40 protein-coding genes, 1 tRNA gene and 1 pseudogene are annotated in these 42,804 nt (G+C 70.2%); 12 read left to right on the top strand and 30 right to left on the bottom strand.

Annotated features, from left to right (window positions below):
- The 21 genes and pseudogenes from ABF401_RS14940 to ABF401_RS14840 all read right to left on the bottom strand — a co-directional run.
- Window positions 1–110: pseudogene (locus ABF401_RS14940) on the bottom strand (F0F1 ATP synthase subunit gamma); the annotation flags it as partial.
- Between the two features lie 6 nt (window positions 111–116).
- Window positions 117–1,670: a F0F1 ATP synthase subunit alpha gene (gene atpA / locus ABF401_RS14935; RefSeq protein ID WP_353510361.1), complete on the bottom strand. Its 1,554-nt coding sequence runs from the start codon at window positions 1,668–1,670 to the stop codon at window positions 117–119.
- A gap of 91 nt (window positions 1,671–1,761) precedes the next feature.
- Window positions 1,762–2,574: a F0F1 ATP synthase subunit delta gene (locus tag ABF401_RS14930; RefSeq protein WP_353510360.1), complete on the bottom strand. Its 813-nt coding sequence runs from the start codon at window positions 2,572–2,574 to the stop codon at window positions 1,762–1,764.
- Window positions 2,574–3,140 (bottom strand): F0F1 ATP synthase subunit B, encoded by a 567-nt coding sequence (locus ABF401_RS14925; protein ID WP_353510364.1) that lies wholly within the window; start codon window positions 3,138–3,140, stop codon window positions 2,574–2,576. The genes ABF401_RS14930 and ABF401_RS14925 overlap by 1 nt, the downstream gene beginning before the upstream one ends.
- A gap of 86 nt (window positions 3,141–3,226) precedes the next feature.
- A complete protein-coding gene (locus ABF401_RS14920; RefSeq protein ID WP_331930701.1) occupies window positions 3,227–3,427 on the bottom strand; it encodes an ATP synthase subunit C-like protein in 201 nt (66 codons plus the stop codon).
- A 106-nt stretch (window positions 3,428–3,533) separates the two neighbouring features.
- A complete protein-coding gene (atpB, locus tag ABF401_RS14915) occupies window positions 3,534–4,346 on the bottom strand; it encodes a F0F1 ATP synthase subunit A (RefSeq protein ID WP_353510359.1) in 813 nt (270 codons plus the stop codon).
- A gap of 151 nt (window positions 4,347–4,497) precedes the next feature.
- On the bottom strand, window positions 4,498–4,758 hold the full coding sequence (locus ABF401_RS14910) for an AtpZ/AtpI family protein (RefSeq protein WP_353510358.1): 261 nt from the start codon (window positions 4,756–4,758) through the stop codon (window positions 4,498–4,500).
- 24 nt (window positions 4,759–4,782) lie between these two features.
- Window positions 4,783–5,226 (bottom strand): Cg1360 family ATP-synthase-associated protein, encoded by a 444-nt coding sequence (locus tag ABF401_RS14905; protein WP_353510357.1) that lies wholly within the window; start codon window positions 5,224–5,226, stop codon window positions 4,783–4,785.
- Window positions 5,227–5,323: 97 nt separating this feature from the next.
- The gene (locus ABF401_RS14900) at window positions 5,324–6,421 is read right to left on the bottom strand and encodes a glycosyltransferase family 4 protein (RefSeq protein ID WP_353510356.1); all 1,098 of its coding nucleotides are present in this window, start codon (window positions 6,419–6,421) and stop codon (window positions 5,324–5,326) included.
- Between the two features lie 77 nt (window positions 6,422–6,498).
- Window positions 6,499–7,779 carry a serine hydroxymethyltransferase gene (gene glyA / locus ABF401_RS14895; protein ID WP_353510355.1) on the bottom strand — a complete coding sequence of 427 codons (1,281 nt, stop codon included), beginning with the start codon at window positions 7,777–7,779 and terminating at the stop codon, window positions 6,499–6,501.
- Between the two features lie 66 nt (window positions 7,780–7,845).
- Entirely contained in the window at window positions 7,846–8,523 is a 678-nt protein-coding gene (locus tag ABF401_RS14890) for an L-threonylcarbamoyladenylate synthase (RefSeq protein ID WP_353510354.1), read from the bottom strand.
- A gap of 49 nt (window positions 8,524–8,572) precedes the next feature.
- Window positions 8,573–9,448, bottom strand: coding sequence for a peptide chain release factor N(5)-glutamine methyltransferase (gene prmC, locus ABF401_RS14885; RefSeq protein ID WP_353510353.1), 876 nt, complete (start codon window positions 9,446–9,448; stop codon window positions 8,573–8,575).
- Window positions 9,445–10,524, bottom strand: coding sequence for a peptide chain release factor 1 (gene prfA, locus ABF401_RS14880; RefSeq protein WP_353510352.1), 1,080 nt, complete (start codon window positions 10,522–10,524; stop codon window positions 9,445–9,447). The genes prmC and prfA overlap by 4 nt, the downstream gene beginning before the upstream one ends.
- 84 nt (window positions 10,525–10,608) lie before the next feature.
- Window positions 10,609–10,824 (bottom strand): 50S ribosomal protein L31, encoded by a 216-nt coding sequence (gene rpmE, locus ABF401_RS14875; protein WP_353510351.1) that lies wholly within the window; start codon window positions 10,822–10,824, stop codon window positions 10,609–10,611.
- 191 nt (window positions 10,825–11,015) lie between these two features.
- Window positions 11,016–11,972, bottom strand: a complete 957-nt coding sequence (locus ABF401_RS14870; RefSeq protein ID WP_353510350.1) for a putative endonuclease domain-containing protein — start codon at window positions 11,970–11,972, stop codon at window positions 11,016–11,018.
- Between the two features lie 115 nt (window positions 11,973–12,087).
- Complete coding sequence (gene rho, locus ABF401_RS14865; RefSeq protein ID WP_502908256.1) at window positions 12,088–14,199, bottom strand: transcription termination factor Rho; 2,112 nt, start codon at window positions 14,197–14,199, stop codon at window positions 12,088–12,090.
- Between the two features lie 261 nt (window positions 14,200–14,460).
- Window positions 14,461–15,414 carry a homoserine kinase gene (gene thrB / locus ABF401_RS14860; protein WP_353510348.1) on the bottom strand — a complete coding sequence of 318 codons (954 nt, stop codon included), beginning with the start codon at window positions 15,412–15,414 and terminating at the stop codon, window positions 14,461–14,463.
- A gap of 2 nt (window positions 15,415–15,416) precedes the next feature.
- On the bottom strand, window positions 15,417–16,511 hold the full coding sequence (gene thrC / locus ABF401_RS14855; protein ID WP_353510347.1) for a threonine synthase: 1,095 nt from the start codon (window positions 16,509–16,511) through the stop codon (window positions 15,417–15,419).
- Window positions 16,511–17,902, bottom strand: a complete 1,392-nt coding sequence (locus ABF401_RS14850) for a homoserine dehydrogenase (RefSeq protein ID WP_353510346.1) — start codon at window positions 17,900–17,902, stop codon at window positions 16,511–16,513. The genes thrC and ABF401_RS14850 overlap by 1 nt, the downstream gene beginning before the upstream one ends.
- A 38-nt stretch (window positions 17,903–17,940) precedes the next feature.
- Window positions 17,941–19,359, bottom strand: a complete 1,419-nt coding sequence (gene lysA, locus ABF401_RS14845) for a diaminopimelate decarboxylase (RefSeq protein WP_353510345.1) — start codon at window positions 19,357–19,359, stop codon at window positions 17,941–17,943.
- A 2-nt stretch (window positions 19,360–19,361) separates the two neighbouring features.
- On the bottom strand, window positions 19,362–20,174 hold the full coding sequence (locus ABF401_RS14840; protein ID WP_353510344.1) for a DALR anticodon-binding domain-containing protein: 813 nt from the start codon (window positions 20,172–20,174) through the stop codon (window positions 19,362–19,364).
- Window positions 20,175–20,413: 239 nt separating this feature from the next.
- On the opposite strand from ABF401_RS14840, the gene ABF401_RS14835 reads away from it, so the two are divergent.
- Window positions 20,414–20,485, top strand: a tRNA-Arg gene (locus ABF401_RS14835).
- Window positions 20,486–20,504: 19 nt separating this feature from the next.
- Here ABF401_RS14835 and ABF401_RS14830 read toward each other — a convergent pair.
- A complete protein-coding gene (locus ABF401_RS14830; protein WP_353510343.1) occupies window positions 20,505–22,211 on the bottom strand; it encodes a SulP family inorganic anion transporter in 1,707 nt (568 codons plus the stop codon).
- Between the two features lie 185 nt (window positions 22,212–22,396).
- Here ABF401_RS14830 and ABF401_RS14825 point away from each other — a divergent pair, with 185 nt between their 5' ends.
- Together ABF401_RS14825 and ABF401_RS14820 are read left to right on the top strand one after the other, a co-directional pair.
- On the top strand, window positions 22,397–22,708 hold the full coding sequence (locus ABF401_RS14825; RefSeq protein WP_353510342.1) for an antibiotic biosynthesis monooxygenase family protein: 312 nt from the start codon (window positions 22,397–22,399) through the stop codon (window positions 22,706–22,708).
- 126 nt (window positions 22,709–22,834) lie between these two features.
- On the top strand, window positions 22,835–23,251 hold the full coding sequence (locus ABF401_RS14820) for an Hsp20/alpha crystallin family protein (protein ID WP_353510341.1): 417 nt from the start codon (window positions 22,835–22,837) through the stop codon (window positions 23,249–23,251).
- Window positions 23,252–23,331: 80 nt separating this feature from the next.
- Here ABF401_RS14820 and ABF401_RS14815 read toward each other — a convergent pair whose 3' ends face one another.
- Window positions 23,332–23,724, bottom strand: a complete 393-nt coding sequence (locus tag ABF401_RS14815) for a hypothetical protein (RefSeq protein ID WP_353510340.1) — start codon at window positions 23,722–23,724, stop codon at window positions 23,332–23,334.
- A gap of 104 nt (window positions 23,725–23,828) precedes the next feature.
- Here ABF401_RS14815 and ABF401_RS14810 point away from each other — a divergent pair, with 104 nt between their 5' ends.
- The 3 genes from ABF401_RS14810 to nhaA are packed head-to-tail and all read left to right on the top strand — an operon-like array spanning window position 23,829 to window position 26,350.
- Window positions 23,829–24,476, top strand: a complete 648-nt coding sequence (locus ABF401_RS14810; protein ID WP_353510339.1) for a hypothetical protein — start codon at window positions 23,829–23,831, stop codon at window positions 24,474–24,476.
- Window positions 24,477–24,497: 21 nt separating this feature from the next.
- Window positions 24,498–25,109 (top strand): ASCH domain-containing protein, encoded by a 612-nt coding sequence (locus ABF401_RS14805; RefSeq protein WP_353510338.1) that lies wholly within the window; start codon window positions 24,498–24,500, stop codon window positions 25,107–25,109.
- Window positions 25,109–26,350, top strand: a complete 1,242-nt coding sequence (gene nhaA / locus ABF401_RS14800; RefSeq protein ID WP_353510337.1) for a Na+/H+ antiporter NhaA — start codon at window positions 25,109–25,111, stop codon at window positions 26,348–26,350. Before ABF401_RS14805 ends, nhaA begins: the two co-directional genes overlap by 1 nt.
- 66 nt (window positions 26,351–26,416) lie before the next feature.
- On the opposite strand, the gene ABF401_RS14795 is transcribed toward nhaA, so the two are convergent.
- Window positions 26,417–27,859 carry a mannitol dehydrogenase family protein gene (locus ABF401_RS14795; RefSeq protein ID WP_353510336.1) on the bottom strand — a complete coding sequence of 481 codons (1,443 nt, stop codon included), beginning with the start codon at window positions 27,857–27,859 and terminating at the stop codon, window positions 26,417–26,419.
- A gap of 109 nt (window positions 27,860–27,968) precedes the next feature.
- On the opposite strand from ABF401_RS14795, the gene ABF401_RS14790 reads away from it, so the two are divergent.
- Window positions 27,969–29,273: a lactate racemase domain-containing protein gene (locus ABF401_RS14790; protein ID WP_353510335.1), complete on the top strand. Its 1,305-nt coding sequence runs from the start codon at window positions 27,969–27,971 to the stop codon at window positions 29,271–29,273.
- On the opposite strand, the gene ABF401_RS14785 is transcribed toward ABF401_RS14790, so the two are convergent.
- Window positions 29,174–30,247 (bottom strand): LacI family DNA-binding transcriptional regulator, encoded by a 1,074-nt coding sequence (locus ABF401_RS14785; RefSeq protein ID WP_353510334.1) that lies wholly within the window; start codon window positions 30,245–30,247, stop codon window positions 29,174–29,176. The genes ABF401_RS14790 and ABF401_RS14785 overlap by 100 nt on opposite strands.
- 145 nt (window positions 30,248–30,392) lie before the next feature.
- A complete protein-coding gene (locus ABF401_RS14780) occupies window positions 30,393–32,783 on the bottom strand; it encodes a glycoside hydrolase family 3 protein (RefSeq protein WP_353510333.1) in 2,391 nt (796 codons plus the stop codon).
- Window positions 32,784–33,060: 277 nt separating this feature from the next.
- Between ABF401_RS14780 and gnd the strand changes: the two genes are divergently transcribed.
- From gnd to larB, 3 genes are read left to right on the top strand one after another with little or no spacing between them, the layout of a single operon-like run.
- The gene (gene gnd, locus ABF401_RS14775; protein ID WP_353510332.1) at window positions 33,061–34,506 is read left to right on the top strand and encodes an NADP-dependent phosphogluconate dehydrogenase; all 1,446 of its coding nucleotides are present in this window, start codon (window positions 33,061–33,063) and stop codon (window positions 34,504–34,506) included.
- Window positions 34,473–35,384, top strand: coding sequence for an ATP-dependent sacrificial sulfur transferase LarE (larE, locus tag ABF401_RS14770; RefSeq protein WP_502908255.1), 912 nt, complete (start codon window positions 34,473–34,475; stop codon window positions 35,382–35,384). Before gnd ends, larE begins: the two co-directional genes overlap by 34 nt.
- Window positions 35,377–36,081 carry a nickel pincer cofactor biosynthesis protein LarB gene (gene larB, locus ABF401_RS14765; RefSeq protein ID WP_353510331.1) on the top strand — a complete coding sequence of 235 codons (705 nt, stop codon included), beginning with the start codon at window positions 35,377–35,379 and terminating at the stop codon, window positions 36,079–36,081. Before larE ends, larB begins: the two co-directional genes overlap by 8 nt.
- A gap of 18 nt (window positions 36,082–36,099) precedes the next feature.
- On the opposite strand, the gene ABF401_RS14760 is transcribed toward larB, so the two are convergent.
- From ABF401_RS14760 to ABF401_RS14745, 4 genes are all read right to left on the bottom strand, one after another.
- Complete coding sequence (locus ABF401_RS14760) at window positions 36,100–36,654, bottom strand: DUF1697 domain-containing protein (RefSeq protein ID WP_353510330.1); 555 nt, start codon at window positions 36,652–36,654, stop codon at window positions 36,100–36,102.
- 2 nt (window positions 36,655–36,656) lie between these two features.
- Entirely contained in the window at window positions 36,657–37,964 is a 1,308-nt protein-coding gene (larC, locus tag ABF401_RS14755; protein ID WP_353510329.1) for a nickel pincer cofactor biosynthesis protein LarC, read from the bottom strand.
- Between the two features lie 112 nt (window positions 37,965–38,076).
- Window positions 38,077–39,114 (bottom strand): hemolysin family protein, encoded by a 1,038-nt coding sequence (locus ABF401_RS14750; protein ID WP_353510328.1) that lies wholly within the window; start codon window positions 39,112–39,114, stop codon window positions 38,077–38,079.
- A complete protein-coding gene (locus ABF401_RS14745; RefSeq protein ID WP_353510327.1) occupies window positions 39,111–40,493 on the bottom strand; it encodes a hemolysin family protein in 1,383 nt (460 codons plus the stop codon). Before ABF401_RS14745 ends, ABF401_RS14750 begins: the two co-directional genes overlap by 4 nt.
- A gap of 139 nt (window positions 40,494–40,632) precedes the next feature.
- Here ABF401_RS14745 and ABF401_RS14740 point away from each other — a divergent pair, with 139 nt between their 5' ends.
- Window positions 40,633–41,742, top strand: a complete 1,110-nt coding sequence (locus ABF401_RS14740) for an ABC transporter ATP-binding protein (protein WP_353510326.1) — start codon at window positions 40,633–40,635, stop codon at window positions 41,740–41,742.
- Entirely contained in the window at window positions 41,739–42,542 is an 804-nt protein-coding gene (locus ABF401_RS14735; protein ID WP_353510325.1) for an ABC transporter permease, read from the top strand. Before ABF401_RS14740 ends, ABF401_RS14735 begins: the two co-directional genes overlap by 4 nt.
- Window positions 42,543–42,804 lie beyond the last annotated feature (262 nt).

Below are 42,804 nucleotides of genomic sequence, written 5' to 3'. Positions count from 1 at the left end.
GCCTTGACGATGCGCGAGGCTGCGATGAGCTCCATCGCCTTCGTGATCTTCTTCGTCGACTCGACGGTCTTGATCCGCCGACGAAGTACGCGCTCCTGACCTCCAGCCATGAAGGACTACTCCCCTTCGTCCTCGGCGACGATTTCGACAGCTTCCGTGGGCTGGAACTGTTCTTTGAACGCGTTCACGGCGTCGGCGAGCTCGTCGCCTTCGGGCAGCGCACCGGAGTCGCGGATGCTGTCGAGGATGACCGGATGCCGCGTACGGACGTATTCGTGCAGCTCGGCTTCGAACCGCTTCACGTCGGCAACCGGGATGTCGTCGAGGTAGCCGCCCGTCCCGGCGAAGATCGAGACGACCTGCTCCTCGACCGGCATCGGCGAGTTGAGGTTCTGCTTCAGCAGCTCGGTGAGGCGATACCCGCGCTCGAGCTGCGCGGCCGAGACCTTGTCGAGCTCGGAACCGAACGTGGCGAACGCCTCGAGCTCCCGGAACTGCGCCAAGTCGAGCTTGAGCGTCCCGGACACGGACTTCATTGCTTTGATCTGCGCGTTGCCACCCACTCGTGACACCGAGATGCCCACGTCGACCGCGGGTCGCACACCGGACTTGAACAAGTCGTCGATCAGGTACACCTGGCCGTCGGTGATCGAGATCACGTTGGTGGGGATGTAGGCGGAGACGTCGCCCGCCTTCGTCTCGATGATCGGCAGCGCGGTCAGCGATCCGGCACCGCGCTCGTCGTTCAGCTTCGCGGCCCGCTCGAGCAAACGGCTGTGCAAATAGAACACGTCGCCCGGATATGCCTCACGACCCGGCGGACGGCGCAGCAGCAGCGACATCTGGCGGTACGCCTCGGCCTGCTTCGACAGGTCGTCGTACACGATCAGCGCGTGCTCGCCGTTCTCCATCCAATGCTGACCCATGGCGCAGCCGGCGTAGGGAGCGAGGTACTTGAACGGCGCGGAATCCGAAGCGGGCGCCGACACGACGACCGTGTAGTCGAGCGCGCCGTGCTCGGCGAGGATGCTGACGGTGTTGGCGACCGTCGAGCCCTTCTGGCCGATGGCGACGTAGATGCACTTCACGCCCTGACCCTTCTGGTTCAGGATCGTGTCGACGCACACCGTGGTCTTGCCGGTCTTGCGGTCGCCGATGACCAGTTCGCGCTGACCGCGACCGATCGGCGTCATCGAGTCGATGGCCTTGATGCCGGTCTGGAGCGGCTCGTGGACCGACTTGCGCTGGACCACCGTCGGCGCCTGCAGCTCGAGGGCTCGGCGCTCCTCCGACCTGATCTCGCCGAGGCCGTCGATCGGGTTGCCGAGCGGGTCGACGACGCGGCCCAGGAAGTCGTCCCCGACCGGCACGGAGAGGACCTCGCCCGTGCGCTTGACCGTCTGGCCCTCCTCGATGCCGGCGAAGTCGCCGAGGATGACGACACCGATCTCGTGGACGTCGAGGTTGAGCGCGAGGCCGAGGGTGCCGTCCTCGAACTGGAGCAGCTCGTTGGTCATGGCCGAGGGCAGACCCTCGACGTGAGCGATACCGTCACCGGCGTCGGTGACGCGGCCGACCTCTTCGCGGGAGGCCGCGCCGGGCTCGTAGGACTGGACGAAAGAGTCCAGCGCGTCCCGGATCTCCTCCGGACGGATCGAAAGCTCCGTCATGTCAGATCTTCTCCTCGTTTCGACCCGCGCTCCGCGAGTCGGTGGTGTTCAACAAAGCTGGTGTGTGTCTCGGTTGGGACGGTTTGGGCCGCTAGGCGCCCATGGCCCGGCGTGCGCCGTCGAGCTTGCGCATGATCGTTCCGTCGATGACCTCGTCGCCGATCTCGACCTTGACGCCGCCGAGGACCCGAGGGTCCACGACGGTGTTGATGTGCACCCTGCCACCGTAGATCGACGACAGTCCCGCAGCCAGACGCTCGCGGTCGTCGGCCGTGAGGGGCACCGCGGACGTGACCGTTGCCGTCTGCTGTTCGCGTCGGGCCGACGCCGTCTCGAGATAGCTGCTCACGGTGCGGTCGAAGCGACGACCGCGAGGGGCGGTCACCGCCTGGCGTGCCAGCGCGAGCGTCTCGTCCGCCACCTTGCCGGAAAGCAGGGAGTCGACGAGGGCGGCGCGCTTGTCCGCCGGGACCGTCTGGTCGCCCAGCGCACCCCTGAGGGGCTCGTTGGCCGCGACGATGCGCTCGAAGTGGAAGAGCTCGTCCTCGACGCGGTCCTCCCGGCCGGTGGTCTCGGCCGAGGCGATGATCGTCTCGACGCCGTAGGCCTCGAGGGTGTCGGACAGGTCGCGCTCCGTGCTCCAACGCTGCCCGACGACACCCCTCAGGACGACGAGCGTCTCGGCGCTCACCTTGCCCGCGAACAGCCGCTCCGCCAGCGCTGCCTTGTCCGCTCCCTCACGCGACGGGTCGGCGAGGGCGCGGCGCAGGGTGGCATTGCCGTCGATGACGCCGACGACACCGAAGAGCTCCTGGGCCAGCTCCGAACGACTACCCGTGGCCGCGAGGGCCCCGGTGAACGCATCGCGGCTCCCGGCCGCTGCTGCCCGTGAGGATCCACGCATCAGACGTCCTCGGTCTTGCTGCCGACCTTCTCCCGGACGACGTCGCCCGACTCGAGCTCAGCAAGGAAGCGCTCGACGATGCCCTTCTGTCGGGTCTCGTCGTGGAGCGACTCACCGACGATGCGGCTCGCGAGGTCGGTCGACATCCGTCCCACGTCGGCGCGCAGGGAGACGACCGCCTGCTGGCGCTCGGCCTCGATCTGCTTGTGCGCGATGCCGGTGAGGCGGGCCGCCTCCGACGCAGCCTGCTCCCGCATCTCGGCAATGATCTGTGCGCCCTGCGCCTTGGCGTCCTCACGGATCCGCGACGCCTCGGCCCGGGCCTCGGTGAGCTGGGCCTGGTACTGCTCGAGCGCGGCCTGCGCCTGGGCCTGGGCCTCCTCGGCCTTGTGGATGCCGCCCTGGATGGCCTCGGTGCGCTCGGCGTAGGCCTTCTCGAGGTTGGGCACGACCTTCGCCTTGACCACCCAGTAGATGATGCCGAAGGCGATGAGGCCGAAGACCAGCTCCGGCAGGTACGGGAGGATCGGCAGGGTCGCCGACGGCTCCTCGGTCTGCCCCGGCATCAGGGCCGGGGCGATGGCGTTGAGTTGCACGGAAACTCCTAGTGCCTAGTGCTGCTATCGGTGCGTGACGAGCCGACGTCGGGCGGTCAGAGGAAGAAGAGCACCAGACCGAAGATGGCGAGCGCCTCGGCGAGGGCGAAGCCGAGGATGGCGATCGGCTGGAGGAGCCTGCCGGACTCCGGCTGGCGGGCCACACCGTTGATGTACGCGGCGAAGATCAGGCCGATGGCAATGGCCGGGCCGATGGTCGCGAGGCCGTAGCCGACGAGCGAGAGGTTGCCTTCCACGATGATTCCTCTTTCGTGTGTTTTTGTGTGATCTGCCGGCACCGTGCCGTTCAGATGTTCTTGGGTTTCTTTCCGTCCCGAGCCGGTCCCGGGACGCTGCCGACGGTCAGTGGTCGTCGACGAGCGCGCCACCGATGTACGAGGCGGCGAGCAGGGTGAAGACGTAGGCCTGCAGGAACTGCACCAGCGCCTCGAAGAGGGTGAAGGCGAAGGCCAGCGCCCAGGACGGGAACGCGGTCAGCTTGAGCAGGAAGTTCTCTGCGTTGAACAGCTGCCAGCCACCGACGATGAAGACGACGAGCAGCATGTGTCCCGCGAACATGTTGCCGAAGAGTCGGAGGGCCAGCGTGAGCGGGCGCGTGATGAAGAAGGTGATGAACTCGAGCACGAAGATGAACGGCTTGATCCACCCGGGCAGCCCACCGGGAATGAGGAACTTGAAGTAGCCGGCGAGCCCGTGCTTCTGGATGCCGATCGTGTGGTAGACGACATAGACGATGAGCGTCAGGGCGATCGGGTAGCCGATGCGGGAAAACGACGGCATCTGGATCGGCGGGATGATGCCGAACAGGTTGTTGAACAGGATGAAGACGAACAGCCCGAAGAGCAGCGGGACGAACCGCAGGAACTCCTTGCTGCCGATCATGTCCTTGGCGACGCCGTTGCGGATGAAGCCGTAGACGCCCTCGGTGAGGAACTGGCCCTTGGACGGGACGACAGCCGCCCGCTTCGAGGTCGCGATGAGCCACCAGGCGATGAGGGCTACCGAGATGGCGACAGCGACCATCGAACGGGTGATGGAGACCGGCCCGATGGAGAACAGCGGCTGCCAGAAGATTTCCGGGGAGGGCGGGAAGTGGCCCTCGCCCCCCTGAGTGGCCACGGTGCCCAGCGTGGACGCCAGCACGTTCAAGCTCACAAGCTCTCCTTGGTCATGAATGTCGAACACCTACGGGCTGAACTGCTGGGCGCGGGACGTCCGGGTGGAGCGACGCAGGCGCGGGGCTCGCGCGCCGCTGCCACGGCACGACCTCCCGACGCGCCGGTCACGATGCGTTCAGCCAAGAACGCTACGGCGTACCGTACCGGAGCCAGATCACGTACAACGACAGGGCCATCCCACCGAGCAGGCCGAGGACGACGAGGAAGCCCGTGCCGAGCCACCGGTCCAGCAGCAGCCCGAGCCCGCCGAACACGGCCGGCCCGGTGATGAGATAGGCGACGATGCTCGCCGAGGTCTGGTCGGAGGCGAACCTGCCAGCCGAGAGCACGGGGTTCTCCGGCTTCGGCTCCTCGGGCGAGTGATCCGGGAGCTGCGATGGATCGGTCATGGCGATCTCCGAATGAGAGGGACATCACGAGTGCCCCGAGGGCAGCGCGACGTCCGGGTAGATCTCGTGGCGGGCGCGACGGAAGCCGACGACCTGCCCCACCTGCCAGACGATGGTCTGGATGATGGCAGCCGCGCCGAAGGCTCGTCCGTCCACCCAGCCGGCTCGGCGCAGCACGAGGAACACCGCAACCAGGGCGATGACCTGGCCGAGGTAGACGACGAAGGCGCCGGCGATGGACAGCCCCGGTTCCCCCGCCACGACGGCGCGAACCGCGAGATGGCCCAGGGCGAAGAAGCCGACGACGACGACGGCCCCGACGAGAGCCGACGAGAGGCCGGCTTGGCCACGCCACAGGAGTGCCACCAGCCCGATGACCGGCACGCTGGCCGCGGAGATGGCGAGGGAGGTCCGGAGCATCGAGCGGGCCGGCGACGGGGCACCGGAACGGCTCTGGCTGGTCCTCACGACTGAGCTACCTCGGTGATGTGGGGATGGGGTGGGGATCGGGTTTGGGCTGGTGGCAAGCGGTTTCGAGACCGCCTCCGGTTGCTTGTGAAAGGTATCACAAGCGCTTGTGCGGGCTCCACTTGGGCAGCCACACCGTGAGGACGACGCCGAGCACGACGGCGACTCCAAGGACCCCGAGCGGCCGCCACCCCTCCCACACGACGAACGACACGGATCCCAGGGCCACGATGGCGGCCCAGAGGTACATGATGAGCACCGCTCGCCGATGGCTGTGGCCGATCCGGAGCATCCGGTGGTGCAGGTGCATGGCATCCGGATGCCAGGGTCGCCTGCCCGCCCGCGTCCGCCGGATCACGGCGAGCACCATGTCGAGCAACGGCAGCAGGAGGACGGCGATCGGCACGACGAGGGGCAGGAAGACGGCGGTGACCTGGTTGGCCGTCACCTCGCTCGGGTCGACGTTGCCCGTCAGGGTGATGGTGGCCGCCGAGAGGAGCAGCCCGAGGGTGAGCGCCCCGGAGTCCCCCATGAAGAGCCGCGCTGGGTGGAAGTTGTGTGGGAGGAACCCGGCGCAGCAGCCGACGAGCGCGGCGCAGATCAGCGTGGCGACGGAGAAGACGTTGGCGGGTACGAAGGCCCGCGAGACGAGATAGCTGTAGATGAAGAAGGCGAACGCAGCGATTCCGACGACCCCGGCGGCCAGGCCGTCGAGCCCGTCGATGAAGTTCACGGCGTTCGTCGACGCGATGACGACCACGATCGTGAAGAGCACGAGGACGGGGGTCGGCAGGATCGTCGTCCCCGAGATCGGCAGGGACAGCAGCTGCACGCCGGCGTAGGCCATCAGGCCGGCGGCGAGGATCTGGCCGGCCAGCTTGGTCAGCCAGTCGAGCTCGCGGATGTCGTCGAAGGCCCCGACGAGGCACACGATGCCGCCTGCCGCCAGCACCCCGAGGATCTGGCGGTCCGCGAAGAGCGTGCCGAGGTAGGGCAGGTTCCGCGCGACGAGCGCCGCGGCGACGAAGCCGATGTAGATCCCCACTCCCCCGAGCCGCGGGATCGGGGTCGAGTGGACGTCGCGCTCGCGGACGGCCGTGAAGGCACCGGTCGCCACGGCGAGGCTACGGACGAACGGCGTCGCGATGTACGTGACCGCGGCCGCGACGAGGAGGATGAGGACGTACTCGTGCACTCAGCCGCCCCGTGACGGGGAGGTATGCCGCTGAGCTGGCTCAGCGGCATACGCCGGGCTGGTCTGTGGCACGGCTCTCAGCGCGGATACGCGGGGAAGCGGGTCACGAGCTCCGTGACCTCCGCCCGAACCTCCCGGCTGACCGCACCCTCCGGATCGCCGTCCCCCTTCGTCACCGCCAGGTGGATGAGTCGGGCGATCGTCTTCATCTCGTCGATGCCCATCCCCTGCGTCGTGACCGATGGCGTCCCGACGCGGATGCCGGAGGCGATGTTCGGCTTCTGCGGGTCGAAGGGAATCGCGTTCTTGTTGAGGACGATTCCCGCTGCGTCGGCTCGCGCCTCGGCGTCCTTGCCCGTGACGCCGATGTCCTGGAGGTCGAGCAGCGAGAGATGCGTGTCGGTGCCGCCGGTCACCGGGCGAATGCCGAGGTCCTTGAGGCTCTCCGCGAGCTGCCTGCTGTTGCCGATGACGTCGGTGGCGTACTGCGCGTACTCGGGCGTGGCGGCTTCCTTGAAGTTGACCGCCTTGGCCGCGATGGTGTGCATCTGGGGGCCGCCCTGCATCATCGGGAAGATCGCCTTGTCGAGCGCCGCAGCGTGCTCGGCCTTGCAGACCAACGCACCGGAGCGAGGGCCCCGCAGCACCTTGTGGGTGGTGAAGGTGACGACGTCGGCGTAGGGCACGGGCGAGGGGATCGCCTTGCCGGCCACGAGGCCGATGAAGTGCGCTGCGTCGACCCAGAAGATCGCGCCGACCTCGTCAGCGATGGCGCGGAACCGCTCGAAGTCGATGAGGCGCGGGATGGCGGAGCCACCGGCGCAGATGACCTTGGGCTGGTGCTCGCGGGCGAGCGCCTCGACCTGGTCGTAGTCGATGTCCTCGGTCTCCTTGTCGACGCCGTAGCCCACGGCGTTGAACCACTTGCCCGAGAAGGACACCTTGGAGCCGTGGGTCAGGTGCCCGCCCATGGGCAGGCTCATCGCGAGGAAGGTGTCACCGGGCTGCATGAAGGCGCCGTACACGGCCTGGTTGGCCGAGGCTCCGGAGTGTGCCTGGACGTTCGCGTGGTCGGCGCCGAAGAGCGTCTTGGCGCGCTCGATGGCGACCTCCTCGGCCTTGTCGACCTCGGAGCAGCCGCCGTAGTAGCGGCGGCCCGGGTAGCCCTCGGCATACTTGTTCGACAGGGTCGACCCGAGCGCCGTGAGCACGGCAGGTGAGCTGATGTTCTCGCTCGCGATCAGCTGCAGCCCGCCGCGGATGCGTTCGAGCTCCGACACCAGCACTCCTGCGATCTCCGGGTCGAAGGCCTGGAGGGCCCCGAAATCGGAGCCGTAGAACGTCGTGTCGTCAGCCATGGGAGGTCTCCGTACGTGGTGGGGCGAGCGGGTCGCCTGAGTCGGGGTCGCGGGTGCAGCTCAACTCTAGGACGTCGACCCGGGATGGTGTTCAGGGCTTTGCGGCTCGCGGCCGGCGGCGAGCGCAGCGTCGATGTCGTCCTGGGACAGGGCGCCGAGCCGAAGGGTGACCGGGAACTCGCCGGTGCAGTCGACGATGGTCGACGGCGCGCTGTCCATGCTCGGCCCCCCGTCGAGGTACACGGCGACGGACTCGCCCAGCATCTGGTGTGCCTCGTCGAGGCTGCGTGCCGCGGGATCGCCAGTGGTGTTCGCGCTTGTCACGGCCATCGGACCGATGTCGCCCAGGAGCTCGAGCGCGATCGGGTTGTCAGGCACGCGGAGCGCCACGGTGCCGTTCGTGTCGCCGAGGTCCCAATGCAGGGAGGACTGCGCCTCGAGAATCACCGTCAGCGGTCCGGGCCAGAACCGCTCCATGAGGGTTTCGGCGTAGCCGGGGACCTGCGCAGCGAGGCCATGGGCGGTCCTGGCCGTCGGGAGAAGCACCGGCGGCGGCATGTCTCGGCCGCGGCCCTTGGCCGCGAGCACCGCTGCAACGGCGTTTGCGTCGAAGGCGTCGCACCCAACGCCATAGACGGTGTCGGTCGGCAGGACGACGATCTCGCCGCGACGCACCGCGGCGCCCGCGGCGGCCAAGCCGTCCGCCCGGCCAGTGGGGTCGGTGCAGTCGTAGCGCTCACTCACTCAGCAGAGACTACTGGGCAGGTCGGGCCTCGCCAGCACGGCTGCCGGGTCAGCCGCGACGGGCTGACGTCACGCGCGGCCGACCCGTCAGATCCGGGTGGTCCTCGATGTCCACCCACGGACCCACCCGCCCCAGCGCCGCAGGCAGGGACTGCCCCTGGGAGTCCGCGTGCTCCATGAGCAGCAGGCCGCCAGACCGGAGCAGACCCGCGGCCGTCCGCGCGACCGCCACGGGGGTCGCCAGCCCGTCCGCACTGCCGCCGTAGAGCGCCAGCTCGGGATCGTGCTCCCGGACCTCGGGGTCCAGCGGTACCGCGCCGACGGGGATGTAGGGCGGGTTGACGGTGACGATGTCGACCCTCCCCTCCCAGTCGGGGAAGGCCGGCTCGGTCGCATCCCCCTGCACGACCTCGACATCGAGGCCGAGCCGCTCGCGGTTGGCGGCCGCCCACGCGACGGCCTGCTCCGACAGCTCCAGCGACCGCACGGACACGTGAGGCCGCTCCTGTTTGACCGCGAAGGCGATCGCCCCCGACCCACTACACAGGTCAACGAGCCGTATGCCGCTGAGCCCGGTTCCAGAGACCCGGTCGACTTCCGCGAGGGCGAGGTCCACGAGCACCTCGGTCTCCGGGCGTGGCACGAAGACTCCGGGCCCGACGTCGAGGGCCAACGTACGGAAGTGGGCCCGTCCGGTGAGGTGCTGCAGCGGGACGCGGCGGACGCGCTCGGCGAGCACAGCGGCATACGCCTGCTCGAAGGTGGCGGGAAGGGCACCCCCGACGATCATGAGCCGACGGACGTCGGCGGCCTGCGTGCCGAGCACGTGCGCCGCGAGCTCCACCGCATCGACATCGGGGGACGCAATACCTGCCTCGCGAAGGCGCGCCGTCCCGTTGCGGACTGCCGCGCGCAGGTCGGTCACGCCCCCGCCAGCGCGGCGAGCTTGGCCGCCTCGTCGGCGTCGAGCGCGGACTGGACGACCGGGTCGAGGTCGCCGTCGAGGACCGCGTCGAGGTTGTAGGCCTTGAAGCCCGTGCGGTGGTCCGAGATCCGGTTCTCCGGGAAGTTGTAGGTGCGAATGCGTTCGCTGCGGTCCACCGTGCGCACCTGGCTGCGCCGGGCGGCGGATGCCTCGGCATCGGCCTCGTCCTTGGCGATCTGGTGCAGGCGGGCCCGGAGGACCCGAAGGGCCGCCTCCTTGTTCTGCAGCTGCGACTTCTCGTTCTGGCAGGAGACGACGAGACCCGTCGGCACGTGGGTGATGCGCACGGCGGAGTCGGTCGTGTTGACGCTCTGGCCGCCGGGACCGGAGCTGCGGTAGACGTCGATCCGCAGGTCGTTCTGATTGAGGTCGACCTCCGCGGTGTCCCCGACGTCCGGCATGACGAGCACGCCCGCCGCGCTCGTGTGGATGCGGCCCTGGCTCTCCGTGACGGGGACCCGTTGGACGCGGTGGACGCCCCCCTCGTACTTCAGTCGCGCCCAGGGGCCCTCGTCCTGGCCGAGCCGGCCGCGAGCCTTGATGGACACGCGGACATCCTTGTAGCCGCCGAGGTCGGACTCGGTCGCATCCTCGATCTGGGTGCGCCAGCCGCGGCGCTCGGCGTAGCGGAGGTACATGCGGAGCAGGTCGCCGGCGAAGAGAGCCGACTCGTCGCCGCCCTCGCCCGCCTTGACCTCGAGGAGAACATCGCGGTCGTCGTCCGGGTCGCGCGGGATGAGCTGGCGGCGCAGGTGCTCCTCCGCGTCGGCCATGGCCTGCTCGAGGGAGGGAATCTCCTCCGCGAAGGCGGGGTCCTCGGCTGCGAGCTCGCGAGCGGCCCCCAGGTCGTCATGGGCCGCCTGCCAGGCCCGGACGGCCGCCACGCTCGGGCCGAGTGCGGCGTAGCGCTTGTTCAGCGTCCGGACGAGCTCCTGGTCTGCATGGATGTCCGGGCTGGCGAGGCGTGCCTCGAGGTCGGAGTACTCGTCGAGGATCCCCTGGACTGACTCATGCACGGTGCCTCACCTTCGTCCCGGACGTTGCCACCAAAAACGCCGGCCCCCGACGACCGAGGTCGTGGGAGCCGGCGAGCGGGAGACCTACTTGGCGGCCTTCTTGCCGTAACGGGCCTCGAAACGGGCGACGCGGCCACCGGTGTCGAGAATCTTCTGCTTGCCCGTGTAGAACGGGTGGCACTGCGAGCAGACGTCGGCGTGGATGACGCCGCTCTTCGCGGTGCTGCGAGTCGTGAACGTGTTGCCACAGCTGCAGGTCACCTGGGTCTCCACGTACGTGGGGTGAAGGTCCTTCTTCAACGTGATCTCCTCGAGATGAGTGGCCGGGTCGGCTGCAGACGTGCAGTCGTGCCAGTGATGCCGTGAACCGGTCCAAAGGAAGAGTGTGCCAGAGGTGGCGCACGAGTCCCAAAACGCACGGATGGCACCCCGCATTCCCGCGCCCGTGGGGCCCTGCGTGCCAAGCGCGCGAAGTGTCGCGCCTTTGGCACTCAGGCTGCGGCTGACTGCGCCCGCCGGTGTGCCCGAACGACTTGGTCCATGAAGGCCCGGGGCATCAGGCGGAGTCCGAGAACCGGGATCCGCAGCACCCGATCGCCAGAGAGAACGACGTCGTTCTGCCGCAAGGCGTCGTCGACCGGGTTCAGTGCCAAGGCATGGTGCCCGCCGTCGATCTCGACGACGAGGGCGATGTCATCCCAGCCAGTGTCCAGATAGACCCGACCGCTGGGAAGGCGACGGACCTCCTGCCGGCTCGGCTCGGGCAGGCCTCGCTCCCGACACAGAGCAGCGAAGTCGAGCTCGCCCAGGGAATGCGCTCCGTCGCACACGTCACGCACGAGGACATCGAGCAGGGCGTCTTTGGGGCCGTGCGACGTGGCGCTCCAGACCTGGAGAACTCGCTCCGGTAACACCAGACGCTGCTGGACCGGGAGGCAGAGGAGCAGGGCGGCCTGCCGGTCCGACAGCGCCCACTGCGCCGCATCGATGGTCGCCCACTCCGGCCTGACCCGCGGGATGCCCACGCCAAGCGCAGGCGGCATCGTCGAGCGGAGATGACGCACGACGCCGGGGACGGAGTGCCTGCGGTTGTTGCGAGGCAGCGAGACGTCGATCCGCGTCGGCGTGAAGCCGGTGAGCCCCGACGCGACGAGCGCCGCGGCCCCGTCCAGCACGGCCCCCGAGCCGCTCTCCCAGACGGCCTGCCAGTGAAGCGCCGCTGCAGTGAGCGGGCCGGACCCGATCAGCACCGTGTGCTTCCCCGCCGCCAGCCACCGACCGGCACCAATCTCGGTCCGCACGTCTGCCCTCGTCACCCCGACCGAACGGAGGTCGGCTCGATGGGCCACGCCGTCGTGCAGCTCAGCGATGGCGAGCGCCGCACGAGTGCGCTCGGCCCGCGACAGTCGCCGACGTTGCTTCCTGCGGCGCAGGGGTTGGGGCTCCACGCCATGATCCTGGGGAACTCACCGGTTGGCCGAGGACGCCCTGTGGACAGCTCTGGCCCTGCGTGCCAGGAGCGCGAGATGTCGCGCTCCTGGCACGCAGCTCAGACGTCAGTCCTCAGTCGTCGTCGAGCCGGGCGCTGCTCGTCTGCTTGACCTTGGTGAGGAACTCGTAGTTCGTCTTGGTCTTCCGGAGCCGGTCGAGGAGCAGCTCGATGGCCTGCGGGGTGTCGAGCCCGCCGAGGACGCGACGCAGCTTCCAGACGATCTTCAGCTCCTCGCTGGCGAGCAGGAGCTCCTCCCGCCGCGTGCCGGACGCGTTGATGTCCACGGACGGGAAGATGCGCCGGTTCGCGAGCTGGCGGTCGAGCTTGAGCTCCATGTTGCCGGTGCCCTTGAACTCCTCGAAGATCACCTCGTCCATCTTCGAGCCGGTCTCGACGAGCGCCGTCGCGAGGATCGTGAGCGAGCCGCCGTTCTCGATGTTGCGCGCCGCCCCGAAGAACTTCTTCGGCGGGTAGAGCGCCGCCGAGTCGACACCACCGGAGAGAATCCGGCCACTCGCAGGCGCCGACAGGTTGTAGGCGCGCCCGAGCTTGGTGATCGAGTCGAGGAGGACGACGACGTCGTGGCCGAGCTCGACAAGGCGCTTGGCCCGCTCGATCGCGAGCTCGGCGACGGTGGTGTGGTCGTCTGCCGGCCGGTCGAAGGTCGAGGCGATGACCTCACCCTTGACCGCGCGCTGCATGTCGGTGACCTCTTCGGGCCGCTCGTCGACGAGCACGACCATGAGGTGGCACTCGGGGTTGTTCGTCGTGATGGCGTTGGCGAGGGCCTGCATCACCATGGTCTTGCCGGCCTTGGCCGGGGCAACGATGAGTCCGCGCTGGCCCTTGCCGATCGGCGCCACGAGGTCGATGACGCGCGTCGTCAGCTGACCCGCCTCGGTCTCGAGGCGCAGGCGCTGCTGCGGATAGAGGGGCGTCAGCTTGCCGAACTCCACCCGCTTGAGGGCGTCGTCCGGCCCCTGCCCGTTGACGCTGTCGAGTCGGACGAGGGCGTTGTACTTCTGCCGCCCGACGTTGCCGGTGGGCTGCTCCCCCTCGCGTAGTGCTTTGACGGCCCCGGTGACGGCGTCGCCCTTGCGCAGGCCGTGCTTCTTGACCATGCCGAGCGGGACGTACACGTCGCTCGGGCCGGGCAGGTAGCCGGACGTCCGGACGAACGCGTAGTTCTCCAGCACGTCGAGGATGCCGGCCACGGGGACGAGGATGTCGTCGTCGCCGATCTGCGGCTCCGCGTCGCTCCAGTCCTGCGCAGACCCGCTGCGGCCACGTTTGCGGTCCCGGCTGCGCTGGCGGTTGCGACTCCGACGGTTGCCGCGATCGTCGTCGTCGTAACGGGCACCCTGCTGGCCGTCACGGTTGTCCCGGCTGTCGCGGTGGTCCTCACGATCCTGGTGACCGTCGCGGTCCTGCCAGTCCTGCCGGTCGTGCCGCTCCTGCGGCCGCTCCTGCTGGGCGTCGCGCTCCTGCCGGTCCTGCTGTCGGTCCTGCTGTCGGTCCTGTTGTCGGTCCTGCTGTCGGCCCTGCTGCCGGTCCTGCTGGCGGCCCTGCTGGCGGCCCTGTTGCCCATCGGGCTGCCGCTCCTGGTGGCGGCCCTGTTGCCCGTCGGGCTGCCGCTCCTGGTGGTCCTGCTGACGATCGCGACGGTCGCGACGCTCTCGCTGCCGACGGCCGCCCTCCCGGTCCGGCCCCTCCCGGTCCGGCCCCTCCCGGTCCGGGACCGGGGCCTCGGCGCGCTCCGGCTCGGGCCGGTCCTGCGGACGCGCCACGCCGCTCTTCTCGTCACGGTCGACCGACTCGTCTCCAGGGCGCTCCTCGCGCCGACCCGAGACTCGGTCCTGGGCCGAGGCCTGCGACGACACGGCCGCAACCGCGGCGGCTGCCCGCTCGGCACGGTTGGCGTCGGGGCGGGCGACCGGAGCCGCTGCCTCGGCCGGGCTCGGTTCAGGGGCGGCAGCGGCTTCCGCGGCGCCGGCAGCACGCACGGCCCGGCGGGGAGCGCGTGTGGGGGCGGAAGGAGCCGACGGGCCGCTTTCGGCTGCCGGCGCTGCGCCGGAGCCCGACTGCCGAGCCTTGATGGCCTCGACGAGATCGCTCTTGCGCATCCTCGCCGTGCCCTTGATGCCCATCGAGGTTGCCACGGTCTTGAGCTCGTCCAGCTTCATTGCGGACAGACCCGACACCGGACGGGTGGTTGTTTCTGACACGAAGGATCCTTCCCCCTCGTTTGCGGCCCGGGAGATTCCCAAAAGGCCGGACTGGGCCAGAGATACTGGCTGATCAAGATCCACGTCGGCGCGCAGCGCCCAGAGGCGAGCGCCTCAATGTGGGGGTGGTACACCGACCTGCGTTCGACGCGGCCGTGGTGCGCCATCACTCTAGCATCGTGACGAACCCCTGCTCGCCCGACCCCGCAACCGCGCGAGTCAGGCGACGACCACGGCGCTGACGCCCGTGGCCGCGATGCCAGGTGTCAGCCGGTCCCAGTGGCTCAACGCCGAGGGCGAGACGACGTCCGCGAGCCGAGCCGTGGTCGTCAGGACGAGGACGGTGGGGCCTGCACCGGAGACGACCGCAGCATGTCCCTCGGCCCGGAGTGCGTCGACGAGGCGCATCGACTCGGGATACGCCTTCCGGCGTGCCTCCTGGTGCAGCCAGTCCCGGGTCGCTGCGTGCAGATGCGCCGGCTCCGAGGTCAGGGCGTGGACCAGGAGCGCCGCCCGACCGCTGTTGGCGGCGGCGTCCTTGAGCGGCACTGCTTCCGGGAGGACGGCCCTCGCGTGCCGGGTCGCCAGCTGCTGGTCCGGGACAAAGACGACGACCTCGACGTCGGGGTGGAGCACCGGTCGCGCGGTCACCGTGACGTCACCGAGGTCAGCGCCCGACCCGTCCGGCATCCAGCTCACGGTCAGGCCGCCGTGGACGCTCGCGGACGCGTTGTCCGGATGGCCCTCCAGGACGCTGGCGATATGAGTGGCCACCCCGAGGTCAACGGGCACGGTCGCGCCGGGAGCCAGCTCAGCGGCATACGACAATGATTGTGCCGCAACGACGCCCGCGACGATGGCGGTGGCGGAGGATCCCAACCCACGCCCGTGGGGCACGCCGTTGCACGCGTGCAGCCGCAGGCCGACTGGGGCGACCGCCCCCAGTGTGTCCCACGTGTGCCGCATGGTCCGCACGACGAGGTGTGACTCGTCCATGGGCACCTCCGCCGCGCTCTCCCCCGTCACGGACACCTCGAGTCCCGGGGTGTCGAGGGCGGTCGCGACATACTCGTCCCAGAGGCCGAGCGCGAGGCCGATCGAGTCGAAGCCGGGGCCGAGGTTGGCGGTGCTCGCGGGGACGCGGATCCGCACTGAGCGTCCGGCGGGGGGCATGATCAACCCTCGAGCCCGAGCGCCTGCGCCGCGGTGTAGGCGTCGACGGGCACCCGGATCGGGGTCACCTCGGAGCCGTCGGCGGTGCGCAGGGCCCACTGGGGGTCCTTCAGGCCGTGGCCCGTGACGGTGCACACGATGCGCGCCCCCGAGGGCACGAGGCCCATCGCGTGGCTCGCGAGCAGGCCGGCAACGGAGGCGGCCGAGCCGGGCTCGACGAAGACGCCCTCCTCGGCGGACAGGAACCGGTGTGCCTCGAGAATCTGTTCGTCCGTGACCGCCTCGATTCGGCCGCGGGACTCGTCCCGCGCGGCGATGGCCTGCTCCCACGAGGCCGGGTTGCCGATGCGGATCGCCGTCGCAACCGTCTCCGGGTTGTCGACCGGATGCCCGAGCACGAGCGGCGCGGCGCCTGCTGCCTGGAAGCCCCACATCATCGGCAGCTTCGTGGCAGGCCCGGGATGGTCGCTGACGGCGGGATCGGCGCAGTACTCCCGATAGCCCTTCCAGTACGCCGTGATGTTGCCGGCGTTGCCGACCGGCAGGCAGTGGATGTCCGGAGCGTCGCCGAGCGCGTCGACGATCTCGAACGCAGCGGTCTTCTGGCCTTCGATCCGAGCCGGGTTGACCGAGTTGACGAGCTCCACGGGATACGCCTCGGCGAGCTTGCGCGCGAGGGTGAGGCAGTCGTCGAAGTTGCCGTCGACCTGGAGCAGGGTGGCACCGTGGGCGATCGCCTGGCTCAGCTTGCCCATCGCGATCTTGCCATCGGGGACGAGGACACCACAGGTCATCCCCGCCTTGGTGGCGTAGGCGGCGGCCGAGGCGCTCGTGTTGCCCGTGCTCGCGCAGATCACCGCTCGAGCGCCGTGCTTGGCGGCCACCGAGATCGCCGTGGTCATGCCCCGATCCTTGAACGAGCCGGTCGGGTTGAGCCCCTCGTACTTGAGGTACACCTCCGCACCCACCCGGTCGGAGAGCGTGGCGGCGGGGATGAGCGGCGTCCCGCCCTCCTGGAGGGTCACGACGGGGGCGCCCTCGAGGAGGGGCAACCGGTCGGCGTACTCGCGAATCACTCCGCGCCACTGGTGAGCCATCAGGAGCCTTCCACCCGCATGACCGAGTTGACCCCACGGACCACATCCAGAGTGCGGAGGCTCTCGACGGTGGCGGACAGCGCGGCATCCGGGGCTGCATGCGTGACGATGACGAGGTTGGCACGGGCGTTGGAGTTGCCCGTCGCCTCGCCGACGTCGTGCCGATCACCGTCGCGCTCATCGGGAACCATCCGCTGGCGGACGGTCTCGATGGACACGTTGTGCTCGGCGAAGGCCGCCGCGACCTTGGCGAGCACACCGGAGCGGTCCGCGACGTCGAGGCTGACGTAGTAGCGGGTCTGCGCATCGCCCATGGGCAGGATCGGCAGGTCCGCATAGCTCGACTCACCGGGACCGAGGCCACCACCGACCCGGTGACGAGCGACGGCGACGAGGTCGCCGAGCACGGCGGAGGCAGTCGGTTCGCCACCGGCGCCCCGGCCGTAGAACATGAGCTGCCCGGCAGCGTCCGCCTCGACGAACACCGCGTTGAAGGCGTCCCGCACCCCGGCCAGGGGATGCGACCTCGGGATCATCGCCGGGTGGACGCGCACGGACACGCCGGCATCCGTCCGCTCGCAGATCGACAGCAGCTTGACGACGCAGTCCATCTCACGAGCCGCGGCAACATCTGCCGGCGTGACATCAGTGATGCCCTCTCGATGGACGTCGCTGCCGGAGACCCGGGTGTGGAACGCGAGCGAGGCGAGGATCGCCGCCTTGGCGGCCGCGTCGAATCCCTCGACATCCGCGGTCGGGTCCGCTTCCGCGTAACCCAGCGCCTGGGCCTGCTCGACCGCGTCCTCGAAGCCCGCGCCACTGGTGTCCATCTTGTCGAGGACGTAGTTGGTGGTGCCGTTGACGATCCCGAGCACCTTGCGCACCTCGTCACCGGCGAGCGACTCGCGCAACGGTCGCAGCAGGGGGATCGCACCGGCGACCGCGGCCTCGTAGTAGAGGTCGACCCGGTGCTCTGCAGCCGCCGCATAGAGGCGCGGGCCGTCCTCGGCCAGGAGCGCCTTGTTCGCCGTCACGACCGACGCGCCGTGCTCCATGGCGCGTAGGATGAGCGAGCGCGCCGGCTCGATGCCCCCGATGACCTCGACGACGAGGTCGGCCCGGGTCACGAGCTGCTCGGCGTCGGTGGTGACGAGGGACGGGTCGACGCCGAGGTCGGAGCGGTCCCGTCCCGGCCTGCGCACCGCGATTCCGACGAGCGCGAGCGGGGCGCCGACGCGGGCCGCCATGTCGTCGGCACGCTCGGTCAGGTGACGCGCCACCGCGCCACCGACGACACCGGCTCCGAGGAGGGCGACGCGCAGAGGCGTGCTGGCGCTCACATCACTGTCCACGTGCGAATCCTCCCGTTCCGGCCCGGGCTGGACGTCCATCGTTTCGCGATCCGGACATGCTGGCGCAGGTCTTCCGATCAGACATCGAGTGCCAGCAGGTCGTCGATCGTCTCCCGGCGGACGATGACCCGGCCCACGCCGTCCCGCACGGCGATGACGGGGGGCCGTGGGGTGTGGTTGTACTGGCTGGACAAGGACCGGCAGTAGGCGCCGGTGCCCGGCACGGCGATGAGGTCCCCCGGACCGACGTCATCGGGGAGGAACTCGTCCATGACGACGATGTCACCGCTCTCGCAGTGCTTGCCGACGACGCGAGCCAGGACGGGGGCAGCGTCGGACCGGCGGTTGGCCAGGGTGCACGAGTAGTCCGCGTCGTAGAGCGCGGTGCGGACGTTGTCGCTCATCCCGCCGTCGACCGAGACATAGAGCCGGCTTGCCCCACCACCGAGCTCGACCGGCTTGACCGTGCCCACCTCGTAGAGGGTGAAGGTGCTCGGCCCCGCGATCGCCCGCCCGGGCTCGATCGAGATGCGCGGGACGGCCACGCCGTCGGCCCGGCACTCGCGCTCGACGATCTCGGCCATGCCGGCCGCGAGGGCCTTCGGGGACTGCGGGTCGTGTTCGGTGGTGTAGGCGATCCCGAACCCGCCACCGAGGTCGAGCTCGGGCAGCTCGACGCCGAACTCGCGCGCCACCTCCAGGTGCAGGCCGAGCACCCGACGGGCCGAGACCTCGAACCCGGACGTGTCGAAGATCTGCGACCCGATGTGGCTGTGCAGCCCGAGCAGATGCAGGGTCTGCGGACGGGCGAGGATCTCTCGGACCGCCTCGAGCGCACGCCCCCCGGCGAGGGAGAACCCGAACTTCTGGTCCTCGTGGGCCGTCGCGATGAACTCGTGCGTGTGCGCCTCGACGCCGACGGTGACGCGGACGAGCACCGGCGCGACGACCCCGAGCTCCCCGGCGACGGCGGAGACGCGCTCGATCTCCGCGAAGGAGTCGACGATGATGCGCGAGATGCCGTATTCGAGCGCGGTGCGGATCTCGCTGACGCTCTTGTTGTTGCCGTGCATCCCGATGCTCGAGCCCGGGACCCCGGCGCGCATGGCGACGGCGAGCTCGCCACCGGTGCACACGTCGAGGAACAGGCCTTCGTCACGGATCCACCGCGCGACCTGGGTGCAGAGGAAGGCCTTGCCGGCGTAGAACACGTCCGCCCCGCCGCACAGCTCGTCGAAGACGTCCGCATAGGTCTGCTTGAACTCGCGCGCACGGGAACGGAAGTCGCCTTCGTCGAGCACGTAGGCGGGCGTGCCGAACTCGCGCGCCAGGTCGACGACGCTCACCCCTGCGACGGTCAGCGCCCCATCCTCGCCCCGACCGACGGATGAGGCCCAGAGGGACGGCACGAGCGCGTTGACGTCGCCGGGCGTCTCGAGCCAGACCGGCCCGCGGTAGCCCTCGGCATGGAGGGCGCCCGCCTCATGTGCGCGCATGCCTACATCCTCTCGGGGGCTGGGGCGCCGAGCCGCCCGAGTCCATTGCGCAAGACGATGGCGGCCGCGACGGCGAGCGCCAGTCGTGCACCGTGGATGCCCCTCACGCGCTCGTCGATGGTCATCGGCCGGATGGGCTGGTTCCAGGCATCGGCCCGGGCTGCGAGGTCGATGACGGCCCGGACCTGCTGGGCGCTGTCCCCCTCGTGCCGGTCCATCCGCTGGGGGAAGTCCGCCAGCGCGACGAGCAGGAGCCGCTCGGCGACGTGACCCAGGTCCTCGCGGCGGTCGGAGGGGCGGATCTCGACGCCGACGGCTCGGGCGTTGCGGACGAGGCGGAGGAGCCGCGCGTGGGCCTGCTGGGCGGTTCGCACGGCCGGATCGCTCCCCAGCCAGGCCGGCAGGTCGGAGCGCTGACCGTTGGCGTCGACCACGGGGACACGCTGACCGGGTGGCAGCCCGTAGGTCGCCTCGTGCTCGAGCACCACGTCGATGATGGCGCAGCGATCGGAGTCGGCGAGCGTGAGGGACAGCAACCCTGACGGGGCCACCTCTACCGCGTCGATGGAGTGGTGGTCGATGAGGCGCTGGGCGAGCACCCGCCCGAGCTCGAGCGGCTCGAGGTCCAGCTCAGGCGCCCAGCGTTGGGCAACCGGCGTCACCCAGTCCGCCACGACCCCCGCCGAGCGTCCGTCGACCGGCTCGAAGATCGGCCCCGCGGGGGGCCCGGCCTCCGCCTCGTCGGGCAGCTCCCCGACTCGCGCGGCGGTGGCGGCGACCTGCTCCAGCAGCCGGCGCAGCGCCTCGGGAGTCATCCCGCGAGTCTAAAGACACCATGCCGTATGCCGCTGAGCTCCTCCCCGGTCATGCGCGGTTCCGCTCCTCCCGCCCCCCAAAACAGCAACACACCGAGCAGCAGTCAGCCCAGCACGGAAATAACCGCCTGCGGTTGACTGCTGCTCGGGGTGTTGCGGCGGGTCGTGGTTGAGGGGCCGAATTCCGCGATCCGGCCCCGGTGCTGCTAACCTCACGTGGCGCACGACAGTGCACGGCCGCCCCCGTAGCTCAGGGGATAGAGCACCGCCCTCCGGAGGCGGGAGCGCAGGTTCGAATCCTGCCGGGGGCACCGTAGTGATCTCAGCAGCTCAGCCGTTGAGATGTGCCTCGACCGCACGGTGCACGTTGCCATGGACGTGGTCGTCACCGAGACGCTCGGTGACCCCTTCCCGTTCCAGCACCCCGCGGACCCCGGGCTTGACTCGGGCGAGCCGGAGGGTGACGTCCGCCTGGCGGCAGAGCGCGAGGAGGTCGTCAATCGTCGCGGAGCCCTGCGAGTCGAGGAAGTTGATGCCTTCACAGTCGAGCACCACGCAGCGGGGACCCTCGGACTGGATCACGGTGCGGATCCGGTCCTCCAGGGCATCCGCGGTTGCGAAGAAGAGGCCGCCGTCGAGGCGGACGACGGCCACGCCCGGGATCTGCTCGTCGTCCGGGTTCTCGATGACGTCCCGGAACACCTGGGTACCGGGCTCCCGTCCGAGAGTCGGCATCTGCGGGTGCGTGGCCACGGCGATGAGCCACAACAGCGACAGGCCGATCCCCAAGATGACGCCCGCGAGCACACCGAAGGCCAACGTGCCGAGAATCGCAACGATCGCGACCCAGAAGTCGAACCGCTGCACCCGGTAGATCCGGCGCATCTCGGGGACGTTCATCATGCCCATGACGACTGCCTCGATGATCAGCGCCCCGAGGACGGGCTTGGGCAGCTGGGAGAAGAGCGGCGCCAGGAACAGCAAGGTCAGCAGGACGGTGACACCGCTGGTGATGGACGCGAGCCCGGTCTTGGCCCCGGAGTGGTCGTTGAGGGAGCTGGCGGACAGACTCGTCGAGACGGGCATGCCGTGGAACACCCCCGAACCGATGTTGGCCGCGGCCTGAGCGACCGACTCCTGGTCCACGTCGATCTGGTAGCGGTGCTTGGCCGCAAAGGCGCGCGCGTCGCCGGCGGTCTGGGAGAAGCCGATCAGCATCAGCGCGACAGCAGCGACAATCGCGGTCCCGCCGTGGTCGAGGAGCAGCGACGGGCTGGGGACGTCGAAAGACGGAAGGCCGCTCGGGACGTCGCCGACGAGAGCGACGCCCTTGTCGCCGAAGTCGAAGAGGTACGACGCGATGAGGCCTCCGACGACGAGGACAAGCGCTCCCGGGACGCGCGGAGCCACGTGTCGGATGCCGAAGACCACGGCGAGTGACACGACCCCGACGGCGAGCGTCAGCAGGTGCGTCTCGCCGAGAGAACCCAGCCAGGAGCGGAATTCCTGGAGCGAGTTCGTGCCGGAGGTCTCGGTGCCGGTGAGCTTCGCGAGTTCCCCGATGACAACATCGATCGCCGCGCCGAACAGGAACCCGGTGACCACGGCCCGGGACAGGAACTGGGAGATCCAGCCCATCCGCAGGAGGGCGAGCAGGAGGAAGAGGAGCCCGGAGATCAGGGTGATCCCCGCCACGAACGTCGCGACGTCGCCCGGCGCCGTGAGGCCCGCGGTCGCCACCGCGCTGGCCGCCACCGCGGCCAGGCCGGAGCTCGGACCCATCGAGATCTGTCGACAGGTGCCGAAGATGGCGTAGAGGACTGCGCCGGCAGCGGCGGCGTAGAGGCCGTTCTGGAGCGGGATGCCGGCGATACCCGCATACCCAAGGTTCTTAGGCACGATGAGCGCCGCCACGGTCACTCCGGCGATCACGTCACCCCGAAGCCAGCTCCGGTCATAGTCGCGAAGCCAGCCGACGATGGGCAGGAATCGGGCGATCCCGGGGACGTCTGGCGGAGTGGACTCGACGGTGCTCATCGGAGCACCCGCACGACCAGGCCCATGTCCAGTCCTCCTTACTCGATGTCATCAGACGCTGGGACGAGGGGTGATTCCGGATCACCGGCCGCGAGGTCCCTCGACGATGGTCGCGCGATCCGGGTCAGGAGGGGCCAGATTCACCAGCAGGACCCGGCTTGGGTCCAGCGGCATACGGTTGGCTCATGTCCATCGTGAAGATCAACGCCATCTCCGTGCCCACGGCGGCCGCAGCCGAGCTCGAGCGCCGGTTCTCGCAACGGGCCGGGGTCGTCGACCGGTCGCCGGGCTTCCTCGGGTTCCAGCTGCTGCGGCCGGTCCAGGGCGACGAGCGCTACTTCGTGGTCACCCAGTGGGAGGACGAGGAGTCCTATGCGGCCTGGCGTGATGGTGACGCACGGGCCGCTCACACGGGCGAGCACGGCGCGCCCGTCGCGACGGCGGCGGAGCTGCTCGAGTTCGAGGTCGTCCTCGACGTGCGCAACACGAACGGCTGAGGAGAGGTCGGCACTGGGCCCGATGATCCGGGACCTTCGTCCCTTGGCCCGCTGAGAGGCCCGCGTGACGATGACCGTACGTGACCATGCCTTCGCCTACCCACAGCGAGAAGAGAGTGATGAGTGATGGCGAACATCGCGAAGCGGCCTTCGCACACCCTGGCAGACCTGTTCGACTGGTTCGACACCGGCCTGAACACCCGAGGCATGGGCCTGGCTCCCTACCTCCACGTGGAGGACTACCTGGAGGGTGACACGTACATCGTCCGCGCGGACCTGCCCGGGATCGACCCGGACGAGGACGTCACCGTGTCCATCGAGGGCGACGTCCTCACCATCAGCGGAGAGCGGCGCGAGGAGATCAAGGAGAAGAACCGGAGCGAGATGCACTACGGCTCCTTCACCCGCAGCATTGGCCTTCCCCGCGACGTGACGGCCGACGACGTCAAGGCGACCTACACCGACGGCGTCCTGGAGATCCGCGTCCCCATCGGCTCGCCAGAGCGTGTCGCGACGACGATCCCGGTCAAGCGCGAGGAGTAGCGGACCGCACGAGTGTGGCTCGCCGGGCAGCAGGCACCCGGCGAGCCCTTCGTTGTGCCGACCGCTGACTCAGGGCCGGCTCAGACGAAGCTGAGCAGGGCGAGAGCGTAGGCGTCCTCGGCATCCTCGGCCGAGAACAGCCGGTCGCCATCGGCGGTCGCGATCGTGACGCACCAGCCACCCTCGATGGGGTTCAGTGCGAGGAAGCGATAACCGAGCAGGTCACGCAGCTGGTCCTCACGCGGTAGCCAGATCGCCTTGTCGAGGGTCACCGAGTCCAGCGCCCACTCCGTCGTGCCGTTGAAGCCGAGGATCGGCTGCCCCTGGTAGGTGTGCACGTCGATGGTCAGCTCGCTGATCCAGAACACCTCGTCGAGCAGCGTGGGCTGGTCGATCATGAAGCGATCGCCCGGCTGGGGCTCCCAGAGCACCCCCTCCGACAGGAGCCGGCGGGCCAGGTCGACGCTGATCATCTGCCCACCGTACGTGCCGAGGCGACCCCGCGCGCCTCACACCGCGGAGGCGCCCCACGAGTTCCAGCGTTGACCCCAGAGCCCCCGGACGCGACGCTGATGCCATGGTGCCCCCGCCCCTCCGGGACCCGGCTCTCGTCGACGCGGTCCGCGTCAAGGTCACGCTCGAGGCGCCCGACGGCCCGGACGAGGTCTTCCTCCTCGATCTCGAGCTCGCCGAACCGGCACCGCCCCACGACGACACGACCTACCTGTCCGCCCTGTCGCCAGTCGTCGAGCTGATGGACACCCCGGAGGGCTGCACCGTCCGTATCGGCCGCGAGCACCGCCTCGGCGCCGACTCGGCCAGCGCCCTCGACGTGGACGTCTCGCTGCCGCGGCCGACCGTCCGGGCCGACGAGACGGATCCCACCGAGCGGAACGTCCAGCACGAGGCCATGGAGGCCGCCGTTGCCGCGGCCTTCCGCTCCGTCATCGACGCCTTCCCGGCGGCACGGATGACGGAGCTCGGTCATGACGAGGCGCTCGCCCTTGCTCGACGGCGGATCGAGGAGGCAGCTCCGGACGCCGCGACTGCGGGCCTCTCGGTCACCGCCGAGGAGCACGCGAACGCGCAGTGGGCCGTGCGTCTCGACGACGGGACAGCCACGGGCTACGAGGTGCGCGTCGGCTTCGCGGACGGCCATCCCGGCACCACGCACGTGCGACGGATCCGGACGCCTGAGGTGGTCGACTCGGTGGGCGCCGATTAGGCGCTCTGGCACCATGACCGTGTGCTGATCTCCAAGCCGATCGCCGAAGCCATCAGAGACGGTCGCGTGAGGACGCTGTACCGCCGCTGGGACGCCCCACGGGTCAAGGTCGGCGGCACGCAGCTCACCTCGGCAGGCGTGGTCACGTTCACGCGGGTCGTGCGGGTCAAGGACGTGGACGGGATCTCGGACCGTGCCGCGCGGGCAGCGGGGATGCAGGACGCCGCGGCCCTGCGGACGGCGCTCGCTCCGAGGGACCTCAAGCCGAGCGCCCGGGGCAGCAGAGGGGGCGAGAACGTCTACCGGATCCACGTGAGCTGGGCCGGGGAGGACCCCCGAACAGCCCTGCGCGAGCGGCTCCCCGAGGCCGCTGAGCTGGCGGAGATCGAGCGCCGCCTCGCTCGGCTCGACGCCCGGCCGACCGGCCCGTGGACTCGCCAGATCCTGGCGTGGATCCGCGACAACCCGCGCGTCGTCTCGAAGGAGCTCGCGGCCCTCCGAGGGGTGGAGCTGCTGCCGATGAAGGCCGACATCCGCAAGCTGAAGTCGCTTGGTCTCACGATCAGCCACGACGTGGGCTACGAGCTGTCGCCACGGGGGGCCGCCTACCTGGACCACATAGGAGGAGGGTGATGGCGGGCCGGAGCGACGGCACCGGTCGGACCCTTTTCGGGCCGCTGACCAAGGGCGGGGAGCGCAACTTCCTCGACACGCTCCGGGCCGAGAACGTCGGCGCCCTGCTCCTGCTCTTCTCCAGTGTCATCGCGCTGGTCTGGGCCAGCTCGCCCTGGGCCTCGGTGTATCGCACGATCTCGGACACCGTCGTCGGCCCGGCCCGGCTCGGCCTGGACCTCACCATCGCGACCTGGGCGACGGACGGGCTGCTCGCCGTCTTCTTCTTCGTCGTCGGTCTCGAGCTCAAGCGTGAGTTCTCCGTCGGCGAGCTGAGCAGCCCGCGGCGGGCGACCCTGCCCGTCATCGCCGCCCTCGGCGGGATGGCTGCGCCGGCGGCCATCTACCTGCTCGTCAACACCGTGGCCAACGGCGATCCGGCGGGTTGGGCAGTGCCCACTGCGACCGACATCGCGTTCGCCGTGGCCGTCATGTCTGCCTTCGGCCGCCGGCTGCCGACCTCGCTGCGCGCGTTCCTGCTCACGCTCGCGGTCGCCGACGACTTCGGCGGGATCATCATCATCGCCACGGTCTTCGCACACGGGCTCAACCTGCTCTGGCTGCTCGCCGGCGTGGCGGGCATCGCCGCCTTCGGCTGGCTCGTGCGGCGCCGGACGAGTCCCGCACTCCTGTTCATCGTGGGCGTGCTGTCCTGGTGGGCGGTCCACTCGTCGGGGATCCACGCGACGATCACCGGGGCCGCCCTGGCCTTCACCGTGCCGGCGGTGCCTCGCGACGCGGAGAGCGAGTCACTCGCCGAGCGGTACGAGCACGTCTGGCGGCCCTTCAGCGCTGGGTTCGCCGTGCCCGTCTTCGCCTTCTTCGCGGTCGGCATGCCGGTGACGCCGGGCATGCTCGGCGACGCCTTTGCCAGCCCGATCGCACTCGGCATCATCCTTGGACTGGTCCTCGGCAAGCCGATCGGCATCGTCGCGGCGACCCTGCTGGGCGCCCGCCTCCTGAGGCTGCACCCCGACGCACGTGGAGCGTGGAACGACCTGCTCGCCGTGTCGTGCACCGCTGGCATCGGCTTCACCGTCTCGCTGCTCATCAACTCGCTGACCTTCGACGGCAGGGCCGAGGAGATCGGCAAGGCTGGGATCCTCATCGCCTCGCTGCTCTCGGCAGGACTCGCAGCGGTGCTGCTGGCCTGGCGGTCCCGGGTGCACGAGCGACGCGGCGAGGCGTTGCCTCGCGGCTGAGGAAAGCCAGTGCCGTATGCCGCTGGGCTCGCTCCGCGTCGTCAGCGCGGTCGCGACTCGGTGACCTCAGCGTCGTCGACGTGCCTCGAGACCCGCGACGAGACCCGTCACCTCGGTGACCACCCGGTCATGGAGTTCGCCGCCGTCGATCGCGAGCCACTCAAGGGTGCGACGGGTCGCCTCCTCGACGCTGCCGGCTCCGAGGGGCACGACCTGGTCCGCGTGGGCGTCGGTGACCGGCGCCCCGGCGCCGCGCAGATGGGCGATCCAGGCGGCGACGAGGCGCAGGGCGCCGCGGCTCACGCGGCCGGCTGCCAGCTCTGCCTGCACGACCGGGACCGCGCGGATCGGGATCTTCTGCGAGCCGTCGGCGGCGATCTGGGCCAGCAGGTGGCGGATCGAGGCATTGGAGTAGCGGTCGAGCAGCGCCTGCCGGTACCTGTCGACGTCGTCGGCGGGGAGGCTGAGGTGGGCTGCGGCGGCGTCCCACCACTGCTCGACCCAGGACCGGACCTCGGGATCGGCGATGGCGTCGGCGACGGTCTCGTGCCCCACTGTCGAGGCCCCGTAGGCCATGAGCGAGTGCGACCCGTTGAGCAGCCACAGCTTGCGCTGCTCGAACGGGCGGACGTCATCGACGAGCGCCGCGCCCGCGCTGTCCCAGTCCGGTCGTCCGTTGGGGAAATCTCCGGCCAGTACCCACTCCGTGAAGGGCTCGGTCGGCACGACCGCCGGGTCCTCGACGCCGAGCTGCCGCGCCACCTCGGCCCGGTCGTCGTCGGTCGTGCGCGGAGTGATCCGGTCGACCATCGTCGTGACGAACGAGACGTTGGCCGCCAGCCAGGCCTCGAGCACCGGGTCGACGGCCCGGGCGAGGTCACCCACGACCCGCGCGGCCATCTCGCCGTTCTCGGGCACGTTGTCGTTGGGCACGATCGCGATTCGCCCGGCCATGGCGGCGCGGCGCGCGAGCAGCCCTGCGGTGAGCCGGCCCGGCGTTGTCGTGACGACACCGCCGGCCGGGTCCTCCCGGAGCGCCGCGATGTCGGCGGCCACGTCCTTCGCCGCGACGTCGAGCCCCCCGTCCGCTGCCCGTCGATACCCCGCCTCCGTCACGGTGATCGTCACGACGGCCACAACGGGGTCCGCGAAGTAGCCGCGAAGGGCGTCGAGGTCGTCCCCGGCGTGGACGGCGCTCAGGCTGGAGATGACCTCCGGGCGAGCACCATCGGGCCCTCGGACGAGGAGCGTGTAGAGCCCGTCCTGGCCCGCGAGGGTCTCCGCGATGGCTGGTGACCGGCCGGTGAAGGCGGCGTAGCCCCAGTCAGCCGCGTCCGTGGCGTGCTCCGTGTACCAGGCGGCGTGGGCCCGGAAGAAGTTGCCGACTCCCAGGTGCACCAGGCGCACGGGGGCCGCCGGGCGCCCGTCCGTCTGACGGCTCAGCCCGCGGGTGTGCGGGCGTGTGCTGGGAGCCGGCTCAGCGGCATACGACTCGTCCTGGCTGGTCACAGCAGAAACGCCTTTCGTGGGGCGACGCAGGCCCTGTCGAGTCTACGAGGGTTGCCACCAGTTGCCTCGGGGGCTTGTCACGGCCCAGGTGCCCGGCAACAGTGGGGGCGTGACGACAGCAGTACCCACCTCAGAGGAGTTGCCCGAGCTCGCGGCTCGCCGAGCCGCCCGACTCGGTGGGACGGAGGGAGTCCTCGAGCCGGACGCGGTGACGCGCTTCATCGCGGAGCAGCTCCACGCCGCCGACCTCGACGGCAAGAGCGTGTGCATCATCGTTCCCGACGCCACGCGGAGCTGCCCGATGCCGCTGCTGCTCAAGGCGGTCCACGGCGCGTTGCACGGCCGGGCCTCCCGCATGACGACGCTCGTCGCGCTGGGCACCCACCAGCCGATGAGCGAGAGGGCCCTCGCCCGCCATCTCGGCTTCACGGCGGGACGGCTCGCGGAGACCTATCCGGGCATGGCGGTGGTCAACCACCAGTGGTGGGACGCAGGGACGTTCGCCAACCTCGGCACCATCCCGGCAGCACGCCTCGAGGAGCTCTCCGAGGGCCGGCTGTCCATGGACGTCCCGGTGCTGCTCAACCGAGCGGTCGTGGACCACGACGTGGCACTCGTCGTGGGACCGGTCCTCCCGCACGAGGTCGTCGGCATCTCCGGCGGCAACAAGTACTTCTTCCCCGGCGTCGCCGGCCAGGCGATCATCGACGTCTCGCACTGGCTCGGCGCCCTCATCACCTCGGCGGAGATCATCGGCACGACCGAGATCACGCCCGTCCGTGCGCTCATCAACGAGGGGGCCGCTCTCGTCCCGGCGCAGAAGCTCGCCATCTGCGTCGTCGGCGTGAGTGGATCGCTCGACCTGCACTCGGTCTCCTTCGGCGACACCGTGGCGGCCTGGGCCAACGCAGCCCAGGTGTGCGCGGCCACCCACGTCACCTACCTCGACGAGCCGGTCAGACGCGTCATCTCGATCATTCCGCAGATGTACGCGGACATCTGGACCGGCGCGAAGGGCTTCTACAAGCTCGAGCCGGCCGTCGCGGACGGTGGCGAGGTGATCCTCTACGCGCCGCACATCACCGAGATCTCGACGAGCCACCCCGAGATCAACGACATCGGTTACCACTGCCGCGACTACTTCGTGAAGCAGTGGGACCGCTTCAAGCACCTCCACTGGGGGACGCTCGCCCACTCGACGCACCTGCGCGGTGCCGGCACCTATGACGCCGAGACGGGAGAGGAGCGCCTCCGGGTCAAGGTCACCCTGGCCACCCGGATCCCCGAGGAGGTCTGCCACGCGGCCAACCTCGGCTACCTCGACCCGGACTCGATCGACCTCGCCGCGGCCGAGGCCGACGGGGAGACCCTCGTCGTGCCGAACGCGGGAGAGGTCCTCTTCCGGCTGCGCTGAGCCGTCGACCGACGCACCACCAGGCGGGCCGGCATGACGATGGGCTCGCGACTCGGTACAGCGCCCCCGATCATGGCCACGAGGGTGCGAACCGCCGTGGCGCCCATGGCGTGCAAGGGCGCCGCGACCGTCGTCAGCTCCGGTTCGATGATGTCGGCGAGCAGCGTGTTGTCGAAGCCGACCACGCTCACCTCGTCGGGCACCGGAACGCCGAGGCGGGTCAGGCCCTTGACGACGCCGATGGCCACGGCGTCGTTGTAGCCGACGACAGCGCTGGAGGACGCTTCGACGACCTCACGCGCCCGGCCGAAACCGGCCCGGACGGTCGGGGTGTTGCACGGGCCGATCCGCCGCACCTGGACGTCGAGCTCGACGGCGGACTCACGGAGGGCCAGCCACCGCCTGCCGTCGGTCCAGCTGGCCTCGGGACCGGCGACGTAGGTCACTGTGTCGTGACCCAGCTCGGTGAGGTGCTCGAGGGCTCGTCGCATTCCGCGGGCGTTGTCCACGAAGATGCACGGCACCTCCGGGAGCCGGCGGTTGAGGACGACGACCGGCTTCTGCTTCGCCATCATCCGGATGGCGCTGTCGGACATGCGGGAACTCGCGAGAAGGACGCCTTCGACAGCCGAGAGCTCTCGCTCCGTCCACTCCCGCTCGAGCCGTGCGTCCTCCTGGGTGTGCGAGAGCAGCACGGTGTAGCCCAGCTCGTGCGCTGCCTCGTGCGCCCCGCGGATGATGTCTGCGTAGAACGGGTTGGTGATGTCGGTGACGACGAGCGCCAACGTGGCGGTCCTGGCCGATGCGAGCCCGGGCAGCACCGTCGAGCGGTAGCCCAGCAGCTCCGCCGCCTCGAAGATCCTGGTGGCGGTCTCGGCCTTGACCCGTCCCGGACGCGCGAACGCTCGCGACACGGTCGAGGCGGCGACGCCCGCGGCCCGGGCCACGTCGTAGATCGTCGGTCGGCGATCCATGCGGCCAACCTAGAGGCGCGGGCGCGAGACGGACAGTCAGTGTCGGACCCCGGACCGGGGCGTGCCGGTGACTGCGAGCACCGGTACGACAGAGAGGTCCCGCGAGCGCGGGACCCCTCTGGTCAGCACCAGAGGCGCCGGGCCGTCACCCCCGGGCCTCGTAGGTGAGGCCGAACCCGAAGGGGAACAGCTCCCCGTCGTCGGTCTCGCGGTAGCCGGGCAGGTCGCTCTTCTGCTGCTCGATGGCAGCCCGCGTCCCCGCCAGCGCGAACGGCAGGCGTCCCTGCGGCGCGAACTCGCCGGAGAGGACGTCCATGAGGGCGGTGTCACTCATCCCGAAGCCGGCCACGATCGCGCCTGCGTCCCGCAGCCCGCTCGCATCGTCGAGGACGAACGGCTGGCGGAAGTAGACGTGGAGGATCACCTTGTTCGGGTCACCGACCTCGTTCATCACCTGCTGGATCGTGCTGAGCGACGGGACGACCTGCCAGGACTGCGACGTCTCCATCCCGCTGAAGTCGAGGATGCTCGACTCCCACGGGTAGGAACCCCCGAAGCGCAGACCGCTGTCCGTGCACGCCGTGGCTCCGTAGGACACGCAGGCATCGGACTCGCCATACGGGCTCTGGCCGTCGAGGCCGGCGGTGTTCGGCATGACGATCGGGTTGAGGTGTGCCGGGTTCAGGCCGGTCGCCGGGTCGTCGCTGCGGTAGGCAGCGGTGTTCTTGTTCCTGGCGGTCATCGAGATGATGACGTAGTCGGCCCCCTCGGCGCTGGGACGCGGCGTGCCCGCTGGCACGTTGCCGTTGATGACCTGGTAGCCGTGACCCGCGACGGTCTCCTCGTTGAAGTCGCCGAGGATGTAGACCTTGGCGCCCGGTTCGAGCGGCAGGACCTTGCCACCGTCCGGGGCGTCGTGGTTCTGCAGGAGGACGGCCGACTTGCGCTGGAGGTCGAGGCCGACGGCGCGGTTGGCATCGTTGCCCACCGTGGCAGTGGCGTGCGCCTCCTCGACGTAGGGGTCCTCGAAGAGGCCCATCCGGAACATCGGGTCGAGCAGCCGGGTGGCAGCGAGATCGACGCGCTCCTCGGAGACCAGGCCGTCGGTCACGAGGGAGGTGATGGTCTGGACGTCATGGAAGCCGGACAGCGTGTCGGTGCCGCCATTGATCGCCGCGGCCACCCGCTCCGGAACGGTGGCCGTCTCGAGCCCCCAGGCCCGGTCGGTGATGACCCCGGTGTCGGAGTTGACGTAGCCCTTGAAGCCCAGCTTGTCCCGGAGCAGGTCGTTGACTATCTGTCCGGAGAAGGCCATGCCGATCTGGTCGAACGTGACGCCGTCGTAGGTGACCTCCATCGGTACCCCGTAGTAGGGCATGATCGCCGCGACACCGGCGTCGATCGCGGCCTGGAACGGCTTGAGGTGGTACCCGAAGCCGTCAGCCGGGTAGACCTGCGTCTTGCCGAAGGCGTAGTGCGGGTCGAGGCCGAGCTCCTGCGGACCGCCCCCCGGGAAGTGCTTGAGCGTCAGGGCGACATCCGTCTCTGGGCTGAGGGCGGTGCCGTCCTTGCCGACCGGACCCTGGAGGGTGGTGACGAGGGTACGCATGATGTTGGCACCGAGGTCGGCGTCCTCCGTGAAGGTCTCGTGGGTCCGGTACCAACGCGGCTCGGTCGACAGGTCGGCCATGTAGCCGTACATGCCGCGCAGGCCGATCGACGCCCACTCCTGCCCCATGACCTCGGCGAAGTCCTCCACGACGGACATGTCGCCGGCCGTGGGGGCCGCTCCCGTCCGGAGCGCTTCCTCACCAAGGGCCGCCGCCGCGATACCGGCTTCCTTGGGGAAGGCTGAGAAGGCGCCGGCCGACTCGTTGATCCCGGCTCGGGCATCGGGGTCGATGTGGTTGCGGGCGTTGGACTTGAACAGGGCGGGGATGCCGAGACGGGTGGCCTCGCTCAGCTGCTGGACGCTGTTGGTGAACTTCGCGGCCTCGGCCGGTGTCACCGAGATGCGGGTGCCGAAGCCGCCGCCCTCCTCGGTGCACAGGGCCTGGTCCGGACTGGTCACGGTGTTGCGAAAGACGAACCGGTGCATCTGCTGGTTGTCGATGTAGTCCGCCGCGAGCGCCGGCACCGTGCCGCGCTCCCCCGTCTCGACGATGCAGGAGGCGTTGAGGGTGTCGATGAGCATGAGGCCGGCCTTCTCCTCGAGCGTCATCCGCTGGACCAGGTCGGCGACCCGTTCCTTGACCGGCTTGCGCCAGTCCTCATACGTGTCAAGTCCGCCGTTGGCATTGAGATCCTTGAACGTCCGTCCCTTCACCCTGATCAGGGCCTTGGCCCGGGCCTCGAGAACGGGGGGTCGACCGTGGTTGCCTTCGTCACCGATCGCGGTGTGGGCGACGTCAGGCGTCGGGGCGAGGTCGGCACGTGGCGAAGCAGTGGCGCCGACTCCGAGGGCGAACGTGAGGGGCAGCGCAGCAGTCACGCCGAGCAGTCCGCGACGTCGTCGCGAGCGGAGGGGTGTCTTCATCAGATCCATGGCTCCTCTTCGAACTGGATGGGGATGATCGGCACACGTTCGCGCCCCGGCGCGGCAGGCCCCAATGAGTTGCCATGAGTTGCCCCCACGTTGCCGCCCCACGGGACTGGCAACTCGTGACAAACGCCTTCCATGCGAGGGTGGGATCTGACTCAATGGGAGGAGGGCTCGTGCTGCGGCCCCTCGCCCACCAGGCCCAGCGGCATACGGCATCCTCCTGTTGAGACCCTCTCCGCCCCTCTTGGAACCTTCACCACAAAGGAACACCGTGAGCGATTCGGCCACTGCGAACATCGGCGTCATCGGCCTGGCCGTCATGGGCAGCAACCTCGCCCGCAACCTCGCCCGCCACGGGCACACGGTGGCCGTCTTCAACCGGACGCACGCGCGCACGCTCGCCCATCTCGAGGCCCATCGGGCGGACGGCACGTTCGTCGGCGCGGAGACCCTCGAGGAGTTCGTCGCCTCCCTCATCCGGCCGCGCAGGATCATCATCATGGTCAAGGCCGGCCCGGGCACCGACGCGGTCATCGACCAGCTCGCACCCCTGCTCGAGGACGGCGACATCGTCGTCGACGGCGGCAACTCCCACTTCGAGGACACCCGGCGGCGGGAGGCGGCCCTTCGGCAGGTCGGCCTGCACTTCGTCGGGACCGGCATCTCCGGTGGTGAGGTGGGCGCCTTGGAGGGACCGTCCATCATGCCCGGCGGCTCGAAGGAGTCCTACGAGGCGCTGGGACTGATCCTCGAGTCCATCGCTGCCAAGGTGGACGGGGAGCCGTGCTGCGCCTACATGGGCCCCGACGGAGCCGGGCACTTCGTCAAGATGGTCCACAACGGCATCGAGTACGCCGACATGCAGTTCATCGCCGAGGCCTACGACGTCCTCACGGCGGCCGGTCTGTCGGCCGGCGAGGTCGCCGAGGTCTTCCGTGAGTGGAACACCGGCGAGCTCGACTCCTTCCTCGTGGAGATCACGGCCGAGGTCCTCAGCCACGTCGACCCGTCGACGGGACGGCCTCTCGTCGAGCTCATCGTCGACCAGGCCGAGCAGAAGGGCACGGGCCGCTGGACCGTCCAGTCCGCCCTCGAGCTGGGGGTCCCGGTGTCGGCCATCGCCGAGGCGGTCTTCGCTCGTTCGGCCTCCGGCGACCGCACCGTCCGCGAGGTCTCCAGAGGCGTCCTCGTCGGCCCGGACCGCACGCTCCCGTCCTGGGCCGGCTCCGACCGCAAGCACCTGGTGGACGCGGTCCGCGACGCGCTCTGGTCGGCCAAGGTCGTCGCCTACGCGCAGGGCCTGCAGCAGATCCGCCAGGCGAGCGCGAACTTCGGCTGGGGCGTCGACATCGCGACCGTGGCGCGAATCTGGCGGGGTGGCTGCATCATCCGCGCGCGCCTGCTCAAGCAGATCAGCGACGAGTACGCCGCGGGGCAGCTGGCCACCCTCCTCGTCGCCCCGAGCATCCAGGCCGGCCTGGCCGATCGCCAGGAGTCGTGGCGACGGGTCGTTGCGGCAGCCGCGACGGCCGGGGTACCCGTGCCCGGCTTCTCCAGCGCCCTCGCCTACTACGACACCGTCCGCGCGGAGCGGCTCCCGGCCGCGCTGGTCCAGGGCCTCCGCGACAACTTCGGCGCGCACACCTACCGCCGGGTCGATCGGGAGGGCACGTTCCACACGCTGTGGTCGGCAGACCGGTCCGAGGTCGAGATCTGAGCGCCTCACTCGTGCACGTTCCCCTGCCTCCCAGCCAGGCGGCCTCGGCTGACGCCGTCGAGAGGCAACTACGTGGTCGTATGCCGCTGGGCTCGGTCGGACGCCTCGGCGTCGCCTTCTCGGGGGGCGTGGACTCCGGCCTCCTCCTCGCACTCGCCGTCCGTGCGCTCGGGGCCGACCGGGTGCTCGCGGTGATCGGCGTCTCCCCGAGCCTGGCCCGCGACGAGCTGCACGGTGCCCGGGACGTGGCGGCGGCCATCGGTGCGCCCGTCGTCGAGGTCGCGACGCACGAGGGCGACCACCCGATGTACCGGGCGAACGGTCCGGACCGCTGCTTCTTCTGCAAGGACGAGCTCTTCACCCGCATCTCGGACGAGGTGGCTGGTGCCCATGGGCTCGTCGCCGTGGCCTACGGCGAGAACGCCGACGACGCGCGGCGACCGGATCGTCCGGGCGCTCGGGCCGCGACGAACCACGACGTCCTGCGGCCCCTCGCGGATGCGGGACTGACCAAGGCGGACGTCCGGTCGCTTGCCCGGGCTCTGGGCCTGCCCAACGCCGACAAGCCAGCCGCGCCCTGCCTGGCCTCCCGCATCCCACACTTCTCCGAGGTCGACCCGGCGAAGCTCGCACAGGTCGAGGCGGCCGAGCAGGGGCTGCGGGCGCTGGGCTTCGCCGACTGCCGCGTCCGGCACCACGGCGACGTCGCTCGGGTGGAGCTGCCCGACGGTGAGCTGGCCCGAGCCATGGAGCCGGAGCTGCGCTCTGCGATCCACGCGGTGGGGCTCCAGGCCGGGTTCCGGTTCGTCGCCGTCGATGTCGCCGGCATCCAGTCGGGGGCGTTCACCCTGCCACTCGTGCGGCTCGGCGATGGCTGAGAGCACACCGGTGAGCCCGGGCGACCTCCAAGGCGTCGCCGAGCTCGACCTCGGACGGGCAGCCCGTCGGGGCTATCCCGAGGCGATCCTCTGCGAGCCGAAGACGCCCGGACAAGTGGCGTCGATCGCCTTGGCACTCAAAGACGCTCATGACAAGGGCACGACGACCGGGCCGGTGCTGTTCACCCGTGCCCCGGCCGCCCATGCGGAGGCCGTCCTCCGCGTGCTACCCGATGCGATGCACGATGAGGTCGGCCGGATCCTCGCCTGGCCCCCGCGGGCACCGGAGCCGACAGGCGGGCTCGTCGCGGTGCTGTGCGCGGGGACGTCGGACCTGCCGGTGGCTCGGGAGGCCCTCGTCACGCTGACCTATCTCGGACGTCCCACCGAGTTCGTCGTCGACGTCGGCGTGGCGGGGATCCACCGGGTGCTCGCGCGCGAGGACCTGATCCGGACGGCGCGGGCGATCGTCGTCGTCGCCGGAATGGACGGAGCGCTCGCGTCGGTCGTGGCCGGCCTGGCGAGCGCGCCGGTCGTCGCCGTTCCGACCTCCGTCGGGTACGGCGCGGCGTTCGAGGGGCTCGCTCCCCTGCTGTCGATGCTCAACGCCTGCTCCCCCGGGGTCGGTGTCGTCAACATCGACAATGGCTACGGTGCGGGCCACCTCGCGGCGCAGATCGCTGCCGATCCCGGCTGACGGCTCCGTGACCGCGGGTCAGCTCTCGAGCTTCCGGACGATGCGCTGGACGGTGAGCCAGCTGCGCGTGGTGATCTCGCGTCCGTAGGCCTTCTCCAGCGAGGCCATGAAACCCGAGGCCCGGCCGGGGTCGCTGGTGTCGATGACGGCGAGGACGACCCGGGCCCCAGGGTCGTACCGAACGGAGTGTGCCAGCCGGTCCGACTCCCCTGGCACGGTAGTCGTCCGCGGTGCGACGTCCTTGAGGAAGGTCGCGGTCAGATAGGTGCCACGTCCGTGGGTCAGGCCGGGAAAGGGGTCGCTGTCGACCAGTGCGCGAAGGTCTGGGTGCCCCCGGATGATGGTGCGGCTGGAGAGGCCGAGCTCGCTCGTGAGCGCCGCCTCGACCCGGTTCTCGAGGGCAGCGACGTCCGTGGCGGCGCTGTGGAAGACGATGTTGCCGCTGGAGAGCACTGACGACACGCCCTCGAACCCGAGCCCCTCGAACACCCGTCGCAGCTTGTCGTTCGTCATGTTCTTGCCACTCGGTGCGATCCCGCGCAGGAGTGCTGCGTAGCGGTTCAGGTCGCCCACCCTCAGGAACGCCCGTCGGGGGCGGGACCGCCCGGGACCAGTCCGGCGTCGACGGCGGCGGCCATCGCATGGTCGAGGACGTCGCGGACGGGGCGGTCCAGAGCGGCCGCAGCGCTCTCGACGGCGGAGAACTCGGGGGTCACGGTGATGATGCGACCGTGGCGGTGGGCCACCTTGACCGCCACCCCCTGTCCGTCCACGTCGACGTCGACCCAGGAGCGAGCGAGCGCCCAGCGCCGCACCCGGCTCTCCCGGAGGCCGATGGTGCTCGTCTGGGCCAGCACGAGGTCCCGGAGCCGGGTGGTGTCCGCGGGCTGCGCGAGGACGGACAGGGTGTGGGCGGTGCGGCCCTTCTTCATGACGATGGGGGTCAGCCAGGCATCCGCCGCGCCGTGCTCGAGCAGCGCCGTGAGGACGGACGGCCAGACGCGTGGGTCGAGGTCGTCGACGTTCGCCTCGAGCACCACCATGAGCGACTCGTCGAGTCCCTCATCGGCGGCCGCGCCGGCTGGTGCCACGTCGAGCCCAGGATGCTCGTCCCGCTCCGGCTCCCGGGAGCCCACGACCACGCGGGAGACGTTGGCCCGGTCGTCGACATCCCTGGTGCCGGCCCCGATGCCGACGGCCGCGACCTCCATCCTCGGCAGCGGGCCCTGCGCCGTCGCGATCGTCGTCAGCAGGGCGACGCCCGTCGGCGTCGCGAGCTCGCCGTCCCCTACCGCCTCCACGACCCACCCGACGGTCAGGCCGAGGACGGCGGGAACGGGCACCGCGACCCGCCCGTGGGAGCCGTGCACCGATCCAGAACCGACGGCGATCGCGCTGACGACGACCTCCGACACGCCCAGGTCCTCCACGGCCGCACACACCCCGACGACGTCGGCAATGGAGTCCCAGGCACCCACTTCGTGGAAGCGCACGTCGTCGACCGGGACTCCGTGGACCCTGGCCTCGACGCGGGCCAGCGCCTCGAACGCCGAATGCGCCTGGCGCCCAATGGCGTCCCCAAGGTCAGCGGAGGCGAGGAGCCGCCGGATCTCCGCCCATGGGCGGTGGGGCTGGTCCGGTCGAGCCAGCTCGATGCCGACCTTGAGGGCGCGCATCCCGGCCCGGGTCGTGTCGGCGGCCGTGATCCGGACCGTTCCCGGGATGACCGCCTCGACGGCGGACCGCACGACATCGAGGGACGCGCCGGCGTCGACGAGCGCGCCGAGCAGCATGTCGCCCGCCACTCCGGCCGACGCGTCGATCCACGCGGTCCGGCCAGGCGGAGCCGGCGGCCGGCTCACCTCTGTCGCGCTGGTGGGCATGCGCCACAGGCTAGGCGCTGCCCGCGCACTGAGCGCGGGAGGGCTGGGAGGACGCGGCTCCGGAAGGAGCTCAGCGGCATACGGCGTGGGACTGGTCAACCCGGCCGACCGCTCAACGCTGCGTCGTGTCGGTGACCTCGCCGACAAGCTCCTCGAGGACGTCCTCGAGGAAGACCACGCCCGTCACCTCTCCGGCTTCGTCGATGACGCGAGCGAGGTGTGCCCCCGTCAGCTGCATGGTGGCGAGGACGTCCTCGACCTCGTCGCCCTCCCGGACGGTGGCCAACCGGCGGATCCGCTTCGGGGGGACGGGCAGCTCGTGGCGCTCGTCGTCGGCGTAGAGCACATCCTTGAGGTGCAGGTATCCGGCGATGTCCCCGCCCGCGTCGAGGACCGGGTAGCGCGAGAACCCCTGCCTGGCGACGAGTCGCTCGATGTCCGCCGGGGTGGCACCGAGCTGCACGGTCGTCAGCCCCTCGAGCCCGACGGCGACGTCGCGAGCGAGCTTGTCGGAGAACTCGAGCGTCTTGGAGACGAGGCCGTGTCGCGCCTCCTCGATGAGTCCCTCGCGGTGGGACTCGCCGACGATGTGGGCCACCTCCTCCGCGGTGAAGGCCGACGAGATCTCATCCTTCGGCTCGATCCGGAAGAGGCGCACGAGCGCCTTGGCGAGCGTCTCCATCGCCCGGATGACGGGGCCCAGGGCACGGGTGATGGCGTAGAGCGGTGGCACGAGCAGGAGCGCGGACCGCTCCGGGCCGGCGATGGCGATGTTCTTGGGGATCATCTCCCCGACCACGACGTGCAGGTAGGACACGATGAGCAGGGCGATGGCGAGGGCCACGCCCCCTGCCCAGGCCGCTCCCATCCCCCACGCCGCGAAGATCGGCTCGAACAGGTGGTGCAGGGCAGCCTCGGCCAGGGCGCCCAGGCCCACGGAGCACACGGTGATGCCCAGCTGGGCGGTCGCGAGCATCGACCCGAGCCGCTCGACCGCCTCGATGCTCGTGGCCGCGCGCTTGCTTCCCGTAGCGGCGAGCGGTTCCAGCGCCGAGCGCCGGACGGCCATCGCCGCGAACTCGGCGCCGACGAAGAACGCGTTGCCGAAGAGCAGGACCACGGAGACGACATAGACCCAGGCGCCACTCATCGCGGCACCCCCGCCACGGTGTCAGGCCCAGCACCGGGACGCTCCGGGCCGTGATGCTCCGGGCCGGCAGGCTCCGGCGCCGAGTCGGGGTCCGGGACGAAGCGCAGGCGGTCGACCCGGCGCCGCGCCATGCCCGTCACGTGGATGCGCCAGCCGGGGACCTTGATCACGTCGCCGACGACCGGGACCCGGCCGAGCCGGGCCATGACGTAGCCGCCCATCGTCTCGTACGTCGAGCCGTCGGCCACGTCGGCGTCGAAGGCGTCCCGCACCTCGTCCGGTCGCCACAGCCCTGGTACCGTCCACGACCCGTCAGTCAGCTCGCGACCGCTCTGCCGCCTCCGGTCGTGCTCGTCCGCGACCTCACCGACGATCTCCTCGACGACGTCCTCGAGCGTGACGACCCCGGAGGTGCCGCCGTACTCGTCGACGACGACGGCCATCTGGAAGCCGCCCGCACGCAGCTGCCGCAGCAGCGGCTCGAGCCGGATCGTCTCGGGCACGACGAGGCGGTCGGACATGAGCGCGGACACCGGGACGTCCTTGCGGCGGTCGTGCGGAACAGCCATGGCGCGCTTGACGTGGACCACGCCGTCGATGTCGTCCCAGTCGTTGCCGAGGACCGGGAACCGCGAATGACCAGTGCGCCGCGACAGCCGGAGGACGTCGTCGGCGGACTCGTCCCGGTGGATGCCGGCACAGCGCACGCGCGGGGTCATGACGTCGTCAGCGGTGCGCTCGCCGAAGCCGAGCGTCTTCGTCAGCAGGCGCGCGGTCGTGACCTCGAGGGTTCCCGCCTCGGCGGATCGCTGCACGAGGCTCGCCAGCTCCTGCGGCGTCCGCGCGCCGGAGAGCTCCTCCTGGGGCTCGATCCCGATCGCGCGCAGGAACGCGTTGGCCGAGCCGTTGAGGACGAGGATGAGGGGCTTGGCCACCGTCGCGAAGATCCGGACGGGCAGGGCGACGACCTTCGCGGTCGTCAGCGGGGCCGAGATGCCGAGGAACTGCGGGAGCAGCTCGCCGAAGACCATCGAGAACGCCGTCGCCAGCACGAGGGCGAGGGTGCTCGAGATGGCCGCGACCGCTGGCTGCCCGAGCCCGAGGCTGCTCAACGGGCCGCTCAGGAGGCTGCCGATGGACGGCTGGGCGAGGTAACCGACGACGAGAGTCGTGATGGTGATGCCGACCTGGGCCGCCGACAGCTGGGTGGACAGCTGCTTGAGGGACTGGAGCACGATCCGCGCGTGGCGGTCCCCGGCGTCAATCGCCTTCTGGACGGTCGGCCGGTCGAGGGCGACGAGGGAGAACTCCGCAGCGACGAAGACGGCGGTGCCGCCGGTCAGGAGGATCGCTGCGAGCAGGAGCAGCCACTCCATCACCGCGTCCTCACCGCATCCTCACCTGCCCCAACGTGCCCTCACCGCGCCCCACTATATGGACCCGTCACGGCACCGGGGGCGGTGTGGTTGAGTTGGACGCACACCAGGAATCGCCCTTCGGGGCCTTGAAGGAGGCGTTGTGACAGCCGCGTCGGCCGCCACTCCAGCACAGCCCGCCACCGGCGGCGCCACGCCGTCCGCCGATCCGCAGCAGGGCCGGATCGAGGTCCGTGGACTCACGAAGCGGTTCGGTCGGTTCACCGCCGTCGACCACCTCGACCTCGATGTCGTGCCCGGCCGGATCACGGGCTTCCTCGGCCCCAACGGCGCCGGCAAGACGACGACCCTGCGGATGCTCCTCGGGCTGATCCGCCCGACCGCCGGCACCGCAACCATCGAGGGGCGTCGGTACCACGACATCGCCAACCCACTCACCGTCGTGGGTTCGGCGCTCGAGTCGACGAACTTCCACCCGGGACGGACCGGGCGCAACCACCTGCTGGCCCTCGCCTCCGCTGGCAACATCCCGGCCAGTCGCGTCGACGAGATGCTCGAGCTCGTCGGCATCCCCGCCGCGGCGGGCAAGCGCGCAGGTGGCTACTCGATGGGGATGCGACAGCGGCTCGGGCTCGCGGCCGCGCTGCTCGGGGATCCTCGAGTCATCATCCTCGACGAGCCGGCCAACGGCCTGGACCCCGACGGCATCCGGTGGCTGCGCGGGTTCCTGCGCCACCTTGCATCGGAGGGGCGCACCCTGCTCATCTCGAGCCACATGCTGTCCGAGGTGGAGCAGACCGTCGACGACGTCGTCATCATCGCGAACGGCAAGCGGGTCGCGCAGGGCACCGTCGAGGAGCTCCGAGGTGAGCCGACCGCGTTCGTGCGCACCTCCGACACCGACCGGCTGGCCAGCACCTTGGCCGGGCGCGGACTGGGCCTCAAGCGCAAGGACGGCGGCATCCAGGTGACGACGGAGGACCTCGCAATGGTGGGAGACCTGGCGCACGCGGCTGACATCGCGATCCATGAGCTGCGCGCCGAGAAGACCCATCTCGAGGAGCTGTACTTCAACCTCACCGACTCGGACCAACACCGCAACCGCAACCTCGGCGAGGCGGCCGCACCGCTCGGCCAGCTGCCCCCGCCGAGCGGGCCGCCCATCGACCCGAGGCTGCTCGCGGTCACCCCGGACGCTGCGCCGCCGGACCCGAGGGAGCCCGAGACGCACGGACAGGAGGAGTCGCGGTGACCAAGGCCGTCAGCTCGGAGTTCCGCAAGTTCTTCACGACGCGGCTGTGGTGGGGCATGCTCATCGCGATCGTCGTGGCCGGAGCCGGCTTCGCTGCACTCTTCGCGTTCCTGTTCACGAGCGATGCCGTGATCGGCGAAGGCGGCCCCGGTCTCCCGACCACCGACGCCGAGCTGGCCCGGACCACCTTCACGAGTGGCATCGGCGTCGGCTACCTGCTGACTCTGGCCATCGGGGTCATGACCGTCGGGGCCGAGTATCGCCACAAGACGATCACCGCCACGTTCCTGGCCGAGCCCAAGCGCACCCGCGTCATGGTCGCCAAGACCATCCTGCTGCTCGTCCTCGGCGCCCTGTACGGGCTCGCGTCGCTGACCGCATCGGTCGTCACCGGGGCGACGATCCTGGCGTCACGCGGACACGAGCCCTTCGGGGATCCGGAGATCTGGCGAACCCTGGCCCTGTCCCTCCTGGTCCTCGGCCTCTGGGCGCTCATCGGCCTCGGGGTCGGCATCCTCATCCCCAACCAGGTCGCGGCCCTGCTCATCGCCGTCGGCGCCGCCTGGATCGTCGAGCCGATCATCGGAGCCGTCCTGCCGCTGACCGACATCGGCGCGGACATCGCCCGTTACCTGCCAACGCAGGCGACGAACGCGACCTTGAACGTGCAGAACTTCAACTTCGGCGGAACGGTGTCCGACCAGCTTGCGTGGTGGGCGGGCGCGCTCGTACTCACCGGATATGCCCTGGTCATGGCGCTCATCGGCACGATCCGCACGGTCCGCGCCGACATCTCCTGACCGGGCCATTGGCCCGGTCGACCCACAACACGTGTCCGTATGCCGCTGAGCCGGCTCCCCCTGTCACCACACCCTTTGCGCGTCTTTCGCCATTCAGACGTCTGTCGGGGCCGGATGCGTTCGGGGCTAGGCTTGGCGTGTACTCCGCACGACGCACCCCAGGCAACGAAAGAGGCGCATTCGCGTGTCTGAACAGTCCACGTCCGGCGACCCGATGGCATCCTTCGGACCGAACGACTGGCTCGTAGACGAGCTGTACCAG

It is taken from the genome of Intrasporangium sp. (genome assembly GCF_040414665.1).
Lineage (GTDB): Bacteria > Actinomycetota > Actinomycetes > Actinomycetales > Dermatophilaceae > Intrasporangium.
The sequence above is the reverse complement of the archived record's forward strand: the minus strand, read 5'-3'. Positions and strand labels throughout refer to the sequence as shown.

What these genes read in the sequence shown, in the direction of transcription:
- atpA (WP_353510361.1), bottom strand. Translation starts at nt 1,670, where the DNA reads ATGACGGAGCTTTCGATCCGTCCGGAGGAGATCCGGGACGCGCTGGAC.
- ABF401_RS14930 (WP_353510360.1), bottom strand. Translation starts at nt 2,574, where the DNA reads ATGCGTGGATCCTCACGGGCAGCAGCGGCCGGGAGCCGCGATGCGTTC.
- ABF401_RS14925 (WP_353510364.1), bottom strand. Translation starts at nt 3,140, where the DNA reads ATGCCGGGGCAGACCGAGGAGCCGTCGGCGACCCTGCCGATCCTCCCG.
- ABF401_RS14910 (WP_353510358.1), bottom strand. Translation starts at nt 4,758, where the DNA reads ATGACCGATCCATCGCAGCTCCCGGATCACTCGCCCGAGGAGCCGAAG.
- glyA (WP_353510355.1), bottom strand. Translation starts at nt 7,779, where the DNA reads ATGGCTGACGACACGACGTTCTACGGCTCCGATTTCGGGGCCCTCCAG.
- rho (WP_502908256.1), bottom strand. Translation starts at nt 14,199, where the DNA reads ATGAAGCTGGACGAGCTCAAGACCGTGGCAACCTCGATGGGCATCAAG.
- thrB (WP_353510348.1), bottom strand. Translation starts at nt 15,414, where the DNA reads ATGCCCCCCGCCGGACGCTCAGTGCGGATCCGCGTCCCCGCGAGCACC.
- thrC (WP_353510347.1), bottom strand. Translation starts at nt 16,511, where the DNA reads ATGGCTCACCAGTGGCGCGGAGTGATTCGCGAGTACGCCGACCGGTTG.
- ABF401_RS14850 (WP_353510346.1), bottom strand. Translation starts at nt 17,902, where the DNA reads ATGGACGTCCAGCCCGGGCCGGAACGGGAGGATTCGCACGTGGACAGT.
- lysA (WP_353510345.1), bottom strand. Translation starts at nt 19,359, where the DNA reads ATGCGCGCACATGAGGCGGGCGCCCTCCATGCCGAGGGCTACCGCGGG.
- ABF401_RS14840 (WP_353510344.1), bottom strand. Translation starts at nt 20,174, where the DNA reads ATGACTCCCGAGGCGCTGCGCCGGCTGCTGGAGCAGGTCGCCGCCACC.
- ABF401_RS14830 (WP_353510343.1), bottom strand. Translation starts at nt 22,211, where the DNA reads ATGAGCACCGTCGAGTCCACTCCGCCAGACGTCCCCGGGATCGCCCGA.
- ABF401_RS14825 (WP_353510342.1), top strand. Translation starts at nt 22,397, where the DNA reads ATGTCCATCGTGAAGATCAACGCCATCTCCGTGCCCACGGCGGCCGCA.
- ABF401_RS14820 (WP_353510341.1), top strand. Translation starts at nt 22,835, where the DNA reads ATGGCGAACATCGCGAAGCGGCCTTCGCACACCCTGGCAGACCTGTTC.
- ABF401_RS14815 (WP_353510340.1), bottom strand. Translation starts at nt 23,724, where the DNA reads ATGATCAGCGTCGACCTGGCCCGCCGGCTCCTGTCGGAGGGGGTGCTC.
- ABF401_RS14810 (WP_353510339.1), top strand. Translation starts at nt 23,829, where the DNA reads ATGGTGCCCCCGCCCCTCCGGGACCCGGCTCTCGTCGACGCGGTCCGC.
- nhaA (WP_353510337.1), top strand. Translation starts at nt 25,109, where the DNA reads ATGGCGGGCCGGAGCGACGGCACCGGTCGGACCCTTTTCGGGCCGCTG.
- ABF401_RS14785 (WP_353510334.1), bottom strand. Translation starts at nt 30,247, where the DNA reads ATGGATCGCCGACCGACGATCTACGACGTGGCCCGGGCCGCGGGCGTC.
- ABF401_RS14780 (WP_353510333.1), bottom strand. Translation starts at nt 32,783, where the DNA reads ATGAAGACACCCCTCCGCTCGCGACGACGTCGCGGACTGCTCGGCGTG.
- larB (WP_353510331.1), top strand. Translation starts at nt 35,377, where the DNA reads ATGGCTGAGAGCACACCGGTGAGCCCGGGCGACCTCCAAGGCGTCGCC.
- larC (WP_353510329.1), bottom strand. Translation starts at nt 37,964, where the DNA reads ATGCCCACCAGCGCGACAGAGGTGAGCCGGCCGCCGGCTCCGCCTGGC.
- ABF401_RS14750 (WP_353510328.1), bottom strand. Translation starts at nt 39,114, where the DNA reads ATGAGTGGCGCCTGGGTCTATGTCGTCTCCGTGGTCCTGCTCTTCGGC.